The 57,671-nt window shown below is 42.2% G+C and carries 47 protein-coding genes and 2 pseudogenes (1 of these 49 running past the window's edge); 17 read left to right on the plus strand and 32 right to left on the minus strand.

What is annotated here, in order from left to right; all coding sequences use genetic code 11:
• Positions 1-412 precede the first annotated feature (412 nt).
• The 16 genes from LC605_RS02830 to LC605_RS02905 all read right to left on the minus strand — a co-directional run bounded on the left by LC605_RS02830 (position 413) and on the right by LC605_RS02905 (position 19,733).
• On the minus strand, positions 413-679 hold the full coding sequence (locus LC605_RS02830) for a hypothetical protein (protein ID WP_229546062.1): 267 nt from the start codon (positions 677-679) through the stop codon (positions 413-415).
• A gap of 113 nt (positions 680-792) precedes the next feature.
• A complete protein-coding gene (locus tag LC605_RS02835; protein ID WP_229546063.1) occupies positions 793-2,406 on the minus strand; it encodes an iron uptake porin in 1,614 nt (537 codons plus the stop codon).
• 17 nt (positions 2,407-2,423) lie between these two features.
• A complete protein-coding gene (locus LC605_RS02840; protein WP_229546064.1) occupies positions 2,424-3,413 on the minus strand; it encodes an NAD-dependent epimerase in 990 nt (329 codons plus the stop codon).
• A complete protein-coding gene (locus LC605_RS02845; RefSeq protein ID WP_229546065.1) occupies positions 3,410-3,559 on the minus strand; it encodes a hypothetical protein in 150 nt (49 codons plus the stop codon). The genes LC605_RS02840 and LC605_RS02845 overlap by 4 nt, the downstream gene beginning before the upstream one ends.
• Positions 3,550-4,827 carry a histidine phosphatase family protein gene (locus tag LC605_RS02850; RefSeq protein ID WP_229546066.1) on the minus strand — a complete coding sequence of 426 codons (1,278 nt, stop codon included), beginning with the start codon at positions 4,825-4,827 and terminating at the stop codon, positions 3,550-3,552. The genes LC605_RS02845 and LC605_RS02850 overlap by 10 nt, the downstream gene beginning before the upstream one ends.
• Entirely contained in the window at positions 4,811-6,688 is a 1,878-nt protein-coding gene (locus LC605_RS02855; RefSeq protein WP_229546067.1) for an ABC transporter ATP-binding protein, read from the minus strand. Before LC605_RS02855 ends, LC605_RS02850 begins: the two co-directional genes overlap by 17 nt.
• A 238-nt stretch (positions 6,689-6,926) precedes the next feature.
• Entirely contained in the window at positions 6,927-7,976 is a 1,050-nt protein-coding gene (locus LC605_RS02860) for a glycosyltransferase family 2 protein (RefSeq protein WP_229546068.1), read from the minus strand.
• A gap of 280 nt (positions 7,977-8,256) precedes the next feature.
• Positions 8,257-9,468 carry a glycosyltransferase gene (locus LC605_RS02865; protein WP_229546069.1) on the minus strand — a complete coding sequence of 404 codons (1,212 nt, stop codon included), beginning with the start codon at positions 9,466-9,468 and terminating at the stop codon, positions 8,257-8,259.
• 104 nt (positions 9,469-9,572) lie between these two features.
• A complete protein-coding gene (locus LC605_RS02870) occupies positions 9,573-10,769 on the minus strand; it encodes a glycosyltransferase family protein (RefSeq protein WP_229546070.1) in 1,197 nt (398 codons plus the stop codon).
• A 28-nt stretch (positions 10,770-10,797) separates the two neighbouring features.
• Positions 10,798-12,057: a glycosyltransferase family protein gene (locus LC605_RS02875; RefSeq protein ID WP_229546071.1), complete on the minus strand. Its 1,260-nt coding sequence runs from the start codon at positions 12,055-12,057 to the stop codon at positions 10,798-10,800.
• A gap of 366 nt (positions 12,058-12,423) precedes the next feature.
• On the minus strand, positions 12,424-13,530 hold the full coding sequence (locus LC605_RS02880) for a HAMP domain-containing protein (RefSeq protein WP_229546072.1): 1,107 nt from the start codon (positions 13,528-13,530) through the stop codon (positions 12,424-12,426).
• A 108-nt stretch (positions 13,531-13,638) separates the two neighbouring features.
• On the minus strand, positions 13,639-14,001 hold the full coding sequence (locus LC605_RS02885; RefSeq protein WP_229546073.1) for a response regulator transcription factor: 363 nt from the start codon (positions 13,999-14,001) through the stop codon (positions 13,639-13,641).
• A complete protein-coding gene (locus tag LC605_RS02890; RefSeq protein ID WP_229546074.1) occupies positions 13,998-14,666 on the minus strand; it encodes a response regulator transcription factor in 669 nt (222 codons plus the stop codon). Before LC605_RS02890 ends, LC605_RS02885 begins: the two co-directional genes overlap by 4 nt.
• Positions 14,644-16,248: a cell wall metabolism sensor histidine kinase WalK gene (locus LC605_RS02895; protein ID WP_229546075.1), complete on the minus strand. Its 1,605-nt coding sequence runs from the start codon at positions 16,246-16,248 to the stop codon at positions 14,644-14,646. The genes LC605_RS02890 and LC605_RS02895 overlap by 23 nt, the downstream gene beginning before the upstream one ends.
• A 66-nt stretch (positions 16,249-16,314) precedes the next feature.
• The gene (locus LC605_RS02900; protein ID WP_229546076.1) at positions 16,315-16,485 is read right to left on the minus strand and encodes a hypothetical protein; all 171 of its coding nucleotides are present in this window, start codon (positions 16,483-16,485) and stop codon (positions 16,315-16,317) included.
• Between the two features lie 1,874 nt (positions 16,486-18,359).
• On the minus strand, positions 18,360-19,733 hold the full coding sequence (locus LC605_RS02905; RefSeq protein ID WP_229546077.1) for a DUF2252 domain-containing protein: 1,374 nt from the start codon (positions 19,731-19,733) through the stop codon (positions 18,360-18,362).
• Positions 19,734-20,167: 434 nt separating this feature from the next.
• Between LC605_RS02905 and LC605_RS02910 the strand changes: the two genes are divergently transcribed.
• Positions 20,168-21,403: an LL-diaminopimelate aminotransferase gene (locus LC605_RS02910; protein WP_229546078.1), complete on the plus strand. Its 1,236-nt coding sequence runs from the start codon at positions 20,168-20,170 to the stop codon at positions 21,401-21,403.
• Positions 21,404-21,561: 158 nt separating this feature from the next.
• Here the strand turns inward: LC605_RS02910 and LC605_RS02915 are convergent, their stop codons facing one another.
• Positions 21,562-22,062 (minus strand): fatty acid hydroxylase, encoded by a 501-nt coding sequence (locus LC605_RS02915; protein WP_229546079.1) that lies wholly within the window; start codon positions 22,060-22,062, stop codon positions 21,562-21,564.
• 1,598 nt (positions 22,063-23,660) lie between these two features.
• Complete coding sequence (locus LC605_RS02920) at positions 23,661-23,840, minus strand: CopG family transcriptional regulator (protein ID WP_229546080.1); 180 nt, start codon at positions 23,838-23,840, stop codon at positions 23,661-23,663.
• Between the two features lie 301 nt (positions 23,841-24,141).
• Between LC605_RS02920 and LC605_RS02925 the strand changes: the two genes are divergently transcribed.
• Positions 24,142-27,717, plus strand: coding sequence for an NB-ARC domain-containing protein (locus tag LC605_RS02925; RefSeq protein ID WP_229546081.1), 3,576 nt, complete (start codon positions 24,142-24,144; stop codon positions 27,715-27,717).
• A 313-nt stretch (positions 27,718-28,030) separates the two neighbouring features.
• On the opposite strand, the gene LC605_RS02930 is transcribed toward LC605_RS02925, so the two are convergent.
• Genes LC605_RS02930 through LC605_RS02940 form a run of 3 tightly spaced genes read right to left on the minus strand, consistent with a single transcriptional unit; the run spans position 28,031 to position 31,944 of the window.
• Positions 28,031-29,002: an SGNH/GDSL hydrolase family protein gene (locus tag LC605_RS02930; protein ID WP_229546082.1), complete on the minus strand. Its 972-nt coding sequence runs from the start codon at positions 29,000-29,002 to the stop codon at positions 28,031-28,033.
• A gap of 37 nt (positions 29,003-29,039) precedes the next feature.
• Positions 29,040-30,179, minus strand: coding sequence for a 3-oxoacyl-ACP synthase III family protein (locus LC605_RS02935; RefSeq protein WP_229546083.1), 1,140 nt, complete (start codon positions 30,177-30,179; stop codon positions 29,040-29,042).
• Positions 30,180-30,192: 13 nt separating this feature from the next.
• Positions 30,193-31,944, minus strand: coding sequence for a ScyA-related TPP-binding enzyme (locus LC605_RS02940; RefSeq protein ID WP_229546084.1), 1,752 nt, complete (start codon positions 31,942-31,944; stop codon positions 30,193-30,195).
• A gap of 370 nt (positions 31,945-32,314) precedes the next feature.
• Between LC605_RS02940 and LC605_RS02945 the strand changes: the two genes are divergently transcribed.
• From LC605_RS02945 to LC605_RS02960, 4 genes and pseudogenes are all read left to right on the plus strand, one after another.
• On the plus strand, positions 32,315-32,455 hold the full coding sequence (locus LC605_RS02945) for a hypothetical protein (RefSeq protein WP_229546085.1): 141 nt from the start codon (positions 32,315-32,317) through the stop codon (positions 32,453-32,455).
• A 12-nt stretch (positions 32,456-32,467) separates the two neighbouring features.
• Positions 32,468-33,169 (plus strand): haloacid dehalogenase type II, encoded by a 702-nt coding sequence (locus LC605_RS02950; protein WP_229546086.1) that lies wholly within the window; start codon positions 32,468-32,470, stop codon positions 33,167-33,169.
• A 340-nt stretch (positions 33,170-33,509) separates the two neighbouring features.
• Positions 33,510-34,701: pseudogene (locus LC605_RS02955) on the plus strand (RNA-guided endonuclease InsQ/TnpB family protein).
• Positions 34,702-34,834: 133 nt separating this feature from the next.
• Positions 34,835-35,704: a DUF5895 domain-containing protein gene (locus LC605_RS02960; RefSeq protein WP_229546087.1), complete on the plus strand. Its 870-nt coding sequence runs from the start codon at positions 34,835-34,837 to the stop codon at positions 35,702-35,704.
• Positions 35,705-35,829: 125 nt separating this feature from the next.
• Here the strand turns inward: LC605_RS02960 and LC605_RS02965 are convergent, their stop codons facing one another.
• Positions 35,830-37,089, minus strand: coding sequence for a murein transglycosylase A (locus LC605_RS02965; RefSeq protein WP_229546128.1), 1,260 nt, complete (start codon positions 37,087-37,089; stop codon positions 35,830-35,832).
• Positions 37,090-37,096: 7 nt separating this feature from the next.
• Complete coding sequence (locus tag LC605_RS02970) at positions 37,097-37,351, minus strand: hypothetical protein (protein WP_181928189.1); 255 nt, start codon at positions 37,349-37,351, stop codon at positions 37,097-37,099.
• 478 nt (positions 37,352-37,829) lie between these two features.
• Here LC605_RS02970 and LC605_RS02975 point away from each other — a divergent pair, with 478 nt between their 5' ends.
• Positions 37,830-38,066, plus strand: coding sequence for a DUF4278 domain-containing protein (locus LC605_RS02975; protein ID WP_229546088.1), 237 nt, complete (start codon positions 37,830-37,832; stop codon positions 38,064-38,066).
• A 411-nt stretch (positions 38,067-38,477) separates the two neighbouring features.
• Complete coding sequence (locus LC605_RS02980; protein WP_229546089.1) at positions 38,478-39,332, plus strand: phosphate/phosphite/phosphonate ABC transporter substrate-binding protein; 855 nt, start codon at positions 38,478-38,480, stop codon at positions 39,330-39,332.
• Positions 39,333-39,675: 343 nt separating this feature from the next.
• On the opposite strand, the gene LC605_RS02985 is transcribed toward LC605_RS02980, so the two are convergent.
• Entirely contained in the window at positions 39,676-40,446 is a 771-nt protein-coding gene (locus LC605_RS02985) for a hypothetical protein (RefSeq protein WP_229546090.1), read from the minus strand.
• A gap of 508 nt (positions 40,447-40,954) precedes the next feature.
• Here LC605_RS02985 and LC605_RS32750 point away from each other — a divergent pair.
• Positions 40,955-41,041: pseudogene (locus tag LC605_RS32750) on the plus strand (hypothetical protein); the annotation flags it as partial.
• A complete protein-coding gene (locus LC605_RS34130) occupies positions 41,028-41,117 on the plus strand; it encodes a transposase (protein ID WP_267868387.1) in 90 nt (29 codons plus the stop codon). The pseudogene LC605_RS32750 and the gene LC605_RS34130, both read left to right, overlap by 14 nt.
• A gap of 63 nt (positions 41,118-41,180) precedes the next feature.
• Here the strand turns inward: LC605_RS34130 and LC605_RS02995 are convergent, their stop codons facing one another.
• The 3 genes from LC605_RS02995 to LC605_RS03005 all read right to left on the minus strand — a co-directional run bounded on the left by LC605_RS02995 (position 41,181) and on the right by LC605_RS03005 (position 44,346).
• Positions 41,181-41,642 carry an N-glycosidase gene (locus LC605_RS02995; protein WP_229546091.1) on the minus strand — a complete coding sequence of 154 codons (462 nt, stop codon included), beginning with the start codon at positions 41,640-41,642 and terminating at the stop codon, positions 41,181-41,183.
• 844 nt (positions 41,643-42,486) lie between these two features.
• Positions 42,487-43,260 carry an SDR family oxidoreductase gene (locus LC605_RS03000; RefSeq protein WP_229546092.1) on the minus strand — a complete coding sequence of 258 codons (774 nt, stop codon included), beginning with the start codon at positions 43,258-43,260 and terminating at the stop codon, positions 42,487-42,489.
• A gap of 246 nt (positions 43,261-43,506) precedes the next feature.
• Positions 43,507-44,346: a nuclear transport factor 2 family protein gene (locus tag LC605_RS03005; protein WP_229546093.1), complete on the minus strand. Its 840-nt coding sequence runs from the start codon at positions 44,344-44,346 to the stop codon at positions 43,507-43,509.
• A gap of 84 nt (positions 44,347-44,430) precedes the next feature.
• Between LC605_RS03005 and murG the strand changes: the two genes are divergently transcribed.
• The 3 genes from murG to LC605_RS03020 all read left to right on the plus strand — a co-directional run bounded on the left by murG (position 44,431) and on the right by LC605_RS03020 (position 47,245).
• Positions 44,431-45,504 carry an undecaprenyldiphospho-muramoylpentapeptide beta-N-acetylglucosaminyltransferase gene (murG, locus tag LC605_RS03010; RefSeq protein ID WP_229546094.1) on the plus strand — a complete coding sequence of 358 codons (1,074 nt, stop codon included), beginning with the start codon at positions 44,431-44,433 and terminating at the stop codon, positions 45,502-45,504.
• A gap of 185 nt (positions 45,505-45,689) precedes the next feature.
• A complete protein-coding gene (locus LC605_RS03015) occupies positions 45,690-47,033 on the plus strand; it encodes a hypothetical protein (protein ID WP_229546095.1) in 1,344 nt (447 codons plus the stop codon).
• The gene (locus LC605_RS03020; RefSeq protein ID WP_229546096.1) at positions 47,033-47,245 is read left to right on the plus strand and encodes a hypothetical protein; all 213 of its coding nucleotides are present in this window, start codon (positions 47,033-47,035) and stop codon (positions 47,243-47,245) included. The genes LC605_RS03015 and LC605_RS03020 overlap by 1 nt, the downstream gene beginning before the upstream one ends.
• Positions 47,246-47,407: 162 nt before the next feature.
• On the opposite strand, the gene LC605_RS03025 is transcribed toward LC605_RS03020, so the two are convergent.
• The 3 genes from LC605_RS03025 to LC605_RS03035 form a co-directional block, all read right to left on the minus strand.
• Entirely contained in the window at positions 47,408-47,623 is a 216-nt protein-coding gene (locus LC605_RS03025; protein ID WP_229546097.1) for a type II toxin-antitoxin system RelE/ParE family toxin, read from the minus strand.
• 120 nt (positions 47,624-47,743) lie between these two features.
• Positions 47,744-48,322, minus strand: a complete 579-nt coding sequence (locus LC605_RS03030; protein WP_229546098.1) for a hypothetical protein — start codon at positions 48,320-48,322, stop codon at positions 47,744-47,746.
• Positions 48,323-48,664: 342 nt separating this feature from the next.
• Complete coding sequence (locus tag LC605_RS03035) at positions 48,665-49,057, minus strand: hypothetical protein (protein WP_229546099.1); 393 nt, start codon at positions 49,055-49,057, stop codon at positions 48,665-48,667.
• An 862-nt stretch (positions 49,058-49,919) separates the two neighbouring features.
• Between LC605_RS03035 and LC605_RS03040 the strand changes: the two genes are divergently transcribed.
• The 3 genes from LC605_RS03040 to LC605_RS03050 all read left to right on the plus strand — a co-directional run bounded on the left by LC605_RS03040 (position 49,920) and on the right by LC605_RS03050 (position 55,920).
• On the plus strand, positions 49,920-53,906 hold the full coding sequence (locus LC605_RS03040) for a magnesium chelatase subunit H (protein ID WP_229546100.1): 3,987 nt from the start codon (positions 49,920-49,922) through the stop codon (positions 53,904-53,906).
• Positions 53,907-53,977: 71 nt separating this feature from the next.
• On the plus strand, positions 53,978-55,060 hold the full coding sequence (locus tag LC605_RS03045) for an AAA family ATPase (protein WP_229546101.1): 1,083 nt from the start codon (positions 53,978-53,980) through the stop codon (positions 55,058-55,060).
• Entirely contained in the window at positions 55,051-55,920 is an 870-nt protein-coding gene (locus LC605_RS03050; RefSeq protein ID WP_229546102.1) for a hypothetical protein, read from the plus strand. Before LC605_RS03045 ends, LC605_RS03050 begins: the two co-directional genes overlap by 10 nt.
• 185 nt (positions 55,921-56,105) lie before the next feature.
• Here LC605_RS03050 and LC605_RS03055 read toward each other — a convergent pair whose 3' ends face one another.
• Positions 56,106-56,348, minus strand: coding sequence for a hypothetical protein (locus tag LC605_RS03055; RefSeq protein WP_229546103.1), 243 nt, complete (start codon positions 56,346-56,348; stop codon positions 56,106-56,108).
• Entirely contained in the window at positions 56,336-56,557 is a 222-nt protein-coding gene (locus LC605_RS03060; protein WP_229546104.1) for a hypothetical protein, read from the minus strand. Before LC605_RS03060 ends, LC605_RS03055 begins: the two co-directional genes overlap by 13 nt.
• Before the next feature lie 86 nt (positions 56,558-56,643).
• Here LC605_RS03060 and LC605_RS03065 point away from each other — a divergent pair, with 86 nt between their 5' ends.
• On the plus strand, positions 56,644-57,671 hold the 5' portion of the coding sequence (locus tag LC605_RS03065) for a DNA cytosine methyltransferase (protein WP_229546105.1). It continues 148 nt past the right edge of the window; the window shows 1,028 of its 1,176 coding nt (coding positions 1-1,028); the start codon lies at positions 56,644-56,646; its stop codon lies beyond the right edge, outside the window.

A 57,671-nucleotide genomic window follows, 5' to 3' on the forward strand; every position in this document is an offset into this window, starting at 1 on the left:
CTTCCCTGTATGCCGGGAATTGCCTTGCTACTCCAGTAAAGTTAGCTTCTCCCAAGGGGAGACGCTGCGCGAACGACAATGTTAGAGGTCGGTAACTATCTAAACGACACTGGTTTAACCCCTTAAGCCTGTTTAATCGTTTAGTTCTAGAGCAAGGGACTAGCTTGTCTGACGACACGCTTACGCGAACGCATCCCCTGGTAGGTCTTGAACTCTTGCCTCTAACGTAGTACGCCTTCGTACTGAGTCTGGTCAGGTTAAGGCTTTTCCAAGCCCCCGCCTTTAGGCGTGGGGTTCCTGACTTTTATTCTTGTCTCTCCCTTTAAGTACTTCTGATTCATGATAAACCGAGTTGATACCTAAAACAATCATTTTGTCTAAGAGAATCAATAGTCGAAACCAGGGAGTCGAGTTAAACTCTTCTCTGGACTTGCATAACAGCATTAACGTGTTCGGGACTTCCAGCTTTGCCCAAATGCTTGTATTTAGTTAATTTGTTTGGATCAAGAGTTGGAAAAATTGGCTCTTGAGCGTGCAGCTTATAGTACCAGTAAGTTCCCTTGTTACCTCGTGCTTGGTAACGTAAAACACAACAGCCTGGTGGTGCAACTTCTCCGGATGCTTTAATTTGTTGAACTTGAAGTTGTAACTGTGCGTAGGCGTAGCCCGCCGCAGGCATCGCTTCTTTCAAAGCAGTACACTGGTACTATGCCGAAACTTCCAGAATGCGATCGCTTTTCTAGCCAATCATTGACCAGAGCGATCGCCCCCGACGACAAGTAAACAGTTCGGTCAAAAGCCGAAAGTTGTACGAATGGTGTAGATATAGATTGTGTTGTTGTCCTCGTGTTCTGGATTGGTAATTACTAGTAAACCTGGAGTGATCGCGATGCGATCGCTAACTTGGAAGCGGTAGAAGGCTTCGAGATGAAGTGCGGTGTCTTCATCTTCATATGCCTGATTTGCGACTTCAAAATTATTGCTAGTAACTCTGGGTGGTTGCCCGATCGCAATTCCTCCAAGGTTGTTTTCCCCGCCTAGATCGACGAAAGCCAAAGTTACCGCCCAGTTAAAAATGTTTGCCTCTGGCTTGTTTGGCAGATCCATCGCTGTTGCATTGGTAAAGCCAACCCAACCAGAAACTGTTAAATTATCATCAACTGCAATTGTCGATTGTAAGCCGAAGGAGTCTGCAACAATCGCTTCACTTTCGTCATCAAAAGGATCGTTGGCGCGGCTTGAGCCTGTACCTGTGTTGACGTTATTATATGAACGAATATAGGTGAAGCCAACTTCAAAAGAGTCGCTGGGTTCGAGAGTGAGTTGAGCCATCGCTGCATAGTTCTCTCCACCAAACCCAATTTCTGGTTCGTTTGCATCGTCAACTAAATAACCCAAACTCAAGTCAATAGAGTCACTCAAATCGTAATTCAATCCTACTCCCGCGCCCCCTCCTTGGCGATAAATCGGGTTGCGCTGTGCAAAGCGAGAAATAGAACCACGGCTACTGCTACTGAAAAAAGGATTGAGGATATTAGTAAAATCATCAAGGTCGCCGCCCTCTGCCTCCAGATAAACTCTGGCTTGTTCTCCTAGGGGAAAGCGATATTCCAAAACACTCAATTCAAATTGATTATTAGTGTTGGTTTGAAAGGCTAAACGAGCCATATCAGTGTCCGTTGCATTGTCTATTCTGGGGAGATTACCAGCTTGCAGACGAAATTTCAGGTTATCTTTTCCAGTAAAGCTAGTATTAAAGGTCAAGCGGGAGCGACTACTGAAGGTAAGATTACTGGCGATCGCATCACCACTACCATCAGGTTTTTCACCGCTGCTAACTCCAGAAACAGCAAAAACAACTTCACCCTGTAATTTAGTAGTTGTGGAAAACCGTTGGATTGTAGAGACGCGGTTTTCTACATTATCTAATCGTGCTTGTAGAATCTTTAACTCTTCGCTAAAATCTGCTTGTAACCGCTTTAGGTTTTCAAAGTCTTCTTGGTTGACTTGGTTAGCGGTTTGTGTATTTATCAATTCGTCGATTTGGTTCATGGTTGCAGCCAGACTAGCAGCAAACTCATAGCGAGTCAGAGGTTGGTTGCCGCCAAATTTACCATCAGGATCGCCTGCAACTACACCGTAGCGAGCTATTAGAGATTTCAGGGATTGAAAAGCCCAGTCAGTAGGTTGAATCTCTGCTAACTCAGAAACACTATTGATTTTGGTGAGGGAATCAGGGAAGGCAGCACTTCGGCTACTTCGACTTCGCTCAGTACAAGTACGCTCAGTGACCGGGGGGGTTTCGTTAGCAAAAACTTTACCTGTCAATGCAAAGGTGGATATAAAGGTAAGTAAGCTGAGATGGCATACATTCCAGAGATTTTTTGACCGAAATTGCTTTTTCATCCTTCTGGGAATGTTTTTTAGTAACCGTAATAATCTCGATACCATTGCACAAAGCGCTCGATGCCTTGCTCAATTTGAGTTACAGGTTTAAAGTCTACGTCTTGTATCAGGTCATCCACATCAGCGTAGGTAGAAAGAACGTCACCTGGTTGCATGGGTAATAAGTTCTTTTTGGCTTGCTTACCCAGTGTTTTTTCAATAACTTCAATAAACGTCATTAATTCTATAGGACTGTTGTTTCCAATATTGTACAGCTTGTAAGGGACTTTACTGGTGGCAATATCTTGATTATCAGCTTGAGGTGGGTTGTGCATGACTCGAACCAGCCCCTCAATAACATCATCAATGTAAGTGAAATCACGTTGCATTTTGCCAAAGTTGTAAATGTCAATTGGCTGATTATGAGCGATCGCCTGCACAAATTTGAAGTATGCCATGTCAGGACGACCCCAAGGGCCATACACTGTAAAAAACCGTAATCCTGTAGTTGGCAGTTTGTATAGATGGCTGTAAGCATGAGCCATCAACTCGTTAGACTTTTTGGTAGCAGCATAAAGTGAAATTGGATGGTCAACGTTGTCAGTTGTGGCAAACGGTACTTTAGTATTGGTGCCATAAACAGAACTAGAGGAAGCAAAGACTAAATGACCAACTTGGCTATGACGACAACCTTCTAACACGTTGACGAACCCTGAGAGATTGCTATCTACATAGGCAAAGGGGTTTTGCAAAGAATAGCGAACTCCCGCTTGCGCTGCGAGATGAACTACGCAATCAAAGGTACGATCTTGGAATAGTTGAGCAGTGCCAAGGCGATCGCTCAAGTCTAAAAATTGAAAGGTGAATTTAGTTTGGGGGTAAAGTTGAGCCAAGCGGGCTTTTTTGAGGTTGACATCATAGTAATCGTTGAGATTGTCGATGCCATAAACTTGCATTCCCTCTGTTAAAAGACGCTGTGCGAGATGAAATCCGATAAAACCGGCAACTCCGGTGACTAGTATTTTCATATTGGGGATGAGGGGGATGAGGGGGATGAGGGGGATGAGGGGGATGAGGGGGATGAGGGAGATGAGGCAGGGGAGGCAGGGGGAGAAATAACTCCTAACTCCAAACTCCTAACTCCTAACTCCAAACTCCTAACTCCTAACTCCAAACTCCTAACTCAGCAATGTTCATCGCTTGCACCACTGGGGTACGGCTTTTTGAAGGATAGTAAATAATGCTCAAGGTATTGGGAATTAGCTGCAAGCGCTGTGGCGAGGTGTCCAAAACCTGACTGAGCAAATTTTCGATAATAGAGGGACAGGCTATTACTAATCCTGTTGTTAGACAGGTTGAATCGATGTTATCGGATGACATCATAGCACGTTGAAATGAGAGCTTTTGTGGTAAGATCTGGGGAAAATATTGCTGTCGAACTTGGAGTTGCACCGTTTTGGGATGATATTTTAGCAGTTGCTCGGCGGTGTATTGAGAACTTTCTAAATCGCTGCTGAGGCTGAAATCTATTGGTACTGTTTGAAGGCGTTCGGCCAGGTTCTCAATTAAATCTGGATCTGTGCTGGTGGTTGGTACTAAAAGCAGACGCAAACCTTGTTTGCCGTCTTTTAGTTTGGGCAGAACTTCACCTAGATGGGTGGTAAGATTCATTGCTGCAAGTTGCCCCTGCTGATTACCAGGTGTAGCAAAATTCAGAATGCTGATACCGCAATTCGATTGTTGCAGGACGTGATATTGCTCGCATTTCATTGCGATCGCAGTACTAATCAACGCCCGAATTGTGCCACTGTGGCTGACAATCAAGATAGTCTTGCCAGTATGCAATGGCAAAATTTCCTGCCAGAATCGATCAGCGCGATCGTACAAATCTAGCACTGGGAAGCATCGCTGTTGAACAGAGGTAGCAACTGCTACACTTCCTCTTTCCAACTGCGGTGTCATCTGAAACTCGTGGGGTCGCTCCTTCCAGCAGCGATAGTCTGCCGCAAAATGCTCTTCCACGTATTTATACGTAACTCCTTCCCATGTAGGCATATCAATTTCTTTGAGATAAGGAGATGAAGTGATACAGGGAAAAACTTCTAATAAGTTCTCCCCTGCCCCCCGGTCACTGAGCGAAGTCGTTCGCGGAGCGTCTCGGAGAGAAGTGCTGCTCCCCTGTCCCTCTAAAATCTCAGCTAAAGTTTCCTGAACTCGCCGCAGGGGACTGGTATAAACTCGATCCACCTTGATACCCCTGAGAGCAACACCTGTTTGATAGGCATCGCTGCGCCCCTTCTCGGTCAAAACAGAGTCGTCACAACTTCCCTGATAGCGCTTTTGAGCATTGTAGGTACTCTGTGCGTGACGCACTAAAATTACACGGGTGATTGTAGATTCAAAAGATTGGACTAGCCCTTTCTGATCAAGCTTCAATTGCATAGGCATCATCCTCACGAGAATTTTTACCAATGGCAGATTGCAACGCATACATTGCTGCGTACCGTCCACCCAAGCAAAGAAGTTCTTTATGCGTACCCTGCTCTAAAATTTGTCCACCTTCGATGTAGAGAATTAAATCAGCTTGTTCAACAGTTCTAAGATTATGAGAAACCAGAAAAGTAGTACATTCTTGAGTTAGGCGATTGAGTGCTTCGTTAACGGCGTGTTCGTTTTCGTTGTCTAAGCCAGTCGTCGGTTCATCCAAAATTGCGTAGGCAAAGCCCGTCGTAGACATCGCAGCTTGACGAATGGCAGCACGGGCAATTGAAATTCTTTGCCGTTGTCCCCCCGAAAGAGTTGCCCCTCTCTCGCCCAAAATAGTGTCGTAGCCTTCAGGCAGCGCCATGATGAAATCGTGGGCATTTGCTAAACGGGCAGCTTGTTCAATTGCTTGGTCGGAAGCTCCCAAACAACCGTAGGCAATATTATCTTTGACACTAGCGGCAAATAAAATGCTCTCTTGTAAGACGACACTGATTTGCTGCCGCAGAGATTGCAGCTTGTACTCGCGCAAGTCGTGACCATCAACTAAAATCCGCCCTTCTAGGGGGTCGTAAAGGCGTAACAGTAAACTTACCAAGGTTGACTTACCACCACCAGAAGGCCCCACCAAGGCAACGTGTTGACCTGGCTGCACCTCAAAGCTAACGTTGTGCAGAATTCTCGTTGTCGATTCGTAGGCAAAGCTGACATTTTCAAACCGCACGCCTCCTTGTAAAGATGGTGCATCCATAGCCCCCCTCGAATCACGGATGTCGGGTACAGTGTCTAGTACGTCTAGGATGCGCTCGCCGGAAGCGGTTGCTTTGGCAATTTGCCCGGTGTATTTGGCAAGCTGCCGCATCGGTTTAAAAGCAATCCGCAGATAGTTGACAAATACCAGTAAATCCCCTGGTGTAATCACCTGCCCCAATACCAACTGCACGCCCCGCCATAACACCAAGGCAGTGGCAAGCCCCACTAGCAATTCCACCAATCGTTCTAACCCTGCTGCCAGTTTTTGGGCTTTGGCACTTTCTTTTAAACTTTGGCGGTTATGACCGGAAAAAGTATGTTCCAGCATACCTTGCAGAGAGAGCGCCTGCACAACTTTGATTGCACCGATAGACTCTGCGGCTGTGGCAGCCATTGCGCCCTCACGCTGACGTTGCGATCGCACCACTTGGCGAATGCGTCTCGTCAACCGCATTGTGAAGAAGATAAACAGGGGAAACACGGCGGCGGCGATCAGTGCTAATTCCCAATGTAGCCAGAACATCACACCAATCATGCCCACCAAGGTTAGAGAGTGAGCAATTAGCGGCAATACTGCCATTACTGTCACCTCTCGCAGTCGTTCAATATCTGAGGTGACGCGAGTGATTAAGTCGCCACTCTTGGCTTTGTGGTGAAACGATAGAGAGAGGCTTTGGAGATGACTGTAAAGGTCGGCGCGAATCTCAGTTAACACATTACTGGCAGCCAGCGCCATTCCCACCACACTAAAGTATGCAGCAGTAGCCCGTAGTAAAGCGATCGCCACTAATCCCAATGTTAAGGCTGTTAGGAGTGCGAACGGGCTGAGTCCTGCCAGCAGGGGAATTCCCAAAGATTGAGATCGAAAACCAGGTACAAGAATGTAGTCAAAGATAAACTTGAGGGGCCAGGGTTCTAGCAAGTGCAAGAAAATCTCAGCCATCAATGCCACAAAAGATACAATCAGTAACGCCTTTTGTTTACCTATTTGCGGCGAAAACCTCTGTAAAATCTGCACTATTCCCGGTAAAGCTGCCCTCAGACTTTTGGGATCTCGACGCGCCATTTTGATCACTGATTTAACTGATTTAAGGATTTCACGGAATGAAGCGCAAAGTGCGGTCTTGGGGTCTCCCCAGACGCTCGCGGACTCGCTAACGCTGCGCTATCGCTTTTAGCGTCTCCCCTTGGGAGACGAGGAGCAACTTTGTAAGACAGGATATGGCAGTAAATACTCATGGTTTAATACTCCAATAAGACAGGTAGCAAGTAATGCGATTGGGGTTAAATCCCCATTACAAAACTTAATTACGAATTAGCAATTGTTCAGGGACAGGTTCGTTAATGGTTGCAGTGGATTTAAAGGCAGCTTGGCTTTGAGTATAGCGATCGCTAATATACTGATTTAATTTCTTTTCGAGAGCGATCGCTATTTTCTCCAGCCACAGGGGATTTTGCCCAAAGGCGAGACGACTTAGTAAAGGTTTTAAAAATCCCTGATGGCGACGATGCCCCATCCGCTTATAGCGCTTCTTGAAGTACTTGTCATTGGTCATCAAATCCCACTTTTGCGAGAAGTGTTCTAAACTAGCAATTTCCCAAGCATCGCTCCAGCGCAACATAAAGAATGCTAGTTCTGGCAATTCAAATTTCAGTCCCGGTACATAAGTAACTACCGAAGCTGGTTCGCAGTAAAAATTACCTCCTGCCTCAGCCACCATCAGACAAAAATCGATATGTTCCCGCGTACTCAGCAACCCCTCGTCTAATAGTCCAATCTGCTGGAAAATCTCGGTGCGAACCAACATACAGTGAAATTCGGCAAACTCGCATTTTTGCCGATAAAGTTGATTGCAGACATCGGTGACTTTTCGGTTCACAAAATAGTGTTTTTCATGCACCCGTCGCTTGATTCCAGTTTCTTGGGACTCTATAAAAATATGAGCCTCGCCACCTGCCAGATGTATTGTTTCTCCCAAAGGTTTACCAATACAAGTAAGCGGACAGACTACAGTCGCTTCTGTTTCTTGAGCGCATTCGAGCAAAGAGTTCAGCCAACCTGGATTGACAATCACATCGTTGTCAATAAAGACTAGGTACTCGCTATCAACTTGCTGTAAACCCAGGTTGCGGGCTTGGTTGGGTGCAAGGTAGTGTTCTGTGCGGATTAGCTGGAATTGTCTTTCTTGCGCCTGTTCTTCGAGGTAGCGCTGGATGTGGCGAGGTGAACCGCCGTCTACATAAATTAGAGAAAAAGGTACTTGAGTATTTTCGTAAATACTTTCTAGGGATTCGCGGGTGTAACTGAATCTCTCACGCTGCGAAACAACTATGGTGACTTTTGGCTTATTCATGGTTTAAATTCTGTAATCTGGTAGAGTGCGTTATGGACAGAACGTCCTAACGCACCGTAAATCTTTGGTGGTGCGGCCTTTGGCGACAACACACCTTACTGACTCAGCACTGCGTATTGTTTTCAAGCCAAAATCCAAAATTTAAAATCTAAAATTGTTTGACTAAGTAAGTTGGCGCAATATGTTACGAAAGGTAAATAAGTTTAAAACCCTTGTAAATGACAAATGACAAATGACAAATGACAGCCTTAGCCAGTTAGCTTTAATTGCGCCGACCTACTTACACGAGAGATACCTTGCCTAACAAAACTGATTCAGGTGTCGCTAAGGTTTTTTGGTAAACATCGATCCAGTTTTGGTATTCTACCGATGGGGCAAGCTGCTGTCTGACTTTTATCTTTGCTGCTGCACCCAATTTTTGCCGCAGTTCTGGTTGAGTTGCTAAATATCGCAGTGAAGCAGTCAGTTCTTCTGTACTGCCGGGGTTGATTAGTAAACCGTTTACACCGTCTTCGATAATTTCTGCGATCGCATCTACACGAGTGCCAATAATTGCTCGGCCTGCTGACATCGCTTCTAAGAGCGTATTCGGACAACCATCGTGCAGTGAAGGAATGGCAAAAATATCTAGGTGGGGCAGATAAGCTAGAGCTTCCTGGCGGCTGGTGATTCCGGTGATGCGGAGGTTTTTGCCAATTCCACTTTGCTGTATTTGTTGCTGCCAGTATTCTCGTTCTTTCTCCACAAAATCACCTATGAGTAAAAGTGTTAAATCTAACTCTTGACTCAATTGGGCGCAGGCATCAAGGAGAAATTCAATTCCCTTCTTGTCTCGGAATCTACCCGATGAACCAATCACGATACCTGACAATTCGTTAACTAGAGAGGGAGTAGGGAATTGCTCAAAGTTGATAGGTGCAATGGAATTCCAGAAAGCTGATGATTTTAAGTTGACACTGGGAGTAATGACGCTAGCTCTTTTCTGCAAGTCCCGACTCACAAATGTTACCCAAGCAGAATTTTCTAAAATCCATGCGATTTGAGCGTGATTTTTTGGATTAAAAATATGCTTGTGCAAGTCACTACCGCGAACGCTATTGATTACCGGAACATCATTTCCTTTTGCTAAAAGTGTCGTTACATACCCTGTTTCATTCATGAAAAAGGCATGAAACAGGTTATAGTTATACTTTTGATGTAAGTATTTGAGTTGAAAATAAACGTCACTAAAAAAGTCTTGGATTTCTGTTACACTATCGCGGGCTGCTGACTTGATGCGATGCACAAATACACCATTTTGCAGTGTTGTTGTGCAACTGGCTCGTCTACAACTTCCATCAGCAACTAGGCGTTCTTTAGACCGAAAAACTGCAACGTGGACTTCATAACCACTGTCAATTAACATTTTTGCAATTCGATGTACTGACTCACCAACTCCCCCAATATCTGGTGGATATTCAAGTGTAGTAATGCAAATTTTTACTTTCTCCATGATTCTCATTTGTGTTAATCTCTGATTTTTATAAGACAGTATTATTCAAAATTGTGTTTTTACTCAGCACGGGCTAAACCCCCGCTATCCATGTACAGCACTCATTAAGCAACTCTGTGGTTATCGTTATGATTACCATTTAGATTGCTTAAAATGTTTGCAGTTTGCTCAACTCCAGCAAAATCAAAGCTAATTTTTTTCGGTTGCTCTTTGAGGTTGCTGATAATTTTTTCGGCGAACAAATTTGGTTTTAAATCCTTAGGAGTTATCATTTTGACGATTCCTAATTTGTCTAATTTTTCCGCTCTCATAGTTTGTTCTAAATCTTCGTTGCCAGTGAAAGGAAGAATCATGGCTCGTACCCCTGTTGTTAAAACATTCAATGTGGTGTTGTAACCAGACATATTTATCGAAAGTTCTGCTTTTTGCATATAACTTAGGAAGTAAGGAGTATAGTAGCAAATACGAATATTTTTGCTATCTTTTGCCATTGCTTGCAACTGATGAAATTTTTCCTCTGGCATGAAAGGGCCGGTAAAAATCTGGATGAGGTGAGGCAGTTTTTTCTCTAGTAAAGGGGCTGTTTGCACTACACAATCAAGTAATTCATGACCAAACCTTCCACCTCCAACGCTGGCTAGAATCATAGGTTGATTAGAATTAAGTATTTCTCTTTCTTCTCTAGTCAACAGAGGATTTTTCGGGGGTTTTTGTACTACATATCCGGTGTAGTTTACTTGACATTTTAGGTCACGAACTCTAGAAAATGTTTCTTCTAGTGGCACAAATTTGGGGTCGCCATGCACCAGTAATAGGTCAAAGTACTGGTTCATTAAGTTGCAGATTTTTTCTTCGTATTTTGCCTGCTTGTGTTTTTTGGTAACTACAATATCTCTTAGGCTACAAACTACTTTTGTGGAACCTGTTGATTTGACCTTTTCTAATAAGGGAATTAATTCCAAAGAAAAGCGTCTTCTACCGAAAGGAAACAACTCAATCATTAGAATATCAGGTTGGAAAACATTAAATATATCTAAGAGTTGATTTTTTCTGATTTCCTGAACTTCGGTAAGGCTAAAATTATTATCTACAACTTGCAATTCTTGAAATTCACTATCTGTTTTAATTGCAGGTAGGTTGATAACTTCAACACCAGGGGGGATTTCCAATTCATTAATGATTTCACCACCATTAATAAAACAAATGTGAAAATCTTTGGTTAAACCACGGACAATTTCGATACTGCGAACTAAATGCCCCATACCTAAAATATGTTGGCAGTAGAACATAAGACGTTTCATGACAACTTTACTCCTCTAATGTATTGACTTAAGTAATTTTGGCGATCGCCGTTAAATTATGTAATTGTTCTGCTGGATGGTACATTCTGCCAACTCGAACTGGATTCTTTTTGTTCGCTAGTAAAGTAGAGATATATTGGCTAATTTTGGGCAATGCATTCAAATCGATCGCGGGAGGGAAAATTTGAGATTGTAGACTATATACTTGCTGTAACAGCGATCGCATCAATGTTTCTGGAGTCAGGTAATCTGGATGAATAGCTGTTAGAATTCCCAGCTTTGTCAAATGTTCTGCTCGCATCCATTGCTCTTGGGATGGTTTAATTCTGGGTACTATCACTGCTGGCTTACCCGCTGAAAGAATCTCGCAGATGGTGTTGTAGCCACCCATTGCTACCACAGCATCCGCTGCGGCAATATAGCTCATTAAATCGTCGGTAAACTCGCACATCTGTACTTGCGGATATAAAGCTGCTTTCAACTCTAGTGCAGTTCTATCTTCTAAAGGCATTTCCGGGCCGCATATAATCAAACTTCTCAGTTGATGAGAAGCAGGCAACAATGCCAAACTTGATAGATAGGTATCAATTAAGTCGAAGCCATCCTCACCGCCTCCTGGTGTGACTAAAACTAGCCGTTCTCCTGGGTTGAGTCGCAATTCTGTGCGGACGAGATTGGGACTTTTACGCTCTAATTCTTGGCGAATGTAGCCACAAAATTGTATTTTGTTGGCAATCATTGGTGGTAATTGATATTCTTGGCGAATGTCGAAAATTTCTGGAGTGCCAACGACAAGCACGCTTTGATAAAACTTTTCAATTGCTTGATAATAACCGTGCTTTTGCCATTCTTGAATGGTGACATCGGGACTATCCAAAATGTCGCGCAACAGTAATATCAGAGGAGTTTCTGGCAATTCTGCCTTCAGGTATTCGACAGCAGCTTTTAACTCATTACGAATGCCATAAGGCTTTTTATCTACTAGAAATATATCTGGTTTAAAATTGGCGATCGCGGATAAAATTAACTCCGATCGCAGTTGTACTGTTTCATCAATTTCTGTCCCCAGATACTTGGCAGACATCTCACCCGATGTTCCCCGATTTAAGCAGGGTAGCTTAATATAATCCAATCTTTTAGGCAGACGAAAGCTATGTAACATCGGCGAACCAGAAACAACTAAGATAGAAAGTTCCTCAATTGAATCTAGTAAGTGAGTGCAAATTGCTAGCATTCTGCGAATATTACCGAGACCGAAGCCATCGTGAGAATATACCATCAATCTCATAGCTAAATGCCCCTCTGTTATTGAGTGAATGGATGCTCTACTAAATAGAGTCGCAATTTTAGATGAGTCTTAGATGAAACTTTTATGAGAGTATTCTCATGATTACTTCTATCCTACATTCCGCACCCTGAACTGTCACAATCGGTTTTTACTAATTTTTAGACAGAAACAAAGCTAATGAATATACAAGGTTTGTAGTGAGGGCTTCAGCCCTCAAAAGAGGACTAAAGTCCTGACTACAAACTAATTCCAGAATTTTTTACATTACTTAATGTACTTTGATTTATTCACGCCGACTTGCTTAAATAAGAAAATCTGTGTAATCCAATAATCAGTTAAATCAGTGATAAATCTTCGCTTTTCAGGTTACTTTAGATTTTGCTGACTTTCTAAAAGCTGTGCTTGGGTGCGGCGCAATTCTTCTAACGCCAACTCTAGGGAGCGATTTTTTTCATTTAACTGCTGCGTCCGTTCACATACCTTCTCTTCTAGCACCTGATTGTATACTTCTAGCTGTTCGTTAGCATCTTGCTGAATTTTGATGAGTTGCTGAACTTCCTGGATAAGACGATTTAGGTAAGTAGCCAAGATACCAATTTCATCATTGGTTGTTACAGGTGCTTGCAAATCGAAGTTAGATTCTTCCGTAACCTGTTGGGCAACATGAGTGAGGGCTTGAATGGGACGGGCAATGGTGTGACTGGTATAAATTGCTAATAAAATTGCGATCGCAAACGATAATAACAGGCTACCCACAATCACGTATAGATGTAATTTTTCTGCCGTTTGCAGATCCGGTTGGATTTGCTGATATTCTTGACCTGTAACTTCCACAAGGTTCGTAATGTCATCAAGAAAATCATCAATCATGAAAACCGACGAACTGTGCATGAAATGGAACAGTTGATTATGTGCAGCTTCAATTTTCCTTGCTGATAATTGGCTGATATTATTTTCCTGCAATAAAGTTTCTGTATGTTGTAGGTAGACGCTAAAATCCTTATGGGTTTCTAACAAGCGTTGAATCGCCTTGTGCTGATTTGCGGAATAATATTTAGGATGGTTCTCAACGCTGTGTTGCGCTCTAAATTCAGACCAAACTTGTCGGGCTTGAGTAATATATTTAACTAATTCAGTGTATTTCTCTTGCCAGATCTCTGGCTGATTCTTGTATAAAATCAGCTTGTGTTGTTTAGTGCGAATACGAAAGACGCTCGTTTTCAGGTTATGGACGCTATACAACTCATGGATTACCGCTTCTTCCTGTTTTTGCGCCTGTTGCTGATAGTGTTCGGCAATCACATAACCAATAGTAGTTGCCAGCACACTCACACTCACAAGCAGTCCATATCCAATACTAATCTTTTGGCCAACCTTGAGATGGCTGAACCAATTCCTTGAGTTGATTGATATTTGCAAGCGGTTTTTTGATTGTGCAGAAGGTAATTCATCAAGGCTACTGTGTTGTTTCATAGTTCAGTTCTACATAGTCAAATAAAGTCAGACATGGCTTTTTAGAAATTACCATTCGTTCATAGAACCTTTAAGGCATCTAAAATTTTGTTTAAAGTTTTATAATACTCAACTACGATTCAGATGGATTTTAATTCGCTCTAGTAAGTCAGTAAAGCGAAATGGCTTGGTAATGTAGTCATTTGCTCCATTATCAAATGCAAAGGTGCGATCGCGCTCGTCTTTACGAGCTGTGACGATGATAATGGGTACTGTTTCTTTGCGATCGCGAAGTTCTTTTAATACCGCCCAACCGTCCATAATCGGTAGACCCAAATCAAGTAATATCAAATCAAATCCACTATTCTGAGTTAAAAAGATTGCTTGTTGTCCATCTTGGGCAACACTGGTTATATATCCTTGTTTTCTTAATCCTTTCTCAATAAAAGCAGCGACTCCTGCTTCGTCTTCGACAATCAAAATTTGATTCATATTCGCAAACGATAACCCATACCCCTAACAGTTTCAATCACTTTATTGCCGAGTTTTTTCCGGAGATAGCCGACATAAACATCGACAATGTTAGAACCTGGATTATAATCGTAGCCCCAAACAGAATCTAATAGTTGTTCTCTACTAATAACTTGACCTGGATGACGGCAAAACATTTCTGCCATTGTAAATTCACGAGCGGACAATTCCACGGGGCGATGGCCGACTTTCACCTGTCGAGTTCGCAGATTTAGCACCACATTCCCGACGTTGAGGATGAAATTTTCTGTATCTCCTACAGGTTTGGCACTTCGCAAACGTACCCGTACCCGCGCCAGAAGTTCCTCAAAACGGAAGGGTTTGGTAACATAATCATCTGCACCTCCTTCTAGGCCGTTGACTTTATCGTGAAGATCGCTGCGGGCTGAGAGGATAATCACAGGTATATTTTCTCCCTGTCCGCGCAGTTCTTCTAGTACCTGAAAACCATCTTTTCCGGGCAACCCCAGATCTAAAATTAGTAAATCAAAGCTCCCACTTTGGGCGACATCCAACACATGCAGTCCATCGGCAACAACTGTAGTTGTAAACCCTTGCGATCGCAATCCTTTTTCAATAAATTTCGCTATCTGAAGTTCATCTTCAGCAATCAGAATTTTGAGCATAAGCAGTGATTTCTTGCGGGGGGTCAAGCGGTAAAACAATGGTAAACATCGAACCTTTTCCTAATTGGCTAGAAAGCAATACTTGCCCTGCATGACTTTCGGCGATCGCTCGCACAATAGCCAGTCCCAATCCAGCACCTTCGGAACGACGGCGACTTTTGGAAGTTCGGGCAAAGCGTTCAAAAATGCGTTTTTGGTCTAAAAGGGGAATTCCTTCGCCTGTATCGCGTACCCAGAACCGGACTTTTCCTTTGGCGATCGCCGAACCTATAGAAACAGTATCACTCTTCCCAGTATGCTGAGTCGCATTTTGTGCTAGGTTCATCACAGCTTCAGTAATTCTTTGGCGATCGACTATAATTTGACCTTTGGCGATCGTATCCAATTGCCAGTTCCGCTCTGCTAATGCCTGGGCTTTCACAAATAATTCTTGAGTCAATTCTGTAACATTCACCGTCGATAACAATAAAAAGTCTGTGCGTTCTGCCTTTGCTAGCAAAATCATGTCATCGACTAACCGACTCATCCGGTCTAGTTCTCCAATCACCAGTGCCAAAGTTTCTTGTTGCTCTTGGGGGTCATCACCCATGAGTTCTAGATGTCCGCGAACGATGGTAATGGGAGTCCGCAGTTCATGTCCAGCGTCGTTGACAAATTCTCGCTGAGTGGCAAAGGCTGCTTCGAGTCTGTCCATCATTTCATTGAATGTCGTTGCTAGTTCTCCCAGTTCTCCCTTACCTCGCACGGGCAAGCGCTTAGTCAAGTCTGTTTCACTAATGGCGTGAGCAGTACTGGTAATTGTTCGTAGGGGAGCCAGCACGCGTCCCGCAGCTAACCACGCCAAGATTAACGAGACTAAAAACACTAAGCTAGAAACTTCAATAATTGTCGAAACTGCTTCTAGAGCCTCTGCCCGTTCACCAGATGTACTATGGGCAATAACGAAGACTCCTTGGATTTGTCCATTAATTCTAATCGGTTCTACTATATAAAGAATCTTGCCAACTTCCGGCTCAGAGAATTCTTGTTCTCCCTGTTCTGGTTTGGTTTGTTTTGCCCAGCGTCGCATGAGTGGTAAGTCCTTGGCAAGTGGCTTGGGGCGCGCCCTGGGACTAGATTTGTAAAATTCACCATCAATAAACGTGATGAAATAGGACTCATCTTCTGGCAGTCGATACAGCAGATAAGCTCTAAAAAGCAGCATTAAATCTTCTTTGGAAGCGGGAGGACTAATTTGTTTTTTTCCAGAAAGCAACCACTTCAATTTCTCTGGCTCAATTATCACCTCTTCTGGGTCTTTATCAGTGAACACATTCTCCGGAGCAATAGTTTCACCGCTAATCAAGGCGTTAAAAGCCTTCATGTCGTCTCTCATGTCTTGGTGAACGCGCTCATCAATACGCTGATAGAGGATGTAACGAAATGCGGGAATGGCAATTAGAAATGCTGTTCCGATAATCAGTAAATACCAGAGCAAAATCCGGGTGCGTGCTTCTCCAAACACTTGCTGCCAAACTGGGAAAAGCTTGGGTATTTTGATACCGAACATGCGATCGCGACGATGGTTTGTTGCACTACTCATGTCTATTCTGACTTTTCACGGTGTAAAGGGTAGATTGGTTCGCAAATATCATTCGCGAACCAAGTGCTATTCTTTGTTGTATTTAGAAGTTTCTTCGATTAAATTTTTCAAACCCTGATTGAGAATTTCAATTGAACGATCTAGTGTTTCAATTTTAGCTCTGTTAAAAATTTGTTCTAGAGCATCAATGTAAACTTTACTACCAGCCTTGCCTAAATCAGGGTAAGCGCGTCTCAAACCCTATTGACAAGAGGCTTCTGAGGTCTCATTATGATGAGATAGACAAGCAGCAAGAGGGGATTACCTGCGCTCCCACCGTCTCAACTATCGATTCAACCCAACGTCTAAAACGATACCATGAGACGAACCCTGATATAAAATAGACGTTTTATTTATTAGACTACTACTTGACATATTTAATACTCAAATACAATTCTTAACACGCACCTTTGCTGAATAATCTGTATTTTAAGCTACAAAATTAAATGCGCTTACCCTGCATTTTTATCATAGAAGAATAATGGGGTTTGCTGCTCTTTAGATAATGTTGTAAAATCAACATTTTTTCCTTTTAGGTTGTTAATCCATTCAGGTACTTGAATATTCCTGTCTTCATACCAATTAATAGCTCTGTTTACCGCAGTTTTATTTGCACCTGATCCATCACCAGTAGCTATTTCATATTGAAAATGTCCTCTACCGGGGCCAATGCCAGTTTCAGTTCTTTGTACTACATTTCCATCTCCTGTAGTTTGTTGATAAGCAACTTGGTCAGCAAATTGTTGTAGTGCTTTTCTAGCGACATCTTTATTATTTGGATACCGATCATTGACGATCTGGTCTAAAGCAGTAAGTAGGTTGGCGCAATTAAAGTTAACTGGCTAAGGCTGTCATTTGTCCTTTGTCATTGGTCATTAGTAAAGGTTTTAAGCTTATTTACGTTTCGTAACATACTTGACTTTTTTCGCACCAACGTACTTATTAGCTTCATTGGTATCTGAGCCTTTGATATTTGTCTGAGATGGTTTCTCGAATTTATCTGAGCCTTTCATATCCCCGATAGTCGAAATGGCTTTAATTCTCAATAAATTAGGCAAAAATCGAGGCAAATAGCTCGTTTAAATTGGTTTATTAAGTGTTTTATGTTACTTGCTCAACATAGTTATTCTTATCATTATTCCGATGTCAAGTAAACTTCTTTACTTAATCTTCAATATGTAAAATTAAGTAATTTGTAATATATATTGCCCTTTTCATAATCGAAATTTTATCCTCTGCACATATATATTTTGTTCGCTTATTAAAAATTCTATATCTTGTGAAATTTTGTTTTGTTCTTGACAAAAACGCAATTTATTCTTGTAAAAAAAATAATTTTGTGATATTGATTGTAATTAAAAATACATAAGTAAATTTTATAGCTTGGCTAAAGATGTCTTTTATCAAGTAACAATCAAGTTCATGCAAGCTTTATATGATGCTGTTAGCCGTGGTAAATCTGCTCACAACCTACATGAACACGTTCAAGCAGCGTTATTTGTAAACCTTGTTTTTCTTCAGGGGTCATAGGTCTAGCCCAGATTCATCTTGCGTAGTCCTTATACTACACTTTCCTTTGGTATTTTTGCATAAGTGGGATGCTCCCGTCGTGGTCAATCAAACTCAATACCTTCTGTTTTAATTTCAGCAGAAGAGATGATTATAAGTAAGTCGGCAAGAATAAACTAAACTATATTACGAAACGTAAATACACCTGAAACCCTTATAAATGACTAAGGACAAATGACAAATGACAGCCTTGGCCAGTTAGCTTTATTTGCGTCGCTCTACTTATTATTTGTGGAGAATATAGGGACAACTCAAAGTAATACTGCTGTACACCGCCACTATCCTACACACAACAGATTTACACTCGCGCTAAAAATTAACGGGAGCAACGCCCCATGCCAAGAGTCAATAAGCCCAGACGCAAAAGCTCCCGTTTAAGTAAGTCGGCAAGAATAAACCAAACTATATTACGAAACGTAAGTACACCTTAAACCCTTATAAATGACGAAGGACAAATGACAAATGACAGCCTTAGCTAGTTAGCTTTATTTGCGTCGCTCTACTTAGTAGAGTGTCACCCTTCGGTTGTAAGCGTCTTTGAAACTCCCATAGTCGTACTCGACTTGAGTTGCATAGTCTAGAGCAAAGTTAACAATCTCATCCTTGAATGCAATCTTGTTACGGCTGACGATATCAGTCACTTCTTTATCAACGCTTTCAGGAATAATCGTAGCATCGTAGTCTTTATCAGAGATGGCATGGTTCTTGGCAACGACCTTCCCTGCATAGGCCATGGCATCCATGAACTTTGACTTAGTAGTTAGCAATGTATAGTCAAAGTCCACTTGATAAGGGGATTTTTCATGCAGCATAAAGGGGATGCTATTGACCGTAGTGTAGCCAACTAAAGGGTCCGTATTAGAAAGCATTGCTTTGGTGGCGATTGTCACCCTCGCTCCTTCATGATTTCCATAGACTGAAGTTGGCAGCAAACCTGGGACTGCGATCGCCACAGCGCTAGAAGCCTCCTGCTTCATCTCCAAAATCCGGTCATCATCGGTTGCTGAACTTGGGCCATCAATCAGCAAGTAATACCGATATTTACCAAGATTACCAGTGCCTGAACCTAATTTGAGGCGAATGTCCTTGAGAGTGTAGTAACTATTGCTGTAGCGCTTACTGCTAGGAATTGAGGCGATGTAGCTGCTCATAGCCCCAGCAATGTTTGAATAGGTGCTGCTGGATACAGGTTGAAATTTTGAAGTTGTCTGGAAGACTCGATTGCTACTAGAATTTATGAAAGTGTACTTATTTAACAAACTAGAGCGGCTGTTGGCTGCTGCCTGTTGAATTAAATCCTTGACCACACCGTTGGTATTGCTCTCTTCTAGACGGTATGATAACTCATCGTTAGTCCCCTTAAAGTCTTTCATCTTGTTGAGGTAAGCATCCAGGAAATTTCGGACAATATCTTGAGCATCACTGGAGCTTTGACCGTTCTCTTTAGCTGCTAAGAGAATTGAAACTGCCATACGTCGCAAATCCCAAACGTAAGGACCAAGATAGCCTTCATCAAAATCAGTGGTGTCAAAGACGTTGTTACCGTTGTTATCTCTCATTCCCCCAAGATTTTGTAGATGCATATCTCCTTCTAACCAGATGGCTGAGGTAGAGGAATTTACAAATCCTGAACCTGGTAAAGTTTGCATATCCCGATAAAAGATGTGAGCCGTCCCTCGATAGAAGGCCAAGGGTGTAGCTGTCATCTTTTGCATCTTCGTTGCCAGTTCTTGCGGCAACGAAGATGCAAAGGGATGATTGTATTGGTAAATTTCATTTTCCACCCAAGTTGAACGGAGAGTTGCAGCGTGAGATATAGATACAAACCCCAAAGTTAAAATCAAGACGGTGACGCTTGCACATATGTGTTTGAGCATGAAAGTTTTTTAGGCGGTAAAGAAATTAATTCTTGCTGGACTCTTGTTTCGTGACAATCATCCAATAAGAATTCTTTTATCACCTTGAGTTATAGCTTAGAAAGTGATTTAAATGCAATTCCAAGAGAACTGAAGCAGCGATCGCAATTTTTAAGGGCAAGCAGCCTTAACTATGCTCAACGAAACACTTTGTAGTTTATACAAGTTGTTTGCAGCTTTCCCAAAATTTGGTGCTATTTCTAAATTCCGTGCCACTTTTTGTTGAAATTTCTGTGTTTCGTCTTTCCAGATTTTTACCACTACTAAAAATTGTCTTTTTTCGCCACCGGAGAAGATTAGACCTCTTGCAAAAGTCCCTAACACCCCACCCCCTTACTTCCCCGCCCTGATAAATTAGCAGTAAGCTGTTTAAGGGCGTTTTTTCATAATTTACTATGGCAAGTATTAACGACAACTACCTGAAGCTGAAAGCAGGTTATCTGTTTCCAGAAATTGCTCGGCGGGTCAATGTCTTTGCCCAAGCGAACACTAATGCTAAAATCATCCGGCTGGGCATTGGCGATGTTACCGAACCTCTGCCAGAAGCTTGCCGCACAGCGATGATTAAAGCTGTGGAAGAAATGGGCGATCGCAATACCTTCAAAGGCTACGGCCCAGAGCAAGGCTACCCTTGGTTGCGAGAGAAAATTGCTACTCAAGATTTCCAAGGGCGGGGAGCGGCGATCGATGCTTCGGAAATCTTTATCTCCGACGGTTCTAAATGCGACACGGGTAACATTCTGGAAATCTTTGGTCATGATAACATCATCGCCGTTACTGACCCAGTTTATCCCGTGTATGTAGACACTAACGTTATGGTGGGAAATACCGGGGATGCCAATGATCAAGGCGAATTTGAGGGTTTGGTCTATCTGCCAATTACGGCTGATAACGACTTCACCGCCGAGATTCCCTCAAAGAAAGTCGATTTAATTTATCTCTGCTTTCCCAATAACCCCACTGGTGCAACTGCTACCAAAGAATATCTCAAGGCATGGGTGGACTATGCCAAAGCTAATAATTCAATTATTTTCTTTGATGCAGCCTACGAAGCTTACATTACCGATCCATCGATTCCCCACTCAATTTATGAAATTGAAGGTGCAAGAGAAGTTGCGATCGAATTTCGGTCTTTCTCCAAAAATGCAGGCTTTACAGGAACTCGTTGCGCGTTAACAGTAGTACCAAAGACACTCAAAGCAAAAGCCGCCGATGGTTCCGATGTGGAACTATGGAAACTGTGGAATCGCCGCCAGTCCACCAAATTTAATGGCGTTTCTTACATCGTCCAACGGGGAGCCGAAGCGGTTTACTCTGAAGAAGGACAAGCACAAATCAAAGGATTGGTTAGTTTCTATTTAGAAAACGCCAAAATTATCCGCGAGAAACTCACAGCCGCCGGATTATCAGTTTATGGAGGCGTGAATGCACCTTACGTCTGGGTAAAAACGCCTAATAGTTTATCTAGTTGGGAATTCTTTGATCAGCTGCTGCAAACTGTCAACGTTGTCGGAACCCCTGGTTCTGGCTTTGGTGCTGCGGGTGAAGGTTACTTCCGCATTTCGGCATTTAATAGTCGCGAGAATGTCGAAGAGGCAATGAAGCGGATTACCGAGAAATTTAAGGTCTAAAAGGATTTACCCTCATCCTCCAACCCCTTCTTCCACATATGGGAGAGAGATTTAGGGTGAGGGCAAAAACTACGGTTATCAACTTAGATGAGGTTTAAGCTGCGATCGCACCTGATTTTGGTACTTTTAAAAAGTATTTCGGTAAGCGGTAGCTTCAGTTAGATCCGAGAGTAGCGAAAACGAAGTCTGAGTAGCCGCAGCCAGCGTAACCACATTTGTGCAGGTTGTTCAAAAAAGCTGAAAATATCACCAAAACCTAAATTAGTTTTGTGATGATGTAACCAGTGTCTTTCAGGAGTAGTAATAAATAGAATTTGGCATAAAATATTTACAGGCTTTGGAGTTTGCCAGCCCAGTACACTTATGTGTCTCCACCAAACATGAAATTGACCAAGCAGTAATCCAGAGATAACGCCAATAGGAGAGAAAGACCACAAGAGTACTGCTATAAGTACATAAGGCAAAGCTCCCAAAATACCATCTAAAAGAACCTGGGGATTAAAAGTCAAAATAGCGTAGTGGCAAAAGTCCTTCTTCCAGGAGTGGTGCGTTTTTAAATGAAGGCTACCAAAAACGTGCTCGGGTACATGGTAAAAGAATGTAGATAGAAAATCGCCAAAAAACAGTAATAACCAAGCAACAACCATAGCCTCAACCATTTGTACTCCTCAACTTTAGTAAGAAAACACCACAGGAAATATGCAAATGTCATGCTGTCCGCGTAGATAGATCGTTTTTCGCTATGCAAACAGCATCTGTGCATCTCATGGGTCTAGGCTCCAGTTAATTTGGCTCAGAGTATATGTAATTGGATCCGTTGCAGTTTCATGAATCTCTGCTGCTTAATGCAGTCAACAGCAACTCGTAATAACCCAATACGCTTGGGTTAAGCCCAAAAAATAAAAATGTGTAGGAACGAAACCCAACCTACAACGGGCGTTTGTTGGGTAACACTAAAGTTCAACCCAACCTACAACTATCCACAAAGCCAAGCGTATTGCGTAATAACCTCCAATTTCACTTCTAACTTTGGGCTAATGGTAGTAATACATCTAAAAGTTGATGTAGCTGCCGTATTTTAATATAGCCACTACACAATCTTCTTACTAAGGCATACAGCGTAAGCAAAGGTTGAGTTAAACTTAGTACAAATTTAGGTTAAGACTCAATACTGCGTAGGTTTTGAATATTTGTAGGTTAGGTTGAACCAAGCGTTACCCAATAAACCCCGCTCTTCGGTAGGGTTTCGTTCTTCAACTCAACCTAGACATTTTTTATTTTTTTGCCAAAACCTGGGCAGTATTGGGTTAAGACTTTATTCAACATTGTTAATGCTAAATTGATAGCAATTAGAGTCATTTATATAAGTAAAAATAAATAAAAAAACAGATATTCTACCAACGTAACTTCCGTTATAAACGCAGGGCTATTTGATTCTCATCTAGCCCGCCTCAGAATTCATTCTGAGTCTAATGATGTTGCACCTTAACTGAACGGTATTGGGTTATAGTCCGTTTTAACGGACTTTAGCTATGAGCCAGGAACTTCAGTTACGGGTGGTTTATGTGTAGAATGAAATAGCCCTGTTATAAAGGTAAGTAAAGCGGCCTTACAATTAAATTGGGAGTATCTAGAATTAAATAGATGCCAAAATAAGTAAGTTAGCGTTAAAAAATAAATTATCACCGCTTCACCTTTATACCGAACGTACAGCAGTTAAGCATTTCTTCCTTCTCTTTCGTCTCTACGAGACGCTGCGCGTTGGCAGAAGCATCTCGTAGAGAAGGCAACTCGTAAAAAAAATTAACTTTGACAAAGAGTTTTAGGCTTAACCTCAAGAGTATTGCTTTATCTTAAATTAAAGGGTTTAAGACCTTTGTTTTGTAATGGGGATTGGTTATTAAGCGACTTGTACTGCCCTTAAGAGCGAGACGCACTCGCGTTCGGCTACGCTCACCAAGCGCGTAGTCGAAGTAAGTCGAAATATAACCCCAACACAAAACTTACTTTTTTATTGAACCGGGGGATTTATATCAGTTTAAAACCCTTGTCTAAATCTGCAACAGCTTCTACCTTAGCTAAGTACAATGGTGTGAAAAAACTCAAGTATGTTACGAAACGTAAATAAGCTTCAAACCCTTACTAATGACAAATGACGAATGACAAATGACAGCCTTAGCCAGTTAACTTTAATTGCGCCGACCTACTTATAACTCTTCTGGACTGAGGCTTTTCAGCCATGGACTGAAAAGTCAGGTCAAGGTAAGGCTTGAATGAGTTCCCGAATCACATCTATTGCTGGTTTACCTGTGTGTTCACAATACTTTTCAAGGTTCTCGGCTTCATCTAATGTCAAGTTTAAAGTAATTCGCTTCAGCGCCCTTTTTTTACTGGAGGTTGCCAAACGGGAAAATTTAAGTACAGCAGTTTTATTCATTGATTGACAGGGTAGATATATACAAACTTTCCTTATCAATATTGCCAATTTAAAACTGTCTTTACCAGTGAAAATCGAGATTTTAACATTGAACTTAAGCTTTACATCCCAAAGACATTACTGAAAAGTCAAAGTATTAAACAACTAGTAGCACACGGAATCAACCTGCTATTAGCCAAGTAAAAGAAGCTTTCGGCTGAAAAACTAATGTCAGTTGTGATATGCATCACTTCATATATATAGCAACCTAGTAGATAATTCTTCTTAATCAAAGGTGATTACATTAACAGTGAGTTAATATATGACTCTACAGAATTGGAGACGGAAGCGTGGCGTTGCACTTACTAGCAAAGGGTTACAAAAAATTAAGGAAGCAAAACATCAGTCAGAAGCCAAGGAAAATTTTGGAAACAGGTACACACTTGAAGAAATGAGCGCACGCTCTGGGTTACATTCCACTACTATCTCGAAAGTAATGAATCGGGAAGGAGGAGTTGACAAACAGACTATTGAGAAGCTTTTTTCAGTTTTTAGCTTAAAAACAGATAAAAGTGACTATTTAAGCTCAAATACTCGTCTAGATTGGGGAGAAGCTATCTTTAACTCAGTTTTTTATGGACGTACTGAAGAACTTACTATGCTAGAGGAATGGATTCTCAATGAGCAATGCCAATTGGTGGCACTATTGGGAATAGGAGGTATTGGTAAAACGGCGCTGTCTGTAAAGTTTGCTCAACAGGCTCAGGATAACTTTGAGTATGTGATCTGGCGATCGCTACGAGAAGCTCCACCTGTTAAAATTATTCTAAGTAATCTGATCCAATTTTTATCTGAGGAACAGGAAACGGAAGCAAACTTACCAGAAAGCTTTAGCGAACGGGTATCGCGGTTACTCTATTATTTACAAAATTATCGCTGTTTGGTGATACTTGATAATGTAGAGTCAATTCTCCGCAGTGGTAGCCGCGCCGGACTTTACCCTGAAGGATATGAGGAATATGGTGAGCTTTTAAGACGAGTAGGAGAAGCGACTCATCAAAGCTGCTTAATGCTGACTAGTCGGGAAAAACCTAGAGAAGTGGCATTGCTAGAAGGACTAGCACTACCTGTTCGCTCATTAGCACTTAATGGTTTAAAAGTGGCAGAAGGGCAAGAAATCTTAAAATTCAAAGGGCTATCGGCGGCAGAGGATGAATGGAAAGTAATGATTGAGCGTTACGCAGGCAATCCATTAGCCCTAAAGATAGTTGCCACGACCGTTCAAGATATCTTTGATGGTAATGTGAGTGAATTTTTGCAACAAGACACATCTGTTTTTGGCGACATTCGTGATATTTTAGACCAGCAGTTTGAGCGCTTGTCAGATTTAGAAAAAGATATTATGTACTGGCTAGCGATTAATCGCGAGTCGGTTACACTATCAGAATTGCGAGATGATCTTATATCATCGGTAGCACCAGCAAAATTACTTGAGGCTGTGGAATCTTTAAGAAGGCGATCGCTAATCGAGAAAGCTACGCCTACGCCTATTGAAAAAACTGGATCATCCTTTACTCTTCAGCCTGTAGTTATGGAGTATATGACTAGTAGCTTGGTAGAAAGCGTCTGTGAAGAAATTGTTAGTGAGAATATTGATTTATTGCAGGGTCATGCTCTAATGAAGGCAACAGCAAAAGAATATATTAGGGATACTCAAATTCGCCTCATTATCAAACCAGTTATAGATGGGTTGGTTCACAGCTTAAGAAGCAAAAAAAACATTGAAAATCAGTTAACTCAAATTCTTGCAAGACTGGGAGAAAAATCTCCGTTAGAACCAGGGTATACAGGTGGCAATATTCTAAATCTGCTTTGCCATCTGGAGACGAATCTAAATGGCTATAATTTTTCTTATCTGACTGTTTGGCAAGCAGATCTGCGGAATGTAAATTTGCACAATGTAAATTTCGCTCATGCTAATCTTGCTAAGTGTGCTTTTGCTGAAACTTTGGGAGGCATTCACTCAGTGGCATTCAGCCCTGATGGAAAATTCTTAGCTACGGGGGATACTAATAGTGAAGTTCGCCTGTACCGAGTTGCGGATGGAAAACAACTGCTTACCTACAAGGGACACACAGGTTTTATCTGGCCAATTAGCTTTAGTGCCGATGGTCATTTTCTTGCTAGTGGCAGTGATGACCAAACAGTGAAACTGTGGGATGCCGGTACTGGACAATGCCTCACCACCTTACGGGGGCATAAAGGTGGGATCTGGTCAGTCGCCTTCAACTCTCAAGATACTATGCTTGCCACTGGCAGTGAGGACTCCTCCGTGAAAGTGTGGGATACTAGTTCTGGGAGATGTCTTAAAACTTTCGAAGCACATAGTAATCGGGTCACATCAGTTGCCTTCAAACCTCAAGGTACTATGCTTGCTAGTGGTAGTGATGATTCGTCAGTTAAGCTGTGGGATATTAGCACTGGTCAATGCCTTCAAACTCTACTGGGTCATAACGGTGGAATTAGGTCAGTTGCATTCAGCCCAGATGGTCAAACTTTGGCCAGTGCCTGTCATGATCAAACAGTGTGGTTATGGAATATTACTACCAGTCAATGCTTTCAGATTCTACAGGGTCACGGTGACTGCGTAAATTCTGTTGCCTTTAGTTCTGATGGCTATACACTAGTCAGTGGCAGCGATGACCGAACGGTGAAGTTGTGGGAGGTTAGCACTGGTCAGTGCTTTAACACTCTGGGGGGACATGGCAGCAGGGTGTCGTCAGTCGCCTTTAGTCCAGATAATTATACAGTCGTAAGTGGCAGTGAAGATCAAACGGTGAGGCTATGGGATGTCAGCACTGGTCAGTGCCTCAAAACTTTGCAGGGTTACGTTAATGGGATTTGGTCAGTCACTTTCAACCCTCAAGGTACTGTCGTTGCAAGCGGTAGTGGTGACCAAAAGGTGAGATTGTGGGATGTTAGTACGGGTCAGTGTCTCAAAACTTTGCCTGGACATAGTAATCGGGTCACATCAGTCACTTTCAACCCTCAAGGTACTCTGCTTGCTAGTGGTAGTGAGGATTTTTCTGTAAAACTGTGGGATGCTACTACTGGTCAATGCCTCAAAACTTTGCGTGGACATAGTAATCGAATCACATCTGTTGCCTTCAGCCCAGATGGTAATATGCTAGCTAGTAGCTGTCATGACCAAACGGTGAAGCTGTGGGATGTCCCCACTGGTCAGTGTCTCAAAACCTTACAAGGGCATACCCATTGGGTATGGGTTGTTACCTTCAGCCGAGACGGTCATATGCTGGCTACTGGCTGCCATGACCAAACAGTAAGGCTATGGGATATCGGTAGCGGTCGTTGCTTGCAAATTTTGGAGGGTCATACTGATTGGATGTGGTCAGTTGCCTTCAGTCCAGATAGCGGGACAGTGGCGAGTGGTAGTAGTGACCAAACAGTGAGGCTGTGGAACGTCTGCACTGGTCAGTGTCTTGGAACTTTGCAAGAACATAGTAATTCCGTGTATTCTATCGCCTTCAGTCCAGATGGTGGTATCCTTGCAAGTGCCAGTGGAGACCAAACGGTTAAGCTGTGGGATGTCCGCACAAGGATGTGTATAAAAACTTTGTCAGGACATAGCAAGTTAGTATGGTCCGTTGCCTTTAGTCCCGACGGTCATACCCTGGTTAGTAGTAGTGAAGATGAGACAATTAAGCTTTGGAATGTAAAAACTGGTGAGTGCCTCAAAAGTCTCAGAAGCTCTAGACCTTATGAAGGTATGAATATTATTGATGTTGTAGGTATAACTGAGGGGACTATTACTAGTATGAAAGCTTTAGGTGCGATTGATATAAATACGACTAGTAGTACACTTTCTAACCTGGAATAAGTTTAAATTATGATGCAAGTAACTGGTTATCATCATTCCACGACTCTTTTTTACAAACATATAGGCTGAGTCGATACCTTTGCCAAAATAAGAGCCTACAAAAATTTGGGCGAAAATGGCAAAAAGACTAATACATAGGCGTTTAGCTAACAAAGTAGCTTGGAGGCTCAAACCCTACCTACCCTTATAAGAGGGGGAGCACAGGGAATGCAGGGAGAGAAAAAAAGGGCTTATCTGAACCGTATTGCCTTATAGAACTGGAACCAAGCTTTCATTCGACCATGAAACTGTTTTCTTCTATCCTTGCCAATAACTATTTGCGTTGCAGTAGCAAAACTGCTCCTAAAAAACCACAAGCCAAAATCCCGAATGCACCACAAGGTTCAGGGACAGAAGCAGGCTTCAGTGCTAAAAATGCTAATTCTCCGATTAGGCGATGACCAGCAGTTGTAGGATGAACTGGATCCCAAAATAAAAACTGATCTGGATTACAGGCTACTGCTTGTGCAGGTAAATTCAAAGGTACTACCGATTTTTGTATGCAATAGTTAGTAGCATTCGTTAGACCGAATTCGCCTGGATCGGCGATCATCCTACTAAATAAGTTATTAACATTCAGGGGAATGATGTTGATATGAGGGTTTAGTTGCTGGTTCAAAAAACTGATAGTTGTATCTAAGCCAGAGTTATGTGCATCGGTTAACGTACTGAAGAAGCTGGGTATTTGACTGTTGAAGTTTGCAACCGGAAACTTTCCCAAATCTGGCAGGTTAACTACCATAATATCTTGAGCGCCTACGTCAGCAAGTGATGTCACTGCCGTTGATATATTTGTGACTGCCTGATTAGGGTTAGGAACACCTCCCCCAAAGTAACTGAAGTAATCATTAGCACCATTCCATAGGATGTAGAGGGCGTTGGGATTAGCAGACGAACTTGCTGCGGTAAAACTAGTAATTTGCTGCTGCAATCCGGGTAAACCAGGAACACTAATGTTATTGACTCCGGTGGTAGCCCCTCCATAGGCAAAGTTGGTGTCAGGATTGAAGGATAATCCTAAGTCTTGTGCCAAATATTCTACCCAAACCGGACCATTAGAAAAACGTCCATCAAAGTATGACGAACTTGGGGGAAAAGTTCTATTTGTGGCATTGAATGCATTTCCCGTATCAGAAAAGCTGTCACCAAAGACATAAATGTCTTCATAATTCTGTGCCGCTAAAATTTTAAGCTGAAACATGAAAGACAACAGGAAAAATCCTGTCGTCAGAATTGTTTTTTTCATTTAGGTATTAACTATGCTTTTAATCCTGGTGGATATCTTAGCAAGAAATGATACTTTGAGTTTCAGAATTTTTCACTATCGAATCAGGTTCATTGTCGGGAACAGAACCTAGCACCACATCGCCCCACCGGATTACGCTTGCGGAAGCAGAACTGGCTGCGCCAAAGCCATAGATCAAAACTAAGTCATTTTCGCGAATTTTGCCTAACTGTGCGGCGTGGTACAAATTGGCTATGGTTAGTGCTGGCCCAATGTTTGCATACAGAGGGTAGACATTAATTGTGCGCTCTGGGTTAATGCCCAATACACGCGTACAGAAGCTTGCAAACCAAGCAGTGGGAGTATTGAAAATAAAAAAGTCAATTTCTTTCAGGGTCACACCAGCAGCAGCAATAGCCCCCTGACAACAAGTAAGTAGTAGATCCGCAGCTGTTTCGCCGATCACTTTGTTCGTGCCCTTGGGCACCTGCATCCGAAACTGTTGATTGCCTTGTTCGTCCTCAGTAAGTTTGAAAGAGAATTGATCACACAAGATACTTGTATTAACTGTCTTTGTACCAAGAATGCCTTGGTTTGGTTTTAGTGAACTAACCAAGAAAGCTCCAGCGCCGTCGCTAAAAAACCATGAAAGAGTGTCGTCTTGATCAAAGAAGCGAGAGTAGGTACATGAGATCGCTACTAGCACATTACGGTGTATTCCTGCTTGTACTAAAGCACAAGCAGTTTGAAGGGCAATTAGGGTACTAGCACATGAAGCATCAAGATTCCATGCGCCACACTGTAGTCCCAGTTGACGAGCAAGGAAGGCGGCATTGCCAAATCCGATTTGTTCAGGTAAAAACGAGGCGACGAGTAGGAGATCTACATCTTTGGGAAAGACCTTTGCTGCTTCCAGGGCATCCTTTGCTGCGCGATACTCTAGAGTCAGGGACGATTCAGTAGGAGCAAGTATCCATCGCTCAACTGTGCCACGAAAGGGATCTTTGAGATATGGCATCATCTCTAACTCATACTCATTGCTGGGGGCGGAGTCAGAAAGGGAAAACAAGTTTGCCAAGCTTTTTTTCTCTACAGTTGCAAGCAAGTTTGGGTAGTTTTGTCTGTAGTAATCTTTTGTACATTTGATGCTGGGAAAGCTCAATGCGATCGAACGAATACCTACTGAGGGATACACCATGTCCAATTTACTCTTAATAGTTCCTATTTACGCACGAAATCAAGTTACGAATACGATTTCCAATTGGCGCAGTTTGCGTAGAGTCAATGATTACATCAACAACGAACGGAGTATTTGAGGTAAGTGCTTTCTCTAGTGCTGGTTGAATGTCAGACTCGCTTTCAATGTGGATGCCATCAGCTCCCATGCTTTGGGCAATCTTAACAAAATCCGTCTGTGGAATCTGTGCAGGCACACCCTTAAAGCCAAGTAAAACCATGCCCTGATCGCACATGTTGTAGTGCGAGTCGTTGAGTATAATCCAAATAGCAGGAATCTGGTGTTGCACAGCTGTACTTATCTCGTTATTCATGAGCATCGCACCATCCCCAACAATAGCAACAGCCTTACCATTTCTCGCCAGTGCCGCACCCACAACGCCCGTAACGAAATGCCCCATAGACCCGAAGCCAGTGCTGACCCGAAAGCGGCCTGGTTTAGTAAATCGCAGATGGTGAATTCCCCAGGCAAACGAGTTACCTGACTCAGCCATTACTACTGCACCGCTTCCTTCAACAATCACCTGTTGAATCGCATCCATAAGTACTTTGGGTCGCACTAAACCGCCTCTACATGGTTTGATTAAATCAAGTTCAGGTCGAGGCACCGTTACCGCCGTTGAGCAACTATTACTTAGAGAAAAGTGCTTCAGCAGCTCTTTCATAAACACTTTTACGTCAGACTGGATAGCAAACGTCTCAGCATATGGATATGCTGCTCCTGGCACATCTGGGTCGATGTCAATATGTAAAAATCCTCGCTGGGGAATCATGGTAGGGTTCCAGAACGACGTAAACTCCCCAAGGCGCGTTCCCAGAACCAAAGTATGCAAAGGGCAGTACTCCTCCATATATGTCAAAACAGACTTGTGTCCAGCAAAGCCCGTGACTCCTATAAATTGTGGATGATCTTCGGGAAAAATCCCCTTACCACGGGGCGAACACATTACCGCAGCCCCTGTTATTTGAGCAAGTTGGCGAATCTCTCCAGCAGCATCGCGCGCACCGAAGCCAACCCAAATGGCAAAGGATCCTTCAGAGAGCAACCGGACACATTCGGCGATTGTTTCTTCACTTGCGGTTGCCAGACTCTGAGACTGAGTGACTCGTGGCAACGAAGTTTTTAGTGAACTTGTCTGGATATTTGTAGGAATACTTATATGAGCTACAAATCCTCCTGGTTGTGCCAGTCCGAGGGCAAGTCTTCGAGAAATCTCTGTGAGTTCATCGCTACATTCAACAGTAGTTGCGTAATGAAATATTTGCGCTGAAGTAACAATACTTGTGCAGGGCATAGTGTATGGGCTGGTTTCCTGGAAAGCCCAACGTCCCCTTTCTGGTGCTGAGGTTGAAGCTGACACGAAAATTACCTTAGCACCCTCCCAACGTGCAGCAAATAACCCTGTCAAAGCATTAGTGATCCCCGGCCCTGTAGTAGTGAATACCACAACCGGGCGATCGCTAGCAAAGTGCGCTTCAATGGCCGCAAAAGCTGCTCCAGCTTCGTGGCGAAAGTGTAGCACCTTGATGGAGCTTTGGTGTAACGCGGCCCACACTGGGGCGATCGCCCCTCCCGAAACACCAAAAGCATACTCCACTCCCATATCTCCCAGGATTTTTACCACTGCCTCTGCTACCGAAAAAGTTATAGGTAACTTGCTATCAAATAGCTGTTTAGTTGAGTTTAATTCTTCAGTGGTATTAGCTTGTGTATCCTGAAAATCCATAGAAAATATACTTAAGAATAAATAGCTCTATGGGATAATATCATCCCACAGCCGAAGTCGGTCAGCGTAAATATTTGTCGTTTAAATCAGGCAGCAAGCAGCTATGTTGAGGACAAGAGGCAAAAGGGTTTTAGCTTGCTTCATGATTAAGATAGTTTTAGTTTTGTTGTGGCAATCGACTTGCTTATCTTCACACAGTTTGGTCTTTCTTAAACTCTGCTTTGATGAATAAATGTTAAGAAAGTTTAAGAAGATGTTTTAAAAGTCCTCTTGTCGGTAACAAAACGTTTTAGATCCCCCTAAATCCTCCTTAAAAAGGGGGACTTTGATTCTTCCCCCCTTTTTAAGGGGGGCTAGGGGGGATCTAAAAGTGCCTAAAGTCACAGTAAAATACTTTTCAAACATCCTCCAAGAGTGGCAAATGCGGCGATCCCTGCGGCGGGCTGCGCCAACGCAGATGGGTTCATCCGTCTTTTGGTTTGTGAAAACTAAACAGAATCAATCAAAATAATGAGTATAAAAAATGATTAACTTCCATCAGTATAAAACTTTAACGTTCGATTGTTACGGAACCTTAATCGATTGGGAGAACGGCATCTTAGGGGTACTAAAGCCGCTTCTGCTGGCACACAACACTAATTTGGATGAGAATCAAATTCTAGAACTTTTTGCTGAATTGGAAGCAGAACTCGAAATTGGACATTATATCAAATATCGAGAAGTTTTGAAGGGAGTAGTCCAAAAATTTGGTGAACGATTTGGCTTTGAGCCAACTGCTGGCGAACTCAATTCACTTGCTGATTCGATTCAGTATTGGCTGCCTTTCCCTGATACAGTTGAGGCACTTAGAGCTTTAAAGCAAAAGTTTCAGCTAGTAATTATCTCCAATGTCGATGACGATCTCTTTGCTTTCTCGGCAAAGCACTTGGAGGTGGAATTTGACCAGATAATCACAGCAGAACAGGCAAAAAGCTACAAACCCTCCTTAAACAACTTTAGACTGGCTATTGAGAGAATTAATTTACCGCTAGATCAGATATTACACGTTGCTGCTAGTGTATATCACGATATTGTTACAGCCAAATGTCTGGGACTATCAACAGTCTGGGTAAACCGTCGAGCAGACCAAGAAGGAGCAAATACCACAAAAAAAGCAGAAAGTCAATCTGATTTAGAAGTGCCGGATTTAAAGACTCTTGCTACTTTGAGTTTACCGAAACAATAGTAAGCAATAAGTGCTGAGTGCCTAGAACTGTTTCGATGAGGCTCTGTTGTTACAAGTTTTCCGGTAGGCGTAAAGCTCAGTCACCGAGTACCGTGGGTTTAAATCCCCCGGTTCAAAAAATAAGCAAGTTTTGGGTCGGGGTCTAAATCCCCGGACGCTCTCTACGAGACGCTAAAAGCGAACGCAGACTCGCTACCGCTACGCTAACACAAAACTTAATTACGAATTACGAATTACGAATTATTTAAGCGACTCGTGCGACTTTAGTCGCATTGGATATTTTTTAACTTCTTATTAGTTTTACGCCAACTACGCTAGTATACGTTTGGAGGTAAAAACGATGATTGTTTTTGAGTTTAAAGCTTATGGGAAGTCAGCCCAGCTAACAGCAGTTTCGGATGCAATTCGGACTGCAAAGTTCATTCGTAATAGCTGTATTCGCCTATGGATGGACGTTAAAGGTACAGGTAAAAACGATTTGCAGAAGTATTGTGCTGTACTGGCGGCTAATTTTCCTTTTGCTAATGAACTCAACTCAATGGCTCGTCAAGCTTCTGCTGAAAGAGCATGGTCTTCTATTTCTAGGTTTTATGACAACTGCAAAAATGGCATTTCTGGTAAGAAAGGATATCCTCAATTCCAGAAAGATTGTCGTTCTGTTGAATACAAAACGTCAGGATGGAAGCTTGCAGATAATCGTAAATCCATAGCCTTTACCGATAAAAAAGGTATTGGAAGGTTAAAACTTAAAGGTACTCGTGATTTGCACTTCTACCAAATTAACCAGATTAAACGGGTAAGATTGGTAAAACGTGCGGATGGTGTGTATGTTCAATTTTGCATTGATGTTGACCGTTTTGAAAACATAGAACCGACTGGTAAAACGGTGGGGTTAGATGTTGGCTTGAAGGAATATTACACCGACTCTGAAAGGAGAATGGTTGAAAATCCCAGGTTTCTTCGTATTGGTGAAAAAGTTCTCAAACGTTCACAACGTCGTGTTTATAGAAGGGTGAAAGGCTCAAAAAATAGGGGCAAGGCAAGACAGGTTTTAAGTAAGCGCCACCTCAAAATAAGTAGGCAACGTAAAGACCATGCTGTGAAATTAGCACGGTGCGTAGTTCAGTCTAACGACTTGATAGCTTATGAAGATTTGAGGATTAAAAATCTGGTGAAAAATCATTGTTTAGCTAAGTCTATTAATGATGCATCTTGGTATCAGTTTCGTGTCTGGCTTGAATATTTTGGAAAAGTATTTAAACGTGTCACGGTTGCGGTTAACCCGCAATATACTAGCCTTGAATGCTCTAGTTGCGGTCAAGTTGTTAAAAAAACTCTATCTACCAGAACACACGTATGTTTATGTGGTTGTGTGATGGATAGAGACGAAAACGCAGCTAGAAATATCCTTAGTCGGGGATTGGGTACGGTAGGGCATACCGGAACCTTTGCACTTGATGCTCTTCCCCGCTTGGGGAGATGAAACCGCTACTCTTGTTGGTGAAAACCTGCACGAGCAAGTTATGTCTTAGATTCAAGAATCCCCGTCGCTTCAGCGCGGGGAGTGTCAATTTGACCCTCGTACCAACGCTCTGGTTCTGGTTCACCAGGATCAGCACCCCGCCGATAAAATTGTTCAATAAAACACTTTGATAGCCTAAAACGATGAAAGCATCTGCTAATTTCGACTTTGAAGACGAGAAATTCAATGCACCGCCTTCTCAAGTCATTCCCTGGTGTCAGATGATTAATCCTCGGTATGGCACAGATGGTATGCAATCCCACGGTTTGGCCATTAAGCTAGACAATGCCAATGCTGTCGGCTTTGTCCCAGATGATAATTGGCAGCAAGTAGAGCATGAATTTAGTTCTGGAGTCGAAACGGTCTTTATTAGCACTACTCCACACTTGGTTTTAGTGCGTCGGGGGCCATTGTCTGTCAAAGACCGGGAAAGTGGTCTAAAACTGGGTACGCTCAAAGATAATTATGATGCCTTTTTAGCAGATAAACTTAAATTTAAAACCTTTACTCGCTATCTAATTTTTATAGTGGGTGAGAATAAAAAGTTTTTACATGAATCACCATTACAACTAACTCTGAATGGGGCCGCCGGAGCGAGTTTCAGCAAAACCTACTGTGAATATCAACAAGGTAAAGTAGTTAGCGGATTCGTGGCTGAACTAGAAAAAGCTTATGCTATTTACCGCAAGCAACCTTTAACATCAAAAGGCCCCTTGTTCCACGCTCACGGGATTTTTTGCCCGATAATTGAGTGTGAAGAAAGAGGTATTGAACCAAATACAGTTTTAGTAGCTTCAACTGTGGACTACAAACATCCCACGGTAGGGACTTTAACCCAATATTTAATTGCTTCCGATTCTCTTGAGTCTGCAATGATTTGCAAGACTTTTGAAGAATATAAAGATTTTGGCAAGGAACCTGTAAAACCAGAAACGCCTAAATTGGCAATGGCAGGAGTTTCCAACTCTTACGTTTATGCTGATGAAGATGATTTTGCTTATCCGCCCTATTAGGTGGGAGGGGGATGAGGGGGATGAGGGGGATGAGGGGGATGAGGGGGATGAGGGGGATGAGGGGGATGAGGGGGATCAGCAGAAGTTGCAGTAAGTTTTTCCCCTGTGCCCCGTTCCCCATTGCCCTATTCCTTGAGAAGCAAATAATATAATGAACCATTGCCGCCTGTGATGCCAGCGCGATCGCCTGCTAGTTTCCCAGACCCCATGAAATAATCCACCCGTCCTGGGCCTTTGATGGCGCTTCCTGTATCCTGATCTAGCACAAAGCGGCTGACGGTACGTCTCTCTAGTTTGCCACCACTGGCGGGATAGGGAAATGAGTTATAAATCAGCGCTAGCGCTCCCGGTGGCATGAGAGACTTATCTGTAGCAATGGAACGTTCTGCTGTAACTGGCACATGAATACTACCAGTAGCTGGTCTACCACTTGTTTCTCGGAAGAAAATAAATCGTTCCCAGCGTGGCAGATAATTGCTCAACTCCTGGGGCTTTCTCTGAAAATAACTAATCAGACGTGGCATAGTCAATCCTTCCAGTGGAAGTTTGCCATCTTTGGCTAGTTCTCGGCCGATACTAGTCCAAGGGTAATCAGTTCCACCTGCATAGCCAATTGACGTTGTTTTACCATTAGTTAATTTAATTTGGGCAGAACCTTGGATATGTACCATGTATGCGTCTAAGCGATTGCGAAACCAAAGCAGTTCTAAACCGCGCAACTGGCTTTTATTTCCTTGTAAACCATCCTTCCCTTCCAAATCAATTCGTTTGGGATGAGGTTTCGGCCATTGGCTAAAATCAGCTGGTAGCCGATAAAGAGGATACTTATATGTTGCAGTCCTGACACGGCTAGCGGTGTAAATAGGTTCGTAGTAAGCAGTGAACTTAACAGTACCCTTGCCATCGTTACCCACAGACTGGTAGAAGACAAACTCACGGCGGACAGCAGTTTGTAGTTGCGCTGGTGACTTAGAACTGACAACCAGTTGGCGGAAGCGTACCAAACTCCGGCGGACGCGATCAAGGGTAATTTCCTTGATGGGATAATTTTGATATGCTGCGATCGCCTCACTCTTTGTGAGGTAAAACAGACTGTAGTCAATGGAAGCCAATAGCGCTTTGCGATCGCCTATTTTACCCCTTTCACCCCAAATTTGGTCATCCCATCCCAAGCAACTCTGCTGGAGCGTACAATCGGTTGCGATCGCGACTGGTTTTAGCGGTGGCGTTAACTCAGGAATGATTGGTATTGGCAGAGGTGGGAGATCAGGAGTAGTCGGTATTGGCAGAGGTAGTAAAATAGGAACCTGAGCAACAGCCGACCAAAGAGGATTTACAAGGGCAATTCCCAAACTCAAGGAAAGCAAAGAAAGGGTTTTTCTCATCATTTAGTTAGTTGAATCTTTCAACACTGGAACTAAAAACTGGTTCTACCCGGATTGCCACGATCCGAGAAGGTCTTACTACCATATACTCACCTTGAATATTTTTGATCGGGACGCTAATAAAATCATTAGAAGCAGACTTGGGCACAAGTTCGCCGCTATACCATTTCTGAAACTCTTGAATAGTAGGAAAACGTACTTCTTCCCGGTGGCCGCTTTCCAGTAGGAGGTATACGGCATATTCATTTGGAGTTCTCGCCATAAAGTTGAATCATTTAAAAAACATTCAACCCATTGTTAACCACGTAACCTCGGAATGAAAAGGGTAACCATACGGGAGGTGGAAAGCAAAGGGGACAAATCAATTCCAAATGACGCCCGCGGATTTGCTAACCAAATAGGACTTACGCAAGTGTCACAAAAAATAAAAGCTTTTAGTTTGTAGTCAGGGCTACCCTACGGGAACGCTCCGCGAACAGCCCTGATGAAAGAGGACTAAAGTCCTTACTACAAACTCAAAATAATATGCCAGTTGCGTAAGTTCTACCAAATTCACGCATTAAAGAACTTCTACCCCCTGTTTTCAATGGCCAATGCCCGATACCCAATGACTCTTCACTCTAGACGGCTAATCCTTTAACCAGTTCCTTAAAAGTAAGTTTACGTTAGCTCTTGCATAACTCTTCAATCAACCTCCGATAAGTCATTGGCATTGTTCAGTTATTCAAAAGGCAGAAATTATGAAACTTTACTATCGTGGTTTGAGCTACGAATACTACCCAAACAAAGTTGGCGGTAAAAAAATACAACAGCCCTTTCAACCACTTCCTCAAATTGAATCGGCTTATAATCTGATGTACCGTGGCGTTAACTATCGTGTTGATCCAAATTCCAAATCGGCGGACGCTCCTGTACCGCCATTAGCTTATAAATTGAGCTTTCGGGGAATCACCTACTTTGTAAATAAAACTGCATAACGAAGAAGTTAGGGTAGTCTATTAACCAGTAACTACTTCAAAAGTTGAACCACTGCCGATTTTTAAGGAATTAAAGCTTCAACAATAATATCGCTGCAAGGCAAACTGAAGTTTATGACTTGTTAAGCTTGTAGTACAATCCTCAAAAAAAATTTGGAATTTTAGCACTATTTATCTACCTGACAATTCAGGTTATGTGGAAAAGTCCACCAAAAACCTAACCCCCTAATACCATGTACTGAACGTAGTCGAAGTAGCGCAGTCGAACTGCGTAGTCGAAGTAAGTCGGAATATAACCCCAACACAAAACAAAATTTTTTATTGAACGAGGGACTTTAACCTACGGAATTGAGTTAAAACTTAGCTCAATTAGTTTGGAAAGCCAATTTACTTCCTTAACCATAATTAGTAATGTTTTTGCAATTTACCCGTCGGTTTTTTCTGTTTAATCTGCTAGGTTTGACATTTGCTGCTTGCCAATCACCAAAGGAGTTTGAGGAGACGTTAACTATTGGTGTTATCAACTATGGTGGAGGTGAACAGATAATTAACCAGTATGCTAAATTTAATAGTTACTTGGGTGAAAAGACAAACTCATATATTCAGCTAGAGCCTGCTTTTAATGAAAACAAAGCGGTTGAGCGTCTTGAGGCTCGTGCTTGGTCATTGGTATTTGCTCCACCGGGTTTAGCAGCGATCGCGATCGCACGCTATCAATATATTCCTCTGTTTCCTTTAATAGGTATCAGTAATTTGCGCTCAATCTTCGTTGTTCGCAAAGACAATCCAATAACCGAGTTGAAACAGCTACAAGGTCAAACACTGGCTTTAGGACAGTTAGGTTCAGCAACAGGATATTATTTTCCTCTTTACAATCTTTATGGTACAACACTGGCTGAGATTCTATTTGCACCCACACCGAAAGCCGCGCTGGAATTCGTCGCTCAAGAAAAAGCGATCGCCTGTGCTGTCTCGGAGGCTGAATTAAATCTCTACGGTTCACAGTTGGCCCCAACCGAATTCCGCATACTATTTAAAGACTCTCACTATGTACCATTAGGTGTAGTCTTGATTGGGCCTAATGTCGAACGTAACCGTCAAGAGTTTATCCGCAAAGTCATGAGTGATCCGCCTTCAGGTTTAGCTCAAGAAGTGGGATATGTACCCAATGGACAAGTACCAGATTACAAATACATGATTTCTGTAGTTAATCGCGTCAGCTCGATTAATTCTAAGCTACAAAATAAGCCTGTTCGTTTATTTTAATTTGTCATTTGTCATTTGTCATTGGTCATTTGTCATTTGTCATTGGTCATTGGTCATTAGACCTCTTGCATATAGCGGTTCTCGCTTGGGTGGAGTACAGTTTTGACCTCTCTCCAAACCTCTCTCCTAAGAGGAGAGAGGCTTTGAATCTTACTCCCCTTCCCTTGAAGGGAAGGGGCTAGGGGTTAGGTCTGTATTCCATGCAATTGAGAACCGCTATAAATCAAACAATTTGAACCCCACCCCAGTTTTGTCTAAAGCCAAAACTTCCCCTCCCCGTTCACGGGGAGGGGATTGAGGGGTGGGGTAAAACGCCTGTGAAATGAGCTTTCTGAGCTGAAGGTCAAAAAAACAATTTGAATCGTGCTAGCTGGTTTTCAATCGTCCCTGTCAGGATTTTATTCAGTTCTGTGAGGTCTTGGAATTGCAAAATTTGCTGTGTGGGTAACTCAAAAGGAAATTGCCCTTCCAAGTCTGGGCGTTGCATTTGCGCTAATAGAATCTGTTCAGATCGCTTACTTTGGATGGCATAGCCAATTTCAATACAGACATTCGGACTGGGAATTAATTGGGGGGTTTCTTTACCATCAATACTAGTAATGGCTGTGGTGTCAGCGATGAATAACAAACTCTTACGGATTTTTCGCATGATCGTGCGGTTAATTCGCACAGTAGCACCACTGGCACGAGAGGATTCTACTAATGTTAGGGGAAGGCGCGATCGCAAGTTTAAACTATCTAAACTTTTTCGCAGTTCTTCTTTGATAATATTTGTCGCTGCCCCATACTCAGTTTGATAAGATAAAAAAATCGTTGGTTCTAACTGAGCCAACACCCCTTGCTTGGTGAAATAAATTTCATGACTAATTAAGTCAATATTAGAGACGCAATAGCCACCACTACCTTCAATATAAAATTCAATATTTTCTCCTTCCAGATAACGCCCAAACCAAGTTGATGTTTTAACTTCGTCACTTTCTTCCAAAAAGTCTGCTCGCAATGCTGATTTCAGCAGACTTTTTTTGCTTAAGCGAATGTCTGGCGGTCGTTTTTCCAGCTCTGGAATCGGCTCATAATCTTGTAGATACCACGCTCTGAGCGCAATTATTGACATAAGGCGCTATTACAACTGTTTCTCGCTATTCAACTTCGTATAATCTTACACCCAGAGGAGTCCCTATTTTCAACTTATCTTTAAACACAACAACACCCAAACCTCTACTCACTGAACTATCTCCTCTCATTGTTTATCCTAGTCAGGGATGTACTAATTTTGATCGCTTCTGCAAAGAAGTAATGAAAATCAGTTACAGCGCCCCCTAATCTTTCATACTTGAGGAAATAGCAGCTTTCGCGTTGGGTGTTACTGTTGTGTTTTGACGAGACAGATGTAAGTTAAGCAGCGTCTTTTACCTCTTACTACATTCCATACGCAGCTGTTATATCTGCCAAGGGAAGCTTCCTTTAGTAGCTTCTATTGTCAGATTAGCACTTGTGCATGGGAGGGATTTTTTTTTGCAACTAAACTTTACCTTCAATTTTTAATTTTTGAACCTAGGAATTAGGGAGACCATGTTCACTGTTTTTTAAATGTCCCAACGCATGAATCACCTGCTGATGTAGCTAGATGGATTAAAGGCAGGGCATCTCATCATCTCAGACGCGAATTCCCGCACCTGAAAAAACTTCCAACTCTTGAGGAGTCCTAGTTATTTTGTCGCTTCTACTGGTGCGGCGAGTACAGAAGTTGTGAGAAAATACATTGAGAATCAAAAAACCAATTAAAAGGCAAAATGCCTGATTTATCAGGCAGATAGCTTTCATCCACAGGCTTTAAGCCGGAGGTTCTCAGCATAGGCACGATAGTAAATTCCGGATTTCTTCACGCACACTCATCAGAGTTTTACCGAGATGGTTTTGACCAGCTTTATTAGCACCACAGCCCCAAAAAGAATCGGTTGGGGAGTTTTCAACCAACATCTCATCGCCTGTCATCAGGAGAACTTCTCTAATATCAGCATGAGTGAGAAACTTTTTGAGTACAGCTTCTCGCATAATTTGAGTTTTGACTAAATCCCAGTCTCGACGGAGTTGGCGAGTGCTACATCTTCCCAAAGCAGCAGCTTCTTCTGGAGTGGCAACAGCATGGATGACGGGTATAATTACTGCATCCGTGCTGCCGACAAACTTTTGTGCTTGATAATAATGCTCAACCGTTGGCCAGTAAGTACCCTGGATGTGGATTCCGTGGGGAGAAAAGTTAGAAAAACAGCCGTAAGGCTGCCAAACCTTATAAAAGTAAATGGTCATTTGAAAATTGCTCTTTTATATATCAACTTCACTCTAGCTGAGTAGGTAAATCCTTAACAAACTCCCTAAACGTAAGCCGAACTGGCAATTCGGGTCATCTGGAAAACCTCTCTAAATCTCAATACAGTTCAGTTAGCGCCAAAAACCTGAAGTTGTGTAGGTTGGGTTGAGGAACGAAACCCAACATTTTCATAGCTTTGTTGGGTTGCGCTTTGCTTCACCCAACCTACAATTTTTCACAAAGCCAAGCGTATTGCTCTAAATCTCTCTTCCTTTGAGGAGAGAGACTTTGAATTTCCCCCTTCCCGCATCGGGAAGGGGGTTAAAGGGTTAGGTTTTTGGTAGACTTTTGCACATAACCTGAATTGTCAGGTAAGCCGAAACGTGAGCTGTAAGACCTTAGTACAGCTTTGGGTAAAATCGTGGCGAATTGAGGGTTGAAATTTAACAAAGTTTAGGAATTTAATTCCCCAGCAATACAGGCAGAACGTTTTGGATTGGGGTCTAATATTATGTCCGCTTACACACCCATAATAAAACTCACGCAAAGACGCTAAGGCGCAAAGGCTCTAAGATTATTTTATTATGGTTACACTCCCGGACATGATATAAATCCCCGTCACAAAACAAAATTTACTTTCCTTGTACTGCCCTTCTCTTCTTAGGCTACGCCAACGACTACGCAGTCGAACTGCGCAGTCGAAGGGAGTCGAGGTATTACGAATTATTTTAAACCCATAGGCGCAACTCTTGGAGACGCACTCGCGTTCGCCTTCCCGTAGGGTAGGAACGCAGAGAAATCGCTACGAATTAATGAAATGTTGTACTTAGAGGTTGGAGGGTCTCAAGTTCGCCGATTAACCAGGGTAGCGCTGGCTTGGTCAACAGGCATTAGCACAACTTCATTAATATTGACATGGGGCGATCGCGTCACGCAGAAAAATATCACATCAGCCACATCATCTCCTGTCAGGGGTGTAACTCCCTGATAGACTTTGCTAGCGCGTTCAGTATCTCCGTGAAAGCGCACCTGACTAAATTCTGTTTCTACCATACCTGGGTCAACGGAAGTTACACGTACCCGCGTTCCCAACAGGTCTTGTTTTAAACCTTCAGAAATTGCTCTCACAGCAGCTTTAGTAGCACAGTAGACATTGCCACCGGGATAGGTTTGATGTCCAGCAATGGAACCTAAATTTACCACATGACCGCGATCGCGATTCACCATTCCCGGAACGACATAGCGGCATAGGTGAAGTAAACCCTTAATGTTAGTATCAATCATGTCTTCCCAGTCTTGAAAGCTGCCTTCGTGCAACTTGTCTAAACCGCGACTTAAGCCAGCATTATTAATCAGAATGTCAATTTCAGACCAGGTGGGGGGTAGAGTAGAAATAGCTTCTGCGACAGCGCTGCGATCGCGCACATCTAGCTGTAATAAATGAATTTCAGTACTAAAATCTTTACTGAGAGTATCTGCTAGCTGCTGCAAACGTTCTAACCGTCGTGCCGCTAAAATCAGTTTTCCACCCGCACCAGCGAAGATTCTGGCACAAGCAGTACCAATACCACTACTTGCACCAGTAATCAAAATAATTTTATTTTCTAAGGATATCATTGTTAGTCAAGAGTCCAGTGTTAATTTAACGTGTCGTGGAAGTCCCCACCTTCTCTGCGAGAGGCTTCGCCAACGCGCAGCGTCTCGTAAGAGTTGGACACCAAGGAAGAGAGAGAAAAATCAATAGACATCTGGTGAAATTAAATATGCGTTACCCAGAACCCTTGTAGAGACCTAGCACTGCTACGTCTCTACATTCTTTTTTGGAGATGTCTAATAGGTAATCTTGTCGGGGGAAGAGAGTAACTACTTCTTCACCACTTGCAGGCGCTGAGTGATCATCGTCATCCCATTACCACGGAGGATGACGGCAGAAACCCATTGGCTACCAGGGGTAGATGGTGCTTGCCCGACTTTAAACAGTCCACCAGATGTTAGTAATTGCAAATCTACAGATGTCGGGTTGAGAAATTTCTCTGGTTGGATAGATTCCTCTAGTGCCGTTCCTAGTAGAAAATCATCACCAAGTGGCTCTTGGACGATCGCATCAAAATTATACTTCTGATTAACTTGCACCTGCTGTGGTAATTTAATATCAATTTGGGGCGGCTTGCTGCCAGAGGTAAGTAGGGTGCGTTCTGATAAAATGTCTTGGTGGACGATTTTTCCGCCGACAATGCGCTGACGCGATTTAATCGTGGCATTGAGAGCTAAATTATTCCCGTTACCGGAGGGTAAGCCAGTTATCTTCGTTTCTGTTTCGGCAATAATCACATTGCCTTCAGGTTTTGAAGATAGGAGTCTGGTACTGTATTGTAATTTGGGATATCGTTGCCACAGTGAAATCAAAGACCTTTCCAGGGTTTGGAGGTTTAATCCATCTCCATGAGTGAAATTGGGGCTGTAAAATTGCAACACCTCTTTGAGATCACCACGGTTGGCGGCGGCATCGACTTGTGCTATCAGGTTTTTCAGTTCGGCTGGTGCATTTTGGGGTGTGCCAGCTTGGGATAATTGCTGTGGTGTGGTGGCTTGAGTAGGCTGCCAACCACTTGTTAAAGTAAGTGTCAGCAGGAACGAAACTAGCCAGATATTGGCTGGAAATCTAAGTTGGCGTTTCACTAAGGCGTTAATAATGTTAGTCATTGGTAATAATTTACTGATTTGATGAGAGAAAGTCAGGAAATTGTTTTATCTTAGTTAAGCTAGACGCTAAACGGTAGAGGTTTGATGGCAAACGCGCCGATACGATTATTAATAGCTGCCAGTGGGACTGGTGGACATTTGTTTCCAGCGATCGCACTGGCACAAAAACTTCCAGATTATCAAATAGAATGGCTGGGAGTACCCAATCGGCTAGAAACTCAACTTGTCCCTAAAGAGTATCCCTTGAATACTATTGCAGCTGAAGGGTTTCAGCAAGGCTTTGGATTTTCCTCCATTCGCATCTTGAGTAAACTCGCCCTTTCGATTCTGGAAGTCAGACGAATTCTCAAACAGGGAAATTTTCAAGGGTTGTTTACTACAGGGGGTTACATTGCTGGCCCAGCAGTGATTGCAGCCCGTTCCCTCGGTTTACCCGTGGTTTTCCACGAATCTAACGCAATACCTGGTAAAGTAACTCGCTTTTTTGGCCCCTGGTGTAGTGCGGTAGCCTTGGGATTTGAAGTAGCTGCTAAGTATTTACCCCGTGCTAAAAATGTCTGTGTTGGCACTCCGGTAAGAGCGCAATTTCTCGATGGGGCAATTGATGCACCGCTAAATTTAGCGATTCCTGATGGTGTTCCTTTAATTGTGGTTTTTGGTGGTAGCCAGGGTGCAGTTGCAGTTAATAAATTGGTGCGCGAATCTGCAAAAGTTTGGTTTGATGCTGGTGTATATGTAGTACACTTAACTGGCGATCGCGACGAGGAAGCAGATAGTCTCAAACATCCACAGTACATAGCCTTACCTTTTTACAACAATATGGCAGCGTTGTTGCAACGAGCAACTCTTGCTATTAGTCGTTCTGGCGCAGGTAGCTTGACAGAATTGGCAGTATGTGGTCTGCCGGCGATTTTGATTCCTTATCCCTTTGCCGCAGAAGACCATCAATCTTACAATGCAGAGGTATTTACTTCATCTGGTGCGGCGTTAACCTTAAAGCAATCAGAGTTGACAACTGAAGCATTGCAAAGTATTGTGTTGAATTTGTTGCAATCACCGCAAGAGTTAGCAAACATGGGCGAAAAAGCAAAAGCGATCGCAGTTCCCGATAGTGCCGAAAAGTTGGCGCAGTTAGTGCGTGAGGTGATAGAAACTTAAATAATTCGTAATTCGTAATTAAGTTTTGTAACGGAAATTTAGACCCCGACCCAAAACTTGCTTATTTATTGAACCTGGGGATTTAAACCCACGGTACTCGGTTAAAAGATTCAAAATTCAAAATTTTTTGTGCAGCGTCACGCAGTAACGATAGTAACAGACAATAGGAATTTATTCTCTAGGTTATGAATATTTTATTTAACCAAAAATTCCGGCTCACAGTAGGTTGTGCTGGTTTATTACTTGTCAGTTTAGCCAGTAGCCAATTATATACTAAGTCAAAAACTAAACAACTAACTCAACAAAATCAGTCTTTTACTCAGCAAGAAAATTTTCCCTCACTTGAATCACAGATTTCCTTTACCTCAAATCAAGCTAATGATTCACTCACTTCCAGGTTGCAAAATCCTTTTCTCGCTCAAAAAACATCTGATGAGATTATAGGGAAAGAAAACCCTTTTTCATCTCCACAGGATTTGTTAGCAGCATCTGCACCCTATCCAGTTGTTGATGAGTTCAAAAAATATAAATTTAATATTAATGGCAGCCAGGTTATTACTCCAGTCAAACTGCCAAGTAGTAAGATTAACTTCAATCAAAGAGATTTATTAACCGTTCTAGTTAATACGAGAAAATATTTTCAAGACTACGCCTCAGAAGACCCAGATATTCTGCGTACAGGAATACTTGCTACTCAAGGGGTTACAGTGCCAGATGTTCTCAAAACTTTAGATTTCATGATTGTTGTCTTAAAGGAGGATATTGCTAATAATCGAGCTACTCGTTTACAAGATCCTAAGTTTATTAATACCAATTTTCGAGTTATTAAATGGTCTGCCTATAACCCAAAAAATAAACAGCAAAAACAATTACGCATTACAAAATATGCTGTATTTATTCACCCAGGTTCTCGCCAGAAAACCTCTACTTTTAATACAGCCATTTATAGTTTAAAAGACAACTCTAATAACGATAAATTCTACACTAAATACACAAAGCAGGATGTTTTATCGGGTATTTATGAACCAGGTGGTAGAGAATTTGGAAAAGTTACAAGTCTCGCTTATCTGACCAGAACTGGCTTAGAAGAAGCGTTGATGCAAGGAACAATATTGATTAATTTTACCAATGGTTATAAGGCATTTTTTAATGTCGATCGAAATAATGGAATGTCTTATATTCGCGGATTGAAGGCAACATCACAAAAGCGTTATTGGTATTTTAGAGAAGTTGATGCCATTAAAGGCTATGGATATAAAATAGATGCCAAAATTTCAATCAAACCCGGAGTTACTTTTGCTGGAGATGTTTTAAATATCGGTTTAGGTAAAGTGATTGTGATTGAGCATACTAAAGGTGGTCGCAAACATCTGCAAATGGGAGTTATGGCTGATACAGGCGGAGCATTTTTACCCAATCTTTATCAACTCGATTTTTTGGCAGGTATTTTTAAGAATCAAAAAGAATTTAGGCAGAACATCAGCCAATTGCCTGAGTATGCTACAGCATATTTTTTAGTAAAGAAGTAATGTCACAGATCATACACCTCACTGCGATGGGCGATCGCTATAACAAATACTTGCACCACTTCATCGTCTATGGATTGACACTCCCCTGCCTAAAGGCGAGGGGATTCTTAAGACCTCACGGTCAAAATATCCTGTTTACACAGGTTCCCAGGCTCACCACGTTTGCACTCGTCGTGCGTAGTGATATCTCCTCAAGGGTTTTTCGGGCGTAGACTTTCCCCCAGCCCGGGGGTAGGTTTTTAAATCTTGTACTGATTGAATTATTCTAACATGGCTGAGTCCTAAAGGACTCAATTAGCCTTCTCACAAAGGGAGACGCAAGCGCGAACATCACGCAGCCTGAAGTACTTTGGACGCAACTACGTTGCTGTTCCTCAAGGGTTTTCGGCATATTTTCTATAAATGACCCTATAATCTCCGATTCGGTAGCGATAGTACCCTGCATAATCTCCCTTAAGAGCTTTGATGTTAGGATGCGACTGGGGAGTTTGCTCTAACTGCTGCAAACATCGGGCAATTTTCTTCGCTACGGCTTTGTCAGCATTGACATAAACATAGAAATGCCTGTTTAAATTAAGTTTTACAGCCAAGGGGCTATTTGCGCTTAAAATAAACAGGCACTTCAATTTTATTTTTTGCTATATATTCATTGAATTCATAGCAAGGGTATATTTACTGAATTTTATTCAACTTTTTCAACTGGGTTGATGTTATTTCTTGCCGCCGCCAAAAAGTTTGTATATCCCGTATCCAATAGCTGCCGCAGCAGCAACAGGTGCAGCAGCAACGATCGCAGTACCAGCGATCGCACCTCCCCCAACAACACCACCGATACCTGCAAGGGTACTCATAATTGCAGCACCAGAAGCACCAGCAGCTACTGTTACAGCACCAGCACCAGCTACACCAGCAGCAGCCCCAATATTTGTAGCTGTTCTTGCAGCTGCACGAGCTTCACGTTCTTCCTCAGACAAATCCGGTTGGTCTTTGAACAAAGTTTCATTCATTATTTTTGCTCCAGCATAAGCTGGGCCTGCTGCCAATACAGCAGGAGCAGCCGCCATCCCGCCACCAACCACACCACCAGCCGCAGCTAGACCGGAAGTGATTCCTGCTCCGGAAGTTGCTGCAACCGATAACCCTGTAGCAGCACTGACAGCAGCCCCTGCGGCCGCACCAGTCTCTGCAACCTTTCGTACCGTCTTGAAATCTTTAATGCCTAAAGTTGTTTCTACAGCAGTTTCTACACCTTTTTCGACGGCTTCATTGGTAATATCTTCAAAATCCATAAATCAATTTTTCCTAATCTAGTACACGATACTCTACTACTAGACCATAATTATTACCAATTTTGTAACCGTATTAACACTGGTGGCATTTCACTGCACAGCAAATAAGCAACCAAGAGTTTGCAGCTGCTTAGAATAGTAGTGATAAAGATGATTATGATTATGTAGCGTCGTCATTCCTAATGAAATATTAACCGCAACTCGGATGAATGAAGGCGAAGTAAACTATCCACCACCAATTGCTAAGGGATTTTTAGTTATACATCGCCTATTAGAAGATAGACAAACCCAGAATTTTGGGATATCTAACTTCAATTCACCCTTAAAGTTATGCAATTGTCACTAGGGAATTGGGGCACCGCCGTTACCAGCACCAAAATCTGGTATACTGGCATTACCTGGAATTCCATACTTAGCAAAGTCGAAACTGCCTTCTTTTGGAATTCCATAGCTACCCAAACTAAAGGTGTCATTAGTTGGAATTCCATACTTAGCAAAGTCGAAACTGCCTTCTTTTGGAATTCCATACTTAGCAAAGTCGAAGCTGCCTTCTTTTGGAATTCCATACTTAGCAAAGTCGAAACTGCCTTCTTTTGGAATTCCATACTTAGCAAAGTCGAATGTGTCAGCCGTTGGGATGCCAAACGCGCCTCCAGGTGCAAACGGATCGCTGACCTTACCAGGCTGAAGACTATCAGAACCTTTACCAGAAAAAGAATTTGCATCAAGTGCCATTAGAGTTAATCCTCCTATTAGGACAGAAATTTTGCGTAATCAAGAAATGTCAGGAAAGAACAGTTAAGCTTCCTTCGTAACTTTTTTCTTGTTGTTTTAATTGCTAATATTGAGATCGTTGAATTGAATTACAGAGTGTTTTCCTAAAATTTGCTAACCAAAACAAACCTGTAATTAACGCTAGTTCTACAAACAAATATATAAAAGTTAATTTATTTTTACAATGAAAAATCTTTAGATGGTTGTGTCAAATCTTTAGATACTTTTATTAGTGAAATTTGCCGGGTAAGCTCATTTAAATTGGTAGAAATCGGACTTGACAAATGGGCATCATGAGCAATTTAAGCGTAGGAGAGAAGCTTTAAATCTTACTCTCCAACGCTACAATGGTTGCAATACGCTTGGCTTTGTGGATAATTGTAGGTTGGGTTGAGGAACGAAACCCAACCTACACATTTTTATTTTTTGGGCTTAACCCAAGCGTATTGACAAGGGTTCTGGGTAACGCATATTTAATTTCACCAGATGTCTTATGCATACTAAAAAATATTTAGTATGCATAGGCAAGTTTTGTTTTGTAACTGGATTAAAATCGCTAAATAGTTATTTAACTATAAACGTAATAAAAAATGTAACAAAATATTTACATTAAGGTGAGCGAATACTTTTAGATACAGTCAACAATTACAAAGAAATATTTCGTTTTTTATATCGATTTGTGTCAGATACGCGATAAAATGCGCACTGGGTAAGCGTTTTCTGATAAAAAACACATATTGCCTAAAGATCAGAAGTTAAGAGTGGCTGATGATGCCGCTAAAAACTTTCAGTAGAGAACACGCATCAAAGGAGCCGAAGAAGCATGTTCACCCACGTCAAGTCCACCATTAGACACATTGCGCCTGATAACTTACGCGGACGTAATTTAATCAAGGTGGTCTATGTCGTGCTTGAGTCCCAGTACCAGAGTGCATTGTCGCAAGCGGTTCGCACGATTAACGCGAACAATCCCAACTTGGCGATTGAAATCAGTGGGTACTTGATTGAGGAACTCCGCGACCCAGAGAATTACGAGGAGTTTAAACGAGAAATTGAGAGTGCGAATATCTTCATCGCTTCCCTCATTTTTATCGAAGACTTAGCACAGAAAGTAGTAGCAGCAGTAGAACCACACCGCGATCGCCTGGACGTTTCCGTTGTCTTTCCCTCGATGCCAGAGGTGATGCGCCTGAGTAAAATGGGCAGCTTTTCCCTGGCACAATTGGGTCAGTCAAAAAGTGCGATCGCCCAATTCATGCGGAAACGCAAAGAAAAATCCGGCGCGGGATTCCAAGATGGGATGCTGAAGCTTTTGCGAACCCTACCGCAAGTGCTGAAGTTTTTACCGATGGATAAGGCGCAGGATGCCCGAAATTTCATGCTCAGTTTTCAGTATTGGCTAGGTGGTTCTCCAGAAAATCTGGAAAACTTCTTGCTGATGCTAGCTGATAAATATGTATTTAAAGGTTTAGAGAAACAAAATTTTGCACCTTCTACATATCAACAGCCGGTGGTTTATCCCGATTTAGGGATTTGGCATCCTTTGGCTGCCAATATGTTTGAAGATGTCCGAGAATACCTCAATTGGTATACAGGTCGTAAGGATATTTCTAGTGATCTTAAAGATCCCCTAGCTCCTTGTGTCGGGTTAGTATTGCAACGCACCCACCTAGTCACAGGGGATGATGCCCATTATGTAGCAATGGTTCAGGAGTTGGAAGCACTAGGCGCACGGGTATTACCTGTGTTTGCTGGCGGTTTGGATTTCTCCAAGCCTGTGGAAGCCTACTTCTACGAACCAAATACCAACACACAGTTAGTAGATGCAGTGATATCGCTGACTGGTTTTGCTTTAGTTGGTGGCCCAGCTAGACAAGACCATCCCAAAGCAATTGAGTCACTCAAACGCTTAAACCGTCCTTACATGGTGGCGTTACCCTTAGTATTCCAAACCACAGAAGAGTGGATGGATAGCGATTTGGGTTTACATCCAATTCAAGTAGCTTTGCAAATTGCGATTCCCGAATTGGATGGAGCAATTGAGCCAATTGTATTATCGGGTAGAGATGGAACTACAGGGAAAGCGATCGCCCTGCGCGATCGGGTGGAAGCTGTCGCCGAACGTGCCTTAAAATGGGCAAATCTGCGCCGCAAGCCGAAGCTAGATAAAAAAGTCGCCATCACCGTTTTCAGTTTCCCGCCAGATAAAGGCAACGTGGGAACCGCCGCTTACTTGGATGTATTCGGTTCCATCTATGAGGTGATGAAAGCCCTCAAAAATAACGGCTACGACTTACCAGAGTTGCCAGAATCAGCCGAAGCGTTGATGCAAGAAGTCATCCACGACGCTCAAGCGCAGTACAATAGCCCCGAACTGAACATTGCTTACAAAATGTCGGTTCCTGAATATGAGGCGCTAACCCCTTACTCTCAACGCCTAGAAGAAAATTGGGGCCCACCTCCCGGACATCTCAACAGCGATGGGCAAAATCTGCTGATTTATGGTAAGCAATTTGGTAACGTCTTCATCGGTGTCCAACCCACCTTTGGTTACGAAGGCGACCCGATGCGGCTGTTATTCTCCCGTTCCGCTAGTCCTCACCACGGTTTTGCTGCCTACTACACTTACCTAGAGAAAGTTTGGCAAGCTGATGCTGTACTGCACTTTGGTACACACGGTTCCTTGGAATTCATGCCAGGTAAACAGATGGGGATGTCTGGTGATTGTTATCCAGATAACTTAATTGGCTCAATTCCCAATTTGTATTACTACGCCGCCAATAATCCGAGTGAGGCGACAATTGCCAAACGCCGGAGTTATGCCGAAACAATTTCCTACTTGACACCGCCTGCAGAAAATGCTGGGTTGTACAAAGGTTTGAAGGAACTCAGCGAGTTAATTGCTTCTTACCAAACCTTGAAAGATAGTGGGCGGGGTGTTTCCATTGTCAACAGCATCATGGATAAATGCCGGATCGTGAATCTGGATAAGGATATCAATCTGCCAGAAACCGATGCCAGAGACATGAGTACCGATGAGCGGGATAATATTGTTGGCAACGTTTACCGCAAGTTGATGGAAATTGAGTCACGGTTGTTGCCTTGTGGGTTACACGTCATTGGGAAACCGCCAAGTGCAGAAGAAGCGATCGCAACTCTGGTGAATATTGCTAGTTTAGATCGTCAAGAAGAAGGACTTCAAGGCTTACCGGGAATTATCGCTAACAGCATTGGGCGTAACATTGATGATATTTACCAAAATAATGACAGAGGCATTTTAGAAGATGTCCAGTTATTGCAAGATATCACCTTGGCAACCCGTGCAGCAGTTACCGCCCTTGTGCAAGAGCAAATCGACGCGGAAGGAAGAGTTTCTCTAGTTTCCCGGTTGAATTTCTTCAACATGGGCAAAAAAGAACCTTGGGTAGAAGCCTTGCATAAAGCAGGTTATCCCAAAGTCGATGGCGCAGCCCTCAAACCCCTATTTGAGTATTTAGAATTTTGCTTGCAACAAGTTTGTGCCGACAACGAACTCGGAGCATTACTCAGAGGCTTGGAAGGCGAGTACATCCTACCTGGCCCCGGTGGTGATCCCATCCGCAACCCGGATGTATTGCCCACAGGTAAGAATATCCATGCACTCGATCCCCAATCCATCCCCACAACAGCAGCAGTACAATCAGCCAAAATCGTCGTAGATAGGCTTTTGGCACGTAACAAGGCAGAAAACGACGGAAAATGGCCAGAAACCATCGCCTGTGTCCTTTGGGGAACCGATAACATCAAAACTTACGGTGAATCCCTAGCCCAAATTATGTGGATGGTCGGTGTGCGCCCAGTTCCCGATGCCTTGGGACGGGTGAACAAGTTGGAATTGATATCTCTAGAAGAGTTGGGACGCCCCAGAATTGATGTGGTAATCAACTGTTCTGGTGTATTCCGCGACTTGTTTATCAACCAAATGAACTTGCTAGACCAAGGCGTGAAAATGGCAGCTGAGGCGGATGAACCCTTAGAAATGAACTTTGTTCGCAAACACGCTTTGCAACAAGCCCAAGAAATGGGGATTAATCTGCGTCAAGCAGCGACGCGCGTTTTCTCAAACGCTTCTGGTTCCTACTCGTCAAATATCAACTTGGCGGTAGAAAACAGCACTTGGGATAGCGAAGCCGAGTTACAGGAAATGTATCTCAACCGGAAATCCTTCTCCTTCAATTCCGATAACCCCGGAATCATGGACGAATCCCGGCAGATTTTTGAAAGTACATTGAAAACTGCTGATGCAACTTTCCAAAATTTGGATTCTTCCGAGATTAGCTTAACGGATGTTTCTCATTACTTCGATTCAGATCCCACTAAGTTAGTTGCAAGTCTGCGGGGTGATGGTAAGAAACCAGCGTCTTATATTGCAGACACAACTACAGCTAACGCCCAAGTACGGACATTATCAGAAACCGTGCGTTTGGATGCGCGTACCAAGTTGTTAAATCCCAAATGGTACGAGGGGATGCTGTCTCACGGTTACGAAGGTGTGCGCGAACTCTCCAAGCGGTTGGTGAATACAACAGGTTGGAGTGCGACAGCCGGCGCTGTGGATAACTGGATTTACGAGGATACTAACGAAACCTTCATCAAAGATGAAGAAATGCAGAAGCGGTTGTTGAACCTTAATCCCCATTCTTTCCGCAAGATTGTATCAACTTTGTTGGAAGTGAATGGACGCGGTTATTGGGAGACTAGCGAAGATAATTTAAATCGTCTACGCGAGTTGTACCAAGAAGTTGAAGACCGGATTGAAGGGATAGAGTAGGATTAATTTAAGAGGCTGAGTTCAGCCTCTTAACTCATTATTACCCTACATTTAATTAGCCTACTAAAATTATGAAAATTGAATCTATATCTATTCAAAATTTTAAACGATTCGACAATTTACCCCCTATTTCTTTTAAACACAAAACTCTACAAGAAGTCAGCGATCAGTTTTTAATTTTAGGTGATAACGGTTCAGGTAAAACCACAATTTTACAAGCCATAGCTTTACCTTTATCATTAGCTACTAAAAAAATTCAAAAAGTATCTGATTTTAACTGGATTGGATTTTTAGCTAGTCGATATTGGCGATGGGGAATACCTCATATTGAATTAGAAATCTCTTTTGTAGATGAAGAAATTTCAGCAACTAAAGAAGTTGCTGAAATTTGGTACAATTCCTTACCTGAATATTTCCAAGAAAGAAGAAAATTTGTTGAGCCTGGAGATAACAAAATCTTAAAACTTGTCTTAGATGGTGAAGATTGGCAAGTAGGAAATCGAGAAGAAGATCGGTTACAATTTCTGGGACGTAATTATGTACAGAAAACTTTCAAGAAAAACCCTGCTATTCGTTCAAAGTTTGCAAAATTACCCGGAGTATTTTGGTTTGATCAATATCGTCTAAAAACTAGCGATACTGGTAATACAGAAGACGGTAAAAAAGATGATATAGCTTCTATTGAAAGTATAGCAAGTTTACGTCCTTATTTACTCGACTGGACAGAAAAAAGAAAAACCCCTAATTATAATTCTGAAAATGATTATTACCTTAAACTAGAAAATTATTACAAACGTATTTTTAAAGGTCGTTCTTTTGCTGGATTGGAACCATCAACTAATCAAGGAGATGAGCCTTTTTTCGTACTTAATGACGAGAACAGAACTTATGATATTGTAGAAATGTCTGGAGGTGAGTATTCTGTTTTTCCCATTCTATATGAGTTTGTCCGTCAACAAATTGCTTATTCAATTGTTTTAATTGATGAGCTTGACTTAAATTTGCATCCCCCGTTAGCTCAATTTTTTGTTAATCAGTTACCTAAGTTAAGTCCCACTTCTCAATTTATTTTCACTACTCATTCAGAAGCCGTAACCGAAATTATTGGTAATGATGAAATTTATCGGCTAAAAGGGGGAAAATTATGTCTGTAGATTTATTATACTGTGAAGGTGCAGAAGGAAAAAAAGACTCTCGTGTTCTAACTAAAGTATTGGATGGATTATGTCAAATTAAAGCCATTGGCAGTAAATATGGTTTTAAAGAAAAAGTTTTAATGAGCAGAGAATTAAGACCTGAGACAATTATTGCAGGTTTAAGAGATAGATATTTCGATGATTTTGAAAAAAATCAATCTCTTCCTCAGCTTACACCTCAAGAATGGCAAGTTACAGACAATCAAAACTCCATTCATATCGGTTGGTATTGGGAAAGGAAAGAAATCGAAAATTACTTGATTGACCCTAAAATAGTTATTCCAGCATTAGGTACAAAAGCACCATCATTAGACAATTATCAAAGCATTTTAGAGAACTCTGCTTTAAAAATTTATACATATACAGCAGCGAGAATATCATTATCTTTATCTCGTGTAAGGTTGTCCCCTTTACCTAATTATTGGGGTGAGAAAAAATGGGATTTTCCTTTTCCCTTTGGACAAATAATAGATGAGGCATCTTGTCGTTTAGAAATTCAAAGAATTCGCAACTACTATCAAACTACACAAGTACCTGAAGAACAAGATATAATTAATAAGTTTACAGAAATGCTTACTCATTGTCAACCAGGAGGGTTTCGTTTTGACAATCAGAGTTATTTAACTTTTTTCTCTGGTAAAGATTTACTCTGTGCTATGGAAGAGGACTTAGTTAATTTAAAGTTAGGTACTCCTGCTGATTTCCAAGAACGAATTCTAACAGGAATGAAAAAACTTAGTGATGTCTGGCAATATTTACCTGAATGGGTAAGATTACGAGAATTGATACAAAACTATCAACCTATCAATCTTAAATAGCTTTAGCATTTGCCGCTCCGCAAAATTGATAATTGAATGTTTATAAAGCGATCGCCTACAATGCCATCATACAATCAGCGATCGCTTTGTTTTGAGGTTTTCTGCAAAGCGACGCCGAATAGCCCGTCGTAGACATCGCCTACAATGCCATCATACAATCAGCGATCGCAATATACAAAAAAGACTCAAACTATGAGTGTATCCAACACTAATACTGTTAACGCTGGTAAAGACGGCAATCGCGCATCATTTGTCAAGAAAAATGATGCACCTCCACGAGATGTTACAACGCTAAACTCACCACGAAACATTGCTTCAAAAAAAGCATCTGTAACATCCAAATAATTAGGATTTTCTTCAATAAAGTAAATAAGTGGAGCAGTATCCAAACCGACAATTTGCCCCTGTAGCGGAACTAGCCATTCCATGAATCACGTTCCTGGTTAACGTATTCTTGAGCATCAACGCCATTCCAGATTTCTTTACCTAACCCACGTAATTCTAGAATGCTACGCTTTGGTTTAGGTGTCATCATCACCTGTTGACTAACTAAACTTGACAAGTCTTCAATTAAGCGTATTTGCTCTTCATAAGTTAGGCTTTGAGCTTGCAATAGTACTTCTTGATAATTAGACATAAAATCTATACTTCCACATTAATCTTACATCAAATTAGTATAATTATACTATAATTTATCATAATAATTGCTTGGAAACAATCACCATGATAGACGGTAAAGCTATTTCTATTTCCTTATTTACAGGTGCATTTGGTTTAGATTTGGGTATGGAACAAGCAGGATTTCAGACAGTAAGTGTAGTAGAAAAAGACCGTGATGCTGCAAAAACAATTGCTCTTAATAGACCATTCCTTCAAGAAAGTGCTGTTTCTAGAGAAATAGAAAAAGTCAGTTACCAAGAATTATTGGAAGAAGGTGGAAGAGTTTTAAATTTAGGTAGAGCCTTAGCCAAAGGTGAAGTAGACTTAGTAACAGGTGGTCCACCTTGCCAACCATTTAGTACCGCAGGAAAAAGAGGTTCAGTTATGGATCCTCGCGGTAGTTTGTTTATGGACTTCATCCGTATTGTTAAAGAAATTCAACCCCGTTTTTTCTTGATGGAAAATGTGAGAGGTTTGCTTTCTGCTCCTCTTCGTCACAGGCCAATTAACCAACGGGGAAAAGATTACCCCCCTTTAGAATCTGATGAAATAGCGGGTGCTGCATTAAGGGTGGTATTAGCAGAAATGGAGGAACTGGGCTATAACGTCGTTTATAACCTTTTAGAAGCAGCAGATTATGGCGTTCCACAAAATAGAGAACGTGTAGTATTTATTGGTTCTAGAGATGGTGAAGCTGCTACATTTCCTTTACCTAAATATTGCAAAGATGGTAAAAAATTACCTAAATGGCTGACTTTACGAGATGCAATAAATGGTTTGATTGATCCCGAACCAGAGTTTATGACTTATTCAGAAAGTCGTCTAAAATTTTTAAGATTATTGCAAGCCGGACAAAACTGGAGACATTTACCAGAAGAATTAAAAAAAGAGGCTATGGGAGGCGCTTATAATTCTGGAGGTGGAAAAGTCGGTTTTTACAGAAGATTATCTTGGGATAAACCTTCGCCAACAATAACAACAAGTCCGCAGCAAAAAGCTACAGATATGTGTCATCCTGTAGAATTACGTTCATTGAGCGTCCGCGAGTCTGCAAAGATTCAAACTTTCCCTGATGATTGGATTTTTTATGG

The organism is Nostoc sp. CHAB 5836 (assembly GCF_020829445.1).
Classification (GTDB): Bacteria; Cyanobacteriota; Cyanobacteriia; order Cyanobacteriales; family Nostocaceae; genus Nostoc.

Excerpts from the sequence above, each read along its gene's own strand:
- LC605_RS02860 (WP_229546068.1), bottom strand. The coding sequence starts at position 7,976 with ATGAATAAGCCAAAAGTCACCATAGTTGTTTCGCAGCGTGAGAGATTC.
- LC605_RS02920 (WP_229546080.1), bottom strand. The coding sequence starts at position 23,840 with ATGAATAAAACTGCTGTACTTAAATTTTCCCGTTTGGCAACCTCCAGT.
- LC605_RS02995 (WP_229546091.1), bottom strand. The coding sequence starts at position 41,642 with ATGACCATTTACTTTTATAAGGTTTGGCAGCCTTACGGCTGTTTTTCT.
- LC605_RS03050 (WP_229546102.1), top strand. The coding sequence starts at position 55,051 with ATGTCTGTAGATTTATTATACTGTGAAGGTGCAGAAGGAAAAAAAGAC.
- LC605_RS02830 (WP_229546062.1), bottom strand. The coding sequence starts at position 679 with ATGCCTGCGGCGGGCTACGCCTACGCACAGTTACAACTTCAAGTTCAA.
- LC605_RS02925 (WP_229546081.1), top strand. The coding sequence starts at position 24,142 with ATGACTCTACAGAATTGGAGACGGAAGCGTGGCGTTGCACTTACTAGC.
- LC605_RS03020 (WP_229546096.1), top strand. The coding sequence starts at position 47,033 with ATGTCACAGATCATACACCTCACTGCGATGGGCGATCGCTATAACAAA.
- LC605_RS02970 (WP_181928189.1), bottom strand. The coding sequence starts at position 37,351 with ATGGCGAGAACTCCAAATGAATATGCCGTATACCTCCTACTGGAAAGC.
- LC605_RS02960 (WP_229546087.1), top strand. The coding sequence starts at position 34,835 with ATGAAAGCATCTGCTAATTTCGACTTTGAAGACGAGAAATTCAATGCA.
- LC605_RS02930 (WP_229546082.1), bottom strand. The coding sequence starts at position 29,002 with ATGAAAAAAACAATTCTGACGACAGGATTTTTCCTGTTGTCTTTCATG.
- LC605_RS02910 (WP_229546078.1), top strand. The coding sequence starts at position 20,168 with ATGGCAAGTATTAACGACAACTACCTGAAGCTGAAAGCAGGTTATCTG.
- LC605_RS03000 (WP_229546092.1), bottom strand. The coding sequence starts at position 43,260 with ATGATATCCTTAGAAAATAAAATTATTTTGATTACTGGTGCAAGTAGT.
- LC605_RS02950 (WP_229546086.1), top strand. The coding sequence starts at position 32,468 with ATGATTAACTTCCATCAGTATAAAACTTTAACGTTCGATTGTTACGGA.
- LC605_RS02980 (WP_229546089.1), top strand. The coding sequence starts at position 38,478 with ATGTTTTTGCAATTTACCCGTCGGTTTTTTCTGTTTAATCTGCTAGGT.
- LC605_RS03060 (WP_229546104.1), bottom strand. The coding sequence starts at position 56,557 with ATGTCTAATTATCAAGAAGTACTATTGCAAGCTCAAAGCCTAACTTAT.
- LC605_RS02865 (WP_229546069.1), bottom strand. The coding sequence starts at position 9,468 with ATGGAGAAAGTAAAAATTTGCATTACTACACTTGAATATCCACCAGAT.
- LC605_RS02850 (WP_229546066.1), bottom strand. The coding sequence starts at position 4,827 with ATGCAATTGAAGCTTGATCAGAAAGGGCTAGTCCAATCTTTTGAATCT.
- LC605_RS02840 (WP_229546064.1), bottom strand. The coding sequence starts at position 3,413 with ATGAAAATACTAGTCACCGGAGTTGCCGGTTTTATCGGATTTCATCTC.
- LC605_RS02870 (WP_229546070.1), bottom strand. The coding sequence starts at position 10,769 with ATGAAACGTCTTATGTTCTACTGCCAACATATTTTAGGTATGGGGCAT.
- LC605_RS02975 (WP_229546088.1), top strand. The coding sequence starts at position 37,830 with ATGAAACTTTACTATCGTGGTTTGAGCTACGAATACTACCCAAACAAA.
- LC605_RS02915 (WP_229546079.1), bottom strand. The coding sequence starts at position 22,062 with ATGGTTGAGGCTATGGTTGTTGCTTGGTTATTACTGTTTTTTGGCGAT.
- LC605_RS03035 (WP_229546099.1), bottom strand. The coding sequence starts at position 49,057 with ATGGCACTTGATGCAAATTCTTTTTCTGGTAAAGGTTCTGATAGTCTT.
- LC605_RS03030 (WP_229546098.1), bottom strand. The coding sequence starts at position 48,322 with ATGGATTTTGAAGATATTACCAATGAAGCCGTCGAAAAAGGTGTAGAA.
- LC605_RS03055 (WP_229546103.1), bottom strand. The coding sequence starts at position 56,348 with ATGGAATGGCTAGTTCCGCTACAGGGGCAAATTGTCGGTTTGGATACT.
- LC605_RS02855 (WP_229546067.1), bottom strand. The coding sequence starts at position 6,688 with ATGGCGCGTCGAGATCCCAAAAGTCTGAGGGCAGCTTTACCGGGAATA.
- LC605_RS03040 (WP_229546100.1), top strand. The coding sequence starts at position 49,920 with ATGTTCACCCACGTCAAGTCCACCATTAGACACATTGCGCCTGATAAC.
- LC605_RS02875 (WP_229546071.1), bottom strand. The coding sequence starts at position 12,057 with ATGAGATTGATGGTATATTCTCACGATGGCTTCGGTCTCGGTAATATT.
- LC605_RS02905 (WP_229546077.1), bottom strand. The coding sequence starts at position 19,733 with ATGCTCAAACACATATGTGCAAGCGTCACCGTCTTGATTTTAACTTTG.
- LC605_RS02880 (WP_229546072.1), bottom strand. The coding sequence starts at position 13,530 with ATGAAACAACACAGTAGCCTTGATGAATTACCTTCTGCACAATCAAAA.
- LC605_RS02885 (WP_229546073.1), bottom strand. The coding sequence starts at position 14,001 with ATGAATCAAATTTTGATTGTCGAAGACGAAGCAGGAGTCGCTGCTTTT.
- LC605_RS03005 (WP_229546093.1), bottom strand. The coding sequence starts at position 44,346 with ATGACTAACATTATTAACGCCTTAGTGAAACGCCAACTTAGATTTCCA.
- LC605_RS02985 (WP_229546090.1), bottom strand. The coding sequence starts at position 40,446 with ATGTCAATAATTGCGCTCAGAGCGTGGTATCTACAAGATTATGAGCCG.
- LC605_RS02940 (WP_229546084.1), bottom strand. The coding sequence starts at position 31,944 with ATGGATTTTCAGGATACACAAGCTAATACCACTGAAGAATTAAACTCA.
- LC605_RS02935 (WP_229546083.1), bottom strand. The coding sequence starts at position 30,179 with ATGGTGTATCCCTCAGTAGGTATTCGTTCGATCGCATTGAGCTTTCCC.
- LC605_RS02895 (WP_229546075.1), bottom strand. The coding sequence starts at position 16,248 with ATGAGTAGTGCAACAAACCATCGTCGCGATCGCATGTTCGGTATCAAA.
- LC605_RS02965 (WP_229546128.1), bottom strand. The coding sequence starts at position 37,089 with ATGAGAAAAACCCTTTCTTTGCTTTCCTTGAGTTTGGGAATTGCCCTT.
- LC605_RS03045 (WP_229546101.1), top strand. The coding sequence starts at position 53,978 with ATGAAAATTGAATCTATATCTATTCAAAATTTTAAACGATTCGACAAT.
- LC605_RS02890 (WP_229546074.1), bottom strand. The coding sequence starts at position 14,666 with ATGCTCAAAATTCTGATTGCTGAAGATGAACTTCAGATAGCGAAATTT.
- murG (WP_229546094.1), top strand. The coding sequence starts at position 44,431 with ATGGCAAACGCGCCGATACGATTATTAATAGCTGCCAGTGGGACTGGT.
- LC605_RS03015 (WP_229546095.1), top strand. The coding sequence starts at position 45,690 with ATGAATATTTTATTTAACCAAAAATTCCGGCTCACAGTAGGTTGTGCT.
- LC605_RS02835 (WP_229546063.1), bottom strand. The coding sequence starts at position 2,406 with ATGAAAAAGCAATTTCGGTCAAAAAATCTCTGGAATGTATGCCATCTC.